The following is a 55,414-nucleotide window of genomic DNA, read 5'->3' as shown; positions in this document are numbered from 1 at the left end:
GCGCGGTCAGAAGCCCAGCGCGGTGGGTGCCGCGACCGGCGCCGTGGTCGGCCTGGTGGCCATCACCCCCGCCTGCGGGTTCGTCAGCCCGATGGCGAGCATCGTGATCGGCGTGCTGGCCGCCACCGCCAGCTTCTGGGTGGTGCAGCTGAAGCACAGCCTGAAGTTCGACGACGCCCTCGACGTGTTCGCCTGTCACGGTGTGGCCGGCATTGTGGGTGCACTGCTGACCGGCGTGTTCGCCAGCAAGGCGATCAATCCTCTCGGGAGCGGCGCCGTGGACGGCAACTGGGGGCAGGTGGGGATTCAGCTGCTGGGCGTGCTGGCGACCCTGGCCTTCGTGGGTGTGGGCAGCTTCGTTCTGCTCAAGCTGATCTCGCTGGTCACGCCGCTGCGGGTCACCGAGCGTCAGGAGAACATGGGCATCGACCAGTCGGTCCATCAGGAGGAGGGCTACCGCGAGGGCGAGAACGCCCTGACCGCTCCAGTGATGCTCGGCGGCGACTGAACAAACGGCCACTTCACCCGGACCTTCCCAGGAGGTCCGGGTTTCTTCTGTTGGGAAGGTAGTGGTTTGGTCCACGTGGACCACAGCTCAGCCAATCATTTGTTCATTTACTTTTCATATACGGTTCTGAGGAACCCCTTATGCCTGAAAGAGTCCGGCTGTGCGCTGGGTCCTGACTCCTTGAGCCCACGCAATTTGTCGGGCTGGTCGGGATGCTTGTCCCGTTCTTTCGACTTTGAGTGCTGTGATAAGATTTCCCCGAGCTTGACCTTCATACCGCGTCGGGCCATCACCATCGCCGTGACACTCCTGCACCTTGCCTCCGGGCAGAGGTGCCGTGACTCACGGATCAGAAAGGAGGAGGAATTTGGACGCTTCTAGCCGAGTCCTGAGCGAGCTCGCTGCCCGCGAGCAGGCACTGGACGCCAAGATCGAGGCCGCCCGTGTGGCGGCCAGGCAGGAAATCGAGGCCGCCGAGGCCGAGGCTCAGCAGATTCTGCGCTCCGCTGAAGACCGTGCGCGCACGCTGAGCAGCGAGCATGCGCGGCAGCTGGACACGGAGGTGCAGCAGATCCGTGCCGAAGCCCGTTCGCGGGCCGAGCAGGACGCGCAGGCCACCCGCAGCCGCGCCGAGAGCAAGCTGCAGCAGGCCGTCGAGACCATCATGAGGGCGGTGCTGCCTTGATCAACAAGATGCAGCAGGTGGTGGTCGCGGGCCGTCAGCGTGACAGCCGCGCGATCATGCAAGCCCTCCAGACGGTGGGCGTGCTGCACATTGTTCCGGTCGAGACGACCGACAAGGGCTTCCAGATCGGGCCGCTGGGCGGCGCCGCAGCCGACGAACGGCGTGACGCCGAGCGGCTGCTGGCCCGTGCCGAGAGCACCCTGGGTGAGATCGGGGCCCGCCGTGGCGGCGCTGTCACTCTGCCTGCCGAAGCGGAATGGCCCGCGCTGGTGGAGCAGGTGGCGGTGCCCGCCTCACGGCTGCAGGACCAGGAAACCCAGCTGCAGAGCGATCTGGACACCCGGCGTGCTTACGGCGACGTGGTGCGGGCGCTGGCCGGTCTGGTGGGTAACCTGGACCGCAGCCAGCGCGTCGCGGTGTTGTACCTGACGGTGGAGCAGCCCGGCGAACTTCAGGCGGCCGACGCGGCGCTGAAGGCCGAACTGGGCGAGCGCTATGCCGTGGCGAGCCAGCGGGTCAACGACCGTCAGACGGCGGTGGCCGTGGCCGTGTTGCGCGCTGAGCGCGATAAGGCCCGCAGCGCGCTCAGTAAGGCCCGTCTGGGCGAGCTGCGCCTGCCGGGACGGTTCGAGCGTCTCCCGATCGCGGAGGCGCAGGCTGAGTTTGAGCGCATCGGGTCCGGCAGTGACCGGGCGCTGGACGATGTGCGCACTCAGAAGGCCCAGCTGGCCAAGCAGCACGGCGACCAGCTGTATGCCATCCGCGACGCCCTAGCCGACCGGGTGGGCATTGACGATGCCCGCGCCCAGACAGCGCGTGGCAAGTACGGCTTTGTGCTGCAGGGCTTCGTGCCGGCCGACCGCGTCGCTGACATGCAGCGCGCGCTGGAGCCGTACAAGAGCAGTGTCGTGACTGAGCTGCACGAGGTGGACGAGCACCACGGTGCCGGCCAGATCCCGGTGCAGCTCAAGAACAACAGCTACGTGCGGAACTTCGAGTTCCTGCTGAACATCTCCGACCCGCCGCGCTACGGCACCTTCGACCCGAGCTGGGTGGTGGCCGTCATGTTCCCGATCTTCTTCGGGTTCATCGTGGCTGACCTGGGCTTCGGTCTGCTGTACCTGGCCGCGGCCCTGTGGATGCTGGCCCGCGCTGGCCGCAACCAGAGTCTGCCGGTGGGCCTGCTGGGCATCACCCTGGACCCCGGCACCCTCAAGCAGGTGGGCGTGGTGCTGCGCACCATGAGCATCTGGACGCTGATCTTCGGCCTGTTCACCGGTGAGTTCTTCGGCAACGTGCTGGAGCATCTGCACCTGTACTACGTCAATCCGGACCTGATTCAGCGCGTCTGGGGCGTGACGCTGGGCGGTGAGCACGAGTCGGGCCTGATCCCGATCCTGTTCCCGCGCACCGCCTCCGAGTTCTCGAACATCATCCTGCTGATCTGTCTGGCCATCGGCATCATCTTCGTGCTGTGGAGCTGGGCGCTGCGCACGCAGCTCACGCTCAAGCACCGTCACATGCACCACGCCTACGAGGCGATCGGCATGCTGGGCGGCCTGCTGGGTCTGATCCTGCTGGCCTTCATCAGCAGCGCCGGGCGCAACTTCGGCGCGCTGGGCAACTTCAGCAACCCGCTGGTGCTGCTGATGCTGGCCGGGTTCGTGGTGTTCCTGGTGGGCCTCGTGATGTCGCGCGCCCCGCTGATGCTGATCGAGGTGCTCTCGCAGGGCGGCAGCATCATCAGCTTTACCCGTCTGTTTGCGGTGGGTGTGGCGGCGGCCATTCTGGCGAACCTCGCCACCGACCTGGGCTGGGGCCTGGGCGGCGTGCTCCCAGTCATCGGCCCGATCCTGGGCATCCTGATCGCGGTGATCGTCCACACCTTCCTGTTCGCCCTGACGATCCTGGGGCACATCATGCAGCCGATCCGACTGATGTGGGTGGAGTACCTGAACCCCACCGGTTTCTATCAGGAAAACGGCATCCGTTACCGGCCGTTCGCCCGTGCCAGCCTCAAGCGCTGAGCCTTTTCCAACGTCTGTTCTGACCCCTTTCCGGAGGACTCCCATGAAGAAAATCGCCAAGTACCTGCCTGCCCTCGCCGCCGCCACCGTTGCCAGCTCGGCCTTCGCCCAGGACGCCGCCGCAGCCACCACCGGTGACAACGCCGCCGGTCTGCGCGCCATCGGCGCCGGTCTGGCGCTGGGCCTGGGCGCCGTGGGCACCGGCCTGGCGCAGGGCCCGATCGGTGCGGCTGCGGCCGGCGTGACCGCCGAGCGCCCGGAGAAGTTCGGTCAGATGGCCATCTGGTTCTTCATCCCCGAAACCCTGGTGATCTTCGGCTTCGTCGGTTTCTTCCTCCTCCGCTAAGCACCCCCAAGGAGGAGCCAAGATGAGCCTCGCAGACATACTCGAATCCGAAATTCAGGGAGAAATCGCCCGTATCCAGGGCGAGGCCCGTGAACGTGCCGAGGCGATCCGTGCCCAGGCCCGGGAGCGCGCCGAAGCCCTGGTCGAAAGTCGCCAGCGCGCGCTGGAGATGGAGCGGGTCAGTGGTCTGACCCGCGCCCGTAGCGCCGCCGACCTGGACAGCAATGCCCAGCGGCTCTCCGCTGCCGACACCCTGCAGAGCCGCGCCTTCCAGGAGGCCGAGGCCCAGCTGCGCAGCATCCCGCAGCACCCGGAGTACGCCCAGATCCTGGCGCGCCTGATTCAGGAAGCCCACGCGGCGCTGCCGACCGCCGAGGCGATCGAGACCACCCCCGCCGAGATGGGGGCAGTGCAGCAGGCGCTCGGTCAGCTGGGGCTGCCCCTGCAGGTCCGCGAGAATCCGGCGGTCGTGACCGGCGTGCGGCTGGTGGGTGCCGGTGGCAAGACCAGCGTGCAGAACACCCTGCTGGGTCGCCTGCAGGCCGGTCAGGGCACGCTGAGCGCCCAGGTGTCGCGGCTGCTGAACGAGCAGGCCTGAGATGAACAATCCCTACGGCTACATCAACGGTCGTGTCCGCATGCTGCGCTCGGAACTGCTGGACGCCCGCACGCTCGATGACGTGCAGGGTGCGGGCAATTACAGCGAGTACCTGCGGCAGATCAGTGAGACCCCGCTCAGGGAAGACCTCGCGGAGGCCACGGCCCAGGGCGCCGGGCTGGCGCAGCTGGACGAGGCGCTGAGCCGCAATTACCTGCGGGCGGTGCAGCGGCTGCGCAGCATCGTCACCGGGCAGCCGGCCCAGGAGGTCGAGGCGCTGCTGTTGCGCTACGACCTGCAGAACGTCAAAACCCTGGTGCGCGGTGTGCTGACCGGCCGCAACGCCGACGACATCGTGGGTGGTCTGATTCCGGCCGGCACCATTCCCTGGACGGCGCTGCAGGCCTCGGCCCAGAGCACCGACGTGGCGTCGCTGGCCCAGACCCTCTCGGTGGCGGGCGGACGGCTGGGCGGGATTCTCCGCTCAGCGGTGAGCGGCGGCGCGAACACGCTGCTGGACCTGGAAGTGGCGCTGGACCAGGGCTACTACCGGGCCGTGCTGGCCGGCGTGCGCGGTCAGGCGGTCCGGCGGTACTTCACCCGCGAGATCGACGTGCGCAACCTGCTGATCGCCCGTCAGCTGCGCGGCGATACGGCCAACACCCGCTACTTCATTCCCGGTGGTCAGGCGGTCAGCGAGGCGGACTTCCTGCGGGTGGCGGGCGGCGACAACAGCACGGCCCCCGACCTGCAGCCCATCCTCGAAGCGCCGGACCTGGGCCTGGCCGAGGCGCTGGCCCGCCGTCAGCTGGACGAGGCGGCCCGCAACGTCGCGATGAGTGACGCGCTGGGGCCGGGGGTGGCGCTGGACTACCTGCGCCGCAAGGAGCAGGAGATCGCCCGGCTGCGCCTGACCGCGCGCGCCAAGTTCTACGGCCTCACCCGTGAGGAGCTGCAAAAGGAGCTGGACGGTGCATAAGGTTGTGGTGTTGACCGACAGCGAGAGCGCCACCGGCTTCCGGCTGGCCGGCAGCGAAGTGGTGGATACCACGCCGGAGCAGGCCGTCCAGACCCTGGAACGGCTGGTGACCGAGGGCGACTACGGCCTGATCGCCGTGGACCAGAGCCTGATTCCGGACCCGGCGCGGGCGGTGGAGCGGGCCATGCGTGGCCGCGACCTGCCGATCCTGCTGCCGATCCCCAGCCTGCAGGACGCCTTCTCGGCCGATCAGGTGGACGCCAAGGCCTACATGGGCAAACTGGTGCGCGACACCATCGGCTTCGATATCAAGCTCTAAGCTGTCAGAGACCTGCCGTCAGTACGTTGGTGCCGTGCTTCAGCCGCCTGCTGACGGCGCCGTTGTTCAGGGCCTCGACCGCTTTTCTGTAGTTTCCAAGGAGTACCCATGACTCAGAACACCCAGGGTAAGGCGGGGATCGTCGAGCGTATCGCCGGTCCCGCCGTCATCGCCCGCAATATGTACGGTGCCAAGATGTACGACATCGTGCGCGTGGGCCAGGAGCGTCTGGTGGGCGAGATCATTCGCCTCGACGGCGACACCGCCTTCGTGCAGGTGTACGAGGACACCTCCGGCCTGACGGTCGGGGAGCCGGTGATCAGCACCGGCCTGCCGCTCAGCGTGGAGCTGGGGCCGGGGATGCTCAACGGCATCTACGACGGCATTCAGCGCCCGCTCGACAAGATCCGCGAGCAGTCGGGCGACTTCATCGCGCGCGGCATCGAGGTCTCCAGCCTGGACCGCACCAAGCGCTGGACCTTCACGCCCAGCGTGAAGGCCGGTGACGAGGTGGGCGGCAGCAGCATTCTGGGCACCGTCCCGGAGTTCAGCTTCACCCACAAGATCCTGACCCCGCCCGACCGGAGCGGCCGTCTGGCCTGGGTCGCCGACGCCGGCGACTACACCATCGACGACATCATCGGTCGCCTGGAAGACGGCACCGAGCTGCGTCTGGCGCATTACTGGCCGGTGCGCGCCCCGCGTCCGGTGGCGCTCAAGAAGGACCCCAGCCTGCCGTTCCTGACCGGCATGCGCATTCTGGACGTGCTGTTCCCGCTGGTGATGGGCGGCGCGGCGGCCATCCCCGGGCCCTTCGGTAGCGGCAAGACCGTGACCCAGCAGTCGGTGGCCAAGTACGGCAACGCCGACATCGTGGTGTACGTGGGCTGCGGCGAGCGCGGCAACGAGATGACCGACGTGCTGGTGGAGTTCCCGGAACTGGAAGACCCCAAGACCGGCAACCCGCTGATGCAGCGCACCATCCTGATCGCCAACACCAGCAACATGCCGGTGGCCGCCCGTGAGGCGTCGGTGTACACCGGCATCACGCTGGCCGAGTACTTCCGCGACCAGGGCTACAGCGTGTCGCTGATGGCCGACAGCACCAGCCGCTGGGCCGAGGCGCTGCGCGAGATCAGCTCCCGCCTGGAGGAGATGCCGGCGGAAGAGGGCTACCCCCCGTACCTGTCGGCGCGTCTGGCGGCCTTCTACGAGCGGGCCGGCGCAGTGCGCACCATGGCCGGCGAGGACGGCGCGGTCAGCGTGATTGGCGCCGTGAGCCCGGCCGGCGGCGACATGTCCGAGCCGGTCACCCAGGCCACCCTGCGCATCACCGGCGCCTTCTGGCGTCTGGACGCGGGTCTGGCCCGCCGCCGTCACTTCCCGGCCATCAACTGGAACGGCAGCTACAGCCTGTTCACCCCGATTCTGGACAGCTGGTACCGCCAGAACGTGGCCCAGGACTTCCCGGAGCTGCGCCAGCGCATCCAGAACGTGCTGCAGGAAGAGGCCGCGCTGCAGGAAGTGGTGCAGCTGGTAGGCCCCGACGCCCTGCAGGACAACGAGCGCCTGACCATCGAGGCGGGCCGCATGCTGCGTCAGGACTTCCTGCAGCAGAACGGCTTCGATCCGGTGGACGCCAGCGCCAGCATGCCCAAAAACTACGGGCTGATGATGGCCATGCTGAAGTTCTACGATCAGGCGGGCGTGGCGCTGCGTGACGGCGCTTCCATCGACGAGATCATCCAGAACCCGGTGATCGAGAAGCTGAGCCGCGCGCGGTACGTGGCCGAGAACGAGTTCGAGGCCTACACCGACGCCCTGCTCAGCGAGCTGGACACCACCTTCAAGGGAGTGAGAGCGTGACCCTGCTGCAGAAGGAATACAACGACGTCGCGTACATCTCGGGCCCGCTGCTGTTCGTGAACAGCGCGTCGGACCTGGCCTACAACGCCATCGTGAACATCAAGGACGGCTCGGGGCGCGTGCGCGGCGGGCAGGTCATCGAGGTGAGTGACGAGCACGCGGTGATCCAGATCTTCGAGGACACCCGTGGTCTGGACCTCGCCACCGCCAGCGTCAGCCTCGTGGAGGACGTGGCCCGCCTGGGCGTGTCGCGCGAGATGATCGGCCGCCGCTTCGACGGCCTGGGCCGCCCGATTGACGGGCTGCCCGCCGTGGTGGCGGACCGCCGCCTGAGCATCAACGGTCAGGCGATGAACCCGGCCAGCCGCGCCAAGCCGGAGGAGTTCATCCAGACCGGCATCAGCACCATTGACGTGAACACCTCACTCATCCGTGGGCAGAAGCTCCCGATCTTCTCGGGCTCGGGTCTGCCGCACAACGAGCTGGCCGCCCAGATCGCGCGTCAGGCGAAGGTGCCGGGCCACGAGGGCGACTTCGCGGTGGTGTTCGCCGCGATGGGTCTGACCCAGCGCGAGGTGAGCTTCTTCACCCAGGAGTTCGAGCGTACTGGCGCGCTGGCCCGTTCGGTGCTGTTCCTGAACAAGGCCGACGACCCCACCGTCGAGCGCATCCTGACCCCGCGCATGGCGCTCACCACCGCCGAGTACCTGGCCTTCGAGCTGGGCTACCACGTGCTGGTGATCCTGACCGACCTGACGAACTACTGCGAGGCGCTGCGCGAGATCGGCGGCGCCCGTGAGGAGATCCCCGGTCGACGTGGCTTCCCCGGCTACATGTACACCGACCTGGCGTCGCTGTATGAGCGCGCCGGCGTGGTGAACGGCAAGCCCGGCTCGGTCACCCAGATTCCGATCCTCTCGATGCCCGACGACGACATCACCCACCCGATCCCCGACCTGACCGGCTACATCACCGAGGGCCAGATCGTGGTGGACCGTGGTCTGAACGCCAAGGGCGTGTTCCCGCCGATCAACCCGCTGCCGAGCCTGTCGCGGCTGCAGGGCAACGGCATCGGCAAGGGCAAGACCCGCGCCGACCACAAGAACGTGTCGGACCAGCTGTTCGCGGCCTACGCCAACGGCCTGGACCTGCGCAAGCTGGTGGCCATCACCGGTGAGGACGCGCTGACCGACACCGACAAGCTGTACCTGCGCTTCGCCGACGACTTCGAGAACTACTTCATCGGTCAGGGCGGCCAGGACCGCAGCATCGAGGACAGCCTGAGCGTCGCCTGGGCCATTCTCAGCAAGCTGCCCCAGAGCCAGCTGACCCGTCTGTCCAAGGACAGCATCGACAAGTTCTACGGAGCCAAGATCGACGAGATGTGGCGGGGCAACCGGATTTAAGCGGCGTTGAGCCGGGCACGCCTTCGGGTTGCCCGGCGCACCGTCCCCTCCAGAGGAGGTGAACTGTATGGCAACTCAGATCAGTCCCACCCGCAGCGCCCTGCTGGGCAGCAAGGCCAGCCTCAAGACCGCGAGCAGCGGCGCGGACCTGCTCAAGCGCAAGCGTGACGCATTGATCGGCGAGTTCTTCGCGCTGGTCAAGGATGCACTGGCGGCCCGTGAGGAGCTGTCCGGCGTGAGCAAGGGCGCCTACGTCAGCCTGTTTGGCGCCAAGAGCTGGGACAGCCCGGAAGCGGTCGAGAGCCTGAGCCTTGCACAGGGCGGCGAGTACGGCATCGACATGCAGATCGAGAGCATCTACGGCGTGAAGGTGCCCAAGATCGCGGTGCCGGAGCAGACCAAGACCAGCTTCAGCCCGATCAACGTTGGGTCGCGGACCATCCAGGCGGCCAGCGACTTCCAGGGCGTAATGGGTGCCCTGGTGAAGGTGGCGGCCACCGAAACCAAGCTGCGGCGCATCGGCGAGGAGATCAAGAAGACCTCCCGCCGCGTGAACGCGCTGGAGCAGGTGGTCATTCCTGGCATTCAGGACGACATCCGCTTCATTCGTGGCGTGCTGGACCAGCGCGAGCGCGAGGAGAGCTTTCGCCTGAAGAAGATCAAGGCCAAGCTGGAACGCGAGGCCGAGAACGACAAGAAGGACAAGCAGAATGCCCAGGCCGGCATGCACGGCACGGCTGCGGACTGAACGTCAGCAGGGCGAACAGCGGGGTCACCTTCAGAGGGGGTGGCCCCGCTTCCTTATGGAAGGGGAAAACGCGGTACGAAAGCGTGGTTCACCGCCGATCTGTCCCAGCGCTTCTTCATTGGCGGGCCAGGAGGTCAGACCCCAGCGCTGGCCAATCATGGAGTCTTTCCCGGTGCTCTCGATTGCGAGGACTTCCGGCTGCAGGGCGCAAGCAAATCTTCCTGATCAGCAGTCCAGAGACGACGGCCGCCTCCACTGTGCGGAGAAGAAAGGCGAACCGTTCAAGCCAGCTTCTCAGTCCTCCATCCACTTGAAAGTGCCCTTTAAAAATGGACGGACGCTGGTAATGTGCCGGTGCCTCAACGGTGAAGATCCTTGAAAAAGGATAGACGTTGTCCAACTGAAACCGTCTCAGCGCTCTTGATTGACCAACACGCTCGGGTTCTCAGCAGGTTCGATGTGGCCAGAGATCACAGAACGCTACCCCATCCTTATCCCAGCCGCTCCATCAACAGCGCCCACACGCCATCCTCGTCGGCTTTGACGGCCAGCTGGACATTCGGCTCGCCGTCCTCTCGGACGGTCATGCCCAGCTGCTCGTCTTCGTTCAGCCGGACCTGCACCCGCGCCGGCTCCAGTTCGAACAGCTCCGGGCGCAGCAGCCACGCCACCGTGCAGGGGTCATGCAGGGCGCCTACCCGCTGGTCCCGCTGCTCAATCAGATCGAGGTAGCCGTTCAGCATGTCGGCACTCAGGCTGGCGGCGGGTGTCCCGAGGGCCGTCAGGGCGGCGGTGCGTTCCCGCGTCACGCGTACCTGCCGGGTCAGATTCAGGCCGAACAGGACCGTGTTCGCGCCGCTTTCCAGCACCACCCGCAGCGCGTGCGGGTCGGCATGGGCATTGAATTCCGCGTGCGCGGTCACGTTGCCCAGCTTAGGGGCGCCCGCCTCGATGCTGCCACCCATGACCACCAAAGCCCGGAGCTCTCTCAGCACGCCGTGGGAGAGTCGCTCGGCCAGCGCCAGATTGGTCAGTGGGCCGGTGGCACAAACGGTCAGCTGACCCGGCTGCTCGCGCACCTGCCGGATGAAGGCCAGAACGGCGTGTTCCGCCTTGACGTTCTGCCCGGCCAGGGGAAGCTGCACAGTGCCCAGACCCCCAGCGCCGTGAATGTCCGGCGCGTAGAGAGGAGCGCGGATCAGCGGAGCGGCCGCTCCGGCGTAGACCGGGATGTCCGGCCGCTCCATGAACGCCAGCAGGTCCAGCGCGTTGCGTGTGGTGGAGGTCAACGCCACGTTGCCGTGTGTGGTCTGCACCCCCCGTACCGTCACCTCCTGGCTGGCGAGGGCCAGCAGCAGGCAGATGGCGTCATCAACGCCAGGGTCGCAGTCCAGCAGCAGCGGAAGGGGCAGGCTCATCCGGCCAGTCTAGAGCGTGCCCGGTTCCGGCACATGCGCGGCACACTTTGAACCGGGTCCAGCATGACCCGGAACGGGGGCGTACAGTCGGGGAATGACTGACCATCAGCGGGCCCCCGACAGCCCCGACAGCGAGGAGCAGCGGCGGATCGTCATCTCCGGCCTGGACGAGCCGGAGCCGGGCCGGGACGTGGTGCAGAACGTGTCGCCCACCGATGATGCAGCCGAGCGTCACAAGCTGCAGCACCCGCGTCATGACCCGGAAGACGAGGACGGATAGGCCCAGGCTGAGCTTGGGAACGGCGGCCTGCTGACTGCCCTTGAGTCAGTGGGGGAGGCAATACCCGGCAGGCGGCTTCCGCTTAGAATGCCGCATGGACCGTGCCCAGGCCTACCAACTGATGGTGCAGCATACCCCCAGCGTCTCCCTGCAGCGCCACATGCTGAATGTCGAGGCGGCGATGCGCTGGTATGCCCGGCATTTCGGCGAGGACGAGGAGCGGTACGCCGTGACCGGCCTGCTGCACGACTTCGACTACGAACTGCATCCGCAGGAGCATCCCACCTGGGGCGTGACGTACCTGCGTGAGCACACCGACGTGACGCCCGACGTGCTGGACGCCATCATGGGTCACGCCAGCTACACGGGAACGCCGCGTGAAAGCCGGCTGGCCCGCACGCTGTTTGCGGTGGACGAGCTGACCGGGCTGGTGCAGGCGGCGGCGCTGATCCGCCCCGACAAGAGCGTGAAGGCGCTGGAGTTCGCCAGCCTGAACAAGCGCTTTCGCAACCGCGCCTTTGCCGCCGGTGTCAACCGCGAGGAAGTGGAGCAGGGCGCCCAGGAACTGGGTATTCCGCTGGACCAGCACATGCAGAACGTGCTGAGCGCCATGCAGCAGATGGAGCCGTAAACGGGGTGGCCGCTCAGCGGTCCTTTTCGCTCACCCCAACGCCGAACCCCTGATCCAGCAGTTCCGGCGAATAGGCCCGGAAGGCCAGCATCGTCTGCGTCTTGAGGATGCCGGGCATTCGCCGCAGGTGGGCCGTGACCACGTCATCCAGATGTTCATAGCCGGGCATCCGCAGCACCGCCACGATGTCCCAGTCGCCGGTCACGCTGTAGACCTCACTGACGTGCTTCACGCGCGCCAGGGCGGAGGCGGTTTCCGGAATCTGGGTGCGGTCAGCCTGAATCAGAACGATGGCAGTCACCATGCCTGAATTGTGGGCCGCCATCGGGGCTGGCCACATTCGGGCGCGTTTAGGGATGCTCAATGTTCAGGACGGTGGATTGCCTTCCGAACCGTCCGGCCAAACGCTCTATACTCCGCCCATGACCGAACTCCAGCGCATTCTCACGGCCCTGCGGAACGAGGGTCTCGAAGTCGAGAGCGTCGAGGACGGGGCCCTGGTCAAGGATGGAGAGGCCCGGGTGGCGCTGTTTGCCGAAGCTGCTGAGGAGGGGGGCGTGCTCGTGCGCCTGCACCTCGACCTGGACCTGTTTGTGGACGAGGAGGCCCTGGCCGACGTGCTGATGGGCATCAATCTGATGAACCAGAGTCTGGATTACGGCTCTCTGATTCTGGACCCGCTCGATGACGACGACGACGATGAGGCCGCCGAAGGTCAGGACGCCGCGGAGGAGGGCATCACCTTCGCGGTGCTGGGCCGCAGCGTGCTGTGGCTGCCCAACCTGGGCGAGGCCGAAATGGGCCGCCTGCGCGATCACCTGGGCCGCTTCGAGCGCGAGGTGAGTGAGACGGTGGAGCGCACCCTCCACGGCGAGAAGGGCCTGCGGGCCTGAGCCGATGGGATGGGCAAAACCCATCAGCTTGGCCTTATCTGAACACAGAATCACAGAGAACCGGGCGGCCTGAATAGGGCCGCCCGGTTCTCTGTGGGGTATTCAGACCTCCAGGTCTTTTTTCTCGATGAACGGCATCATGTCGCGCAGCTGCTTGCCCACCGTTTCCAGTGTGTGGTCCCGCATCTTCTGGCGCTGCTCGTTCATGTACGGGAAGCCGCTCTCCGCGTCCTGAATGAAGCTCTGGGCGAACTTGCCGCTCTGGATGTCGCCCAGCACGTCCTTCATGGTGGCCTTGGTGCCTTCGGTGATGATGCGCGGCCCGGTCACGTAGTCGCCGTACTCGGCGGTGTTGCTGATGCTGTGGCGCATGCCCTCGAAGCCCTTCTCGTAGATCAGATCCACGATCAGCTTGACCTCGTGCAGCGTCTCGAAGTACGCGATTTCCGGCTGGTACCCGGCCTCCACCAGCGTCTCGAAGCCGGCCTGGATCAGGTGCGTCACGCCGCCGCACAGCACGCTCTGCTCGCCGAACAGGTCGGTTTCGGTCTCTTCCTTGAAGGTGGTCTCCAGCACGCCGGCCTTGGTGCAGCCGATGCCGCGCGCGTACGCCAGCGCGATCTCACGGGCCTGACCGCTGGCGTCCTGCTGCACCGCGAAGATGCCGGGCATGCCGGCGCCGTCCACCACCACGCGCCGCAGCATGTGCCCGGGGCCCTTGGGCGCCACCAGAAACACATCCACGCCCTCGGGCGGCGTGATGCGCCCGAAGTGCACGTTGAAGCCGTGCCCGAAGGCCAGCGCCTTGCCGGCCGTCAGGTGCGGCGCGATGCTCTCCTGGTAGGTCTGCGGCTGCCGCTCGTCCGGGATCAGCAGCATCACCACGTCGGCTTCCTTCGTGGCGTCCTCGATGCTCGCCACCCGCAGGCCCGCCTGCTCGGCCTTGGCGCGGCTGGGGCTGCCGTCACGCAGACCCACCACCACGTTCAGCCCGCTGTCGCGCAGGTTCTGGGCGTGGGCGTGGGCCTGCGACCCGTAGCCGATGATCGCGATCAGCTTGTCTTCGATGGGGGTGAGTTGAACGTCGCGGTCGTAGTACATCTTTGCGGGCATCTCTGGACTCCTGGCAGAAGGTGGGCGGAAGGTGGGCGAGGCTCCGGAGACAGGACCGGGGCCGTCAACAAACAGCAATGACTATAGAGCGGCGAAAGGGGCGGGCCTTGCGGCTGTTCTAGCCCGCGCGGGAGCTAGAAGAGGTTCTCGACCGTCTGGGCGTCCTGCTCGCGCGGCAGCAGGGCGGTCTGGGTCGGGGACTTCAGGGCCGCCGTCTCGCCGTCGTGGTAGATGTGGCTGGGGATGTCGGCGTTGCTGCCGCGTGTCAGGGCCACCCGGCCGGTCCGCATCGTCTCCAGAATCCCGAAGGGGCGCATCTGCTCAATAAACGCCGTGATCTTGCCCTCGTCGCCGGTCACCTCGAAGGTCAGGGCGTGGCGCCCCACGTCCACGATCCGGGCGCGGAAGTCCTCGGCGATGTGCCGCACCTCCACCCGCGTGTCGTTGGTGATGTGGACCTTGACCAGCAGCAGCTCGCGGTCCACGAACTTCTCCAGGCTGTGGTCGATGACGTGCACCACGTCAATCAGCTTCTCCAGCTGCTTCATGGCCTGCTCCACGATGCCCCGGTTGCCGGTCACCACGAAGGTCATGCGGCTCAGCCCCGGGTGCTCGGTGCTGCCCACCGACAGGCTCTTGATGTTGTAGGCGCGGCGGCCGAACAGCGCCGTGATGCGGGTCAGCACCCGCGGCTCGTCGCGCACGATCACGCTCACCAGATGGTCCTGTTCCATGCCGGTCATTTGCTGCCCCCCTGGCTCGCCTCGGCCTCGGTCTCGATCATCTCGTGCAGGGCGGCCCCGGCCGGCACCATCGGGAACACGCCGTGCTCCTGTGGCACCACCACCTCCAGCAGGGCACTGCCGGGGTGCGCCAGCCACGCGTCAATGGCGGCCGGCAGGTTGTCCTGGCTGTCGGCGCGGAAGCCCTCAATGCCGTAGGCGCCCGCCAGCTTCAGGAAGTCCGGGTTGCTGTCGCCCAGGTACACCTCGCTGTAGCGCCGCTCGTGGAACAGCTCCTGCCACTGCCGCACCATGCCCAGGAAGCTGTTGTTGATGATGCAGATCTTGACGTTCTGGATGCGGTACTTGGTCAGGGTGGCGAGTTCCTGCGCCGTCATCTGGAAGCCGCCGTCGCCGGCGATGATCACGCTGGTGACCTGCGGTTCGGCCAGCGCCGCGCCGATGGCCGCCGGGAACCCGAAGCCCATGGTGCCCAGGCCGCCGGAGGTGATCCAGCGCCGCGGCTTCTCGAAGCGGGCCAGCTGGGCGGCCAGCATCTGGTGCTGCCCCACGTCGGTGCTCAGGATGTCGTCGGGGCGCAGCCGCTCCACCACCTGCCGCACCGCCGAGCCAGCGCCCCAGGCGGTGGGGGAGCCCTGCTGATCGCGGGCCTTCCAGGTCTGGATCTGGGCGGTCCACTCCGGATGCACGTAGGGCGTGGCGGCTTCGCTGAGCGCCTGGGCGGCACTGGCCGCGTCGGCACGCACCGACACCTGGGTCCGCACGATCTTGCCAATCTCGGCGGCATCCAGGTCCACATGAATGATCTGGGCGTGCCGCGCGAAGTCCTTGACCCGGCCGGTCACCCGGTCGTCGAAGCGCAGTCCCACCCCGATCAGCACGTCGGCCTCGCTGATGGCGCGGTTGGCGGCCACGCTGCCGTGCATGCCGGGCATGCCCAGCCACAGCGGGTCGCTGGCCGGGAAGGCGCCCAGGCCCATCAGGGTGGTGACGGTGGGGATCTGCCACGCCCGCGCAAAAGCCGTGATCTCCGCCGCCGCCCCCTGCGCGCCGCCGCCCACCATCAGCACCGGGCGCTGGGCCGTCTGCAGCAGCGTCACCGCCGCCTGGATCGCCTGCGGGTCCGGGGCCAGCCGGCCGGGGTCGGCGTGGGGAGCCACCAGCTCGCCGCCGAACGCCGCCAGCTGCACGTCCTTGGGAATGTCCACAAGCACCGGTCCGGGCCGCCCGCTGCGCGCGATGCGGATCGCCTCCGCCACGATGCGCGGCAGGTCATCCGGGTCCTGCACCACGTAATTGTGCTTGGTGATCGGCAGGGTGATGCCGGTGATGTCCGCTTCCTGGAAGGCGTCGGTGCCGATCAGGTGCCGGGCCACGTTGCCGGTGATGGCCAGCAGCGGCACGCTGTCCATCATGGCGTCGGCCAGCCCGGTGACCAGGTTGGTGGCGCCGGGGCCGCTGGTGGCGATGCACACCCCGATCTGCCCGGTGGCCTTGGCCCAGCCCTCGGCGGCGTGGATGGCGCCCTGCTCGTGCCGCGCCAGGATGTGCCGGATGTCCGGGTAGTAGGTCAGCGCGTCGTACACCGGCATGATCGCGCCGCCGGGGTAGCCGAAGACGGTGTCGATGCCGTGGGCGGCCAGGGTGTGCCACAGGGCCTTGGCGCCGCTCATGTCTGCCTGCTGGGTCATGCCGCTCCTCCAGAAAGGGTCGTGCGCCGCGTGGCACAACAGACCAGGCGGCGCACGGAATGCCTGCTCCGTGTGGAGCAGCGCGGTGTGGGTTGTGCGGGTGTGGCCGTCATGTCGGTCGCCTTCCTCCGTACCCCTGAAAGAAAAACCCCCGCCCTGGGTGTGGGGCGGGGGTCTGTGTCGTCACGCGCAGATCAGCGTCCAGATCCCCCGGAGCCAATAAGTACCACCACGATGTTGAGGGCGGAATCCGCGTACATGCCGTACAGCCTACGCGCCCGCATCGGGAGCGGTCAAGCGTGGTCTAGATCGGGCGGCCCGCCGCTACAACAGAACCGGCTGGCCCTGCTGCTGCGAGGCGTAGGCGGCCAGCGCCACCCGCATCGCCTGATAGCCGTCGTTCCAGGTGATGGGGGAGGGCGCGCCCCGCACCATCGCCACGAAGGCCTGCAGCATGCCCAGGTTTGCGTCCAGGCCATAATTCAGCCACGCCGGACGTCCCGGCTCGCCCGCCGGATAGAGCGTCAGGTGCTCCGCGAACGCGTCCATCACGGCCGTGGCGCGTTCGCCCACCACCTCCATCCGCAGGTGGCCCCAGCGCGGGTAGCCGGCCGGCCGGCTCCACGACGGGTCAATGCTGGCGTTCAGGCCGTCCTGCAGCGTCAGCAGCAGCAGTGCATGGGTGTCACTCGGGGCGCTGGGCCGGGTGCGTACCTGGGCGAACACACGGCCGATCTCCTGGCCCTGCATCCAACGCAGCAGGTCGGCCAGATGCACCACATGGTCCATGACCGCGCCGCCGCCGGCCGCCTGCGGATCGGCAAACCACGCACGGTGACGGGCAGGAGACTCGCTGTGATTGACCCCGCTCACGGCCAGCAGCGGCCCCAGCTGCCCGGCCTGAAGTCTGGCCCGCAGCGCCAGGGCCGGCGGCGCGTAGCGCATCGGGAAGGCGGTCATGAAGCGGACGCCGCCCGCCTCGCAGGCCGCCTGCATGGCCTGCGCGTCCTGCAGGGTGGTGGCCAGCGGCTTCTCGCACAGCACATGGACCCCGGCGGCGGCGGCCGTCTCGACCAGGGCGCGCCGCGCTGCGTTCTCGCTGCAGATCAGCGCCCCGTCCACCTGCCCGGCCAGCGCCTGCGGATCTGCGAAGGCCGGCAGGCCGGTGGTCCGGCCAAAGGCGGCGGCCAGTTCCGGGTCCGCTTCGGTGAAGCCGACCAGCTCGACGCCCGGCAACCGGCGCAACAGTTCGGCATAGCCGTCCGCGTGCACGTGCGCCACGCCCAGAAAGCCGAGCCGACGTCACAGCGTCACCGCCTGACCGGTGCGCACGCTCTCACGCGCCGCCAGCGACAGCCGCAGCGCCGCCAGGGCGTCCTGGGGCGTCACCTCGAACGGCAGGCCGTACTCCAGACAGTGCAGCGCGTGGGCCAGCTCGGCCGCGTAGGGGTCCTGGGCAGGGTTCAGGGCCGGCAGCGCGGCCAGTTCCGGCGCGCCCGGCGGCTCAAATACCCGCAGCGGGGGCGGGGCGTCGCTGTTCCACTCGATCACGCCGCCGTCGCCGCTCAGGTCCAGGCTGGTGCGGAACAGGCCGTCCGGGTAGGCCCAGCCGCCCTCCACCAGCGACAGCGCCCCGGAATGGTGGCTGAGCATCACCTGGGCATAGCTGCGCTGCCCCTGCTGGCGGGTGAGGGCGTACACCTGCCGCACGTCACCCGCCACCCAGCGCGCGTAGTCCAGGTCGTGAATCAGCAGGTCCAGCAGCGCGCCGCCGCTACGCTCCGGGTCGAAGTACCAGTCGCCGCCGAAGGCGGGCGGGGCGGTGGTCCGCATCAGGCGCAGCAGTTCCGGCCGCCCGATGGCCCCGGCTGCCACCTGCTCGTGCGCGGCGCGGTACTGCGGGAAGAAGCGCAGCACCAGCGCGATGAACAGCCGCACGCCTGCGGCCTCGCAGGCCGCGATCATCCGCTCGCCGCTCTCCGGGCTGAGCGCGATGGGCTTCTCGCAGATCACATGCCGCCCGGCCCGGGCGGCACGCACGGTCAGGGCCTCGTGGGTGTCGGTGGGGGTACACAGGTCCACCACGTCCACCGCCTCCAGCAGCTCGTCCAGGGTGCGGTACAGCTGCAGCTGGTGCTGCTGGGCCAGCCGCTCCGCCGCGGCCGCGTCGGTGGCACACACGCCCACCACCTCGGCGCCCAGCGAGCGCAGCGCCGCCGCGTGTGTGTGTGCCATGTACCCGGCCCCCACCAGGCCCAGCCGGGTCACTTGAGCGCCCCCGAGGTCAGGCCGCTGACCAGCTGGCGCGAGAACAGGGCGTACAGAATGACCGCCGGCACGATGGCCAGCGTGAGCGCGGCCAGCACCGCGTTGTAATCGTTCACGAACTGACCCAGGAACACGCTGGCCCCCAGCACGATGGTCTTGGTGCCTTCGCCGGGCGCCAGGATCAGCGGGAACCACAGGTCGTTCCAGACCGGAATCATGCTGATGGCCAGCACCGCGCCGATGGCGGGCCGGACCAGCGGCAGGATCAGGGCGTAGATGCGGTACTCGCTGGCGCCGTCAATGCGGGCGGCCTCCTTGAGGTCGCGCGGAAGCTGGCGCATAAAGGCCGACAGCACGAACACCGCCAGCGGAATGCCCTGGGCCGTGTACACCAGGATCAGGCTCCAGAGCGTGTTGACCAGATGGAAGCGCACCATCAGGTCCAGGATGCCCACCGTCCCGAGCCGGATCGGAACCATGATGCCCACGCTGAGGTACAGCGCGGTCAGGGTGTTCAGCCGGAAGCGGTACTCCGAGAGCGCGAAGGCGGCCATGCTGCTCACCAGCACGATCAGGAACAGGGCAGCCACCGTCACCAGCAGGCTGTGCAGGAAGTAGGCGGGAAAGTTGGCGCCGTCGGTGAGGGTGCGGTACCCGTCCAGCGTGAAGGTGGTGGGGGTGGGCAGGGCGAACGGCTGGCTGAAGATGGTCAGGCGCTCCTTGAAGCTGTTCACCACCACCATCAGGATCGGGAACAGGGCCAGCACGCAGTACAGCAGCAGCGCCAGATGAATCAGCAGGGCCTGCACAGGGGGCCGCCGCATCAGAACTGCACCTCCTGCACCCGCCGCTGCCACAGCAGCAGGTAAGCCAGCACCCCGATCAGGATCACCAGCAGCATGGCCCCCGCCACCGCCGCGCCCATGTACGGGTTCCCGGCCTGCAACTGGTACCCGAAATAGGTGCGGTAGAACAGCGTGCCCAGCAGGTCCGAGGCGAAGTTCGGGCCGGCCAGCGCGCCCTGGGTGGCGTAGATCAGGTCAAAGGCGTTGAAGTTCCCCACGAAGGTCAGCACCCCCACGATGCCCACGGTGGGCACGATCAGCGGCAGCTGAATGCGCCGGAAAGTAGTCCACGCGCCGGCGCCGTCCAGCGCGGCGGCCTCGTACAGTTCCTCGGGAATGCGGATCAGCGCGGCCAGGAACAGGATCATCGGGATGCCCACGTTCTGCCACACCGAGATCAGCGACAGGGCCGGCAGCGCCGTGCCCTCCAGCCCCAGCCAGGGGAGGTCCAGGCGCTCCAGGCCCAGCGGCGCCAGCAGGCTGTGCTGCACGCCCCAGGCCGGATTCAGGATCAGTTTCCAGGCGAACCCCACGATCACCACCGACAGGATGGTGGGCGTGAACAGGATGGTGCGGTAGATGTTCGAGCCGCGCACCCGGCTGGCCAGCAGCACCGCCAGGGCCAGCCCCACCGGATTCTGCACCAGCATGTGAATCACGAAAAAGACCGCGTTGTTCCGGAGGGCGTTCCAGAACGGTCCGGCGTACACCTCGCTGTGAAACAGCCGGGCGTAGTTGCTCACCCCGGCGAACACCTGTCGTCCATCGCTGGCGACGGTGTTCAGGGACAGCCATAGCGAGGCCAGGATCGGGTAGATCATCAGCGCGGTGTAGATCAGGAGGGCCGGGGCCAGAAAGACCACCAGGTGGAGGGGGAAGGGCTTACGCATGACGCATGGCACTCCTGCAGGAAGGGAACGCTGACCCGGTGGGCCAGGGTGGGCGGAAAACGGAACGGCTGCGGGCGCCGAGGTCATGCCCTGGCGCCCGCTCCGCGACGACCGTTACTTGCCTTTCTGAGGCGCGTACCAGGAGGCCAGGTTCTTCTGCACCAGATCGGCGGCGGCCTGAGGGGTCAGGGTGCCGTTGAGCAGCTGGGCGCTGGCGTTCCACAGGTCGTTCTCATTGTTCGGGTTGTCGTTGCGCGACAGGATCTGATAGCTGCTGCGGAAGCTCTTGCCGCACTGGCTGCGCCAGCTCAGGAACTGCTGCGCCACCGGGTCCTTGACCGTGTACTTGACGTTGGCCAGCGGGAAGAAGCCGGGCAGCGCGTTGGCGTACAGCTGCGCGAACTCGTCGCTGGCCACCCAGTTCAGGAAGGTGCGGGCGGCCTCCTTGTTCTTGCTGGCGCTGTTGATGCCCATGCCGATGTCCGGATGATCATCGATGACGCACTTCTGGCCCGCGATGCTGTACGGCGGGAAGGCGCCCAGGTCCAGCTTGGGATTCATGCCCCGGAAGGTGCCGATGTCCCAGGATCCGGCCGGATACACCGCGCCGCGCCCCTGCGCGAACAGGTTCTGCGCGTCGGGGTAGGCCAGCGCCTGATAGCCCTGCGGCAGGAACGGCTTCCACTTGGCCAGCGACTGGAAGGCCGCCAGGAAGCCACCCTTGTTGTACTGGGCGGAGCCGGAGATCAGGCCCTTGCGGCCGGTCTCGCCGCGCCACACCGTCGGGCCGATGTTCTGGTAGCCCATGGTGGCGGACTCCCACTGGTCCTTGGTGCCCATCACCAGCGGCGCGTACTTGCCGCCGGCCTTGACCTTGTTCAGCAGCGCCAGGAACTCGGCCTCGGTCTTGGGCTCCTTGAGGCCCAGCTCCTTGAACACCGCCTTGTCGTACAGGAAGCCGTGGATCACCGAGGCCATCGGCACGCAGAAGGTGGTCTTGCCGTCGTCGGTGCTCCAGGCGGCCTTGGCCACCGCATCGAAGTTCTTGATGCCCGGCAGGTCGTTCAGGCTGTCGAGCTGCTTGGCCTTGTACAGTTCCAGGCTCTTGTCGAAGGGGCGGCAGGTGATCAAGTCGCCGGCGGTGCCGCCCTTGAGCTTGGTGTCCAGCACCGCGTTGTACTCGGTGGGGGCCAGCGGCTGGAAGTTCACGTGGATGTTCGGGTACTTCTTCTCGAAGGCCGGGATGATGCTGTCGCGCCAGATCTTCAGATCGTCGTTGCGCCAGCTCTCGATGGTCAGCGTGGTCTTCTGCGCCAGGGTGTTGCCCAGTGTGCCCAGCAGCGCCAGGCCAAGCGTCAGAACAGCGGTGCGTTTCATAGGTCCTCCCCAAGATCATGAGTGAACGTGCTCGCGTAGCTGGAGACTCAGAACCCGCAGGCTGGAGTTGAATTGCAGTTGGATTCTGCCTTCAGTTGTATGTCTGAAAATTATTTTTGTCAAGCAGGCTTGATCAGAAACTCATTGTCAAGTGGGCGCCAGACAGAAATGGACCGCCGGGCGCCTCTTCTGGGAAGCGCCCGGCGGCCCGTCTGCAGCGGTGGTTTACCCGACGGCGGTCCGGCCCAGAGCGTGCAGCACCGCCTCAGTGAATTCTGTGGTGCTGGCCCGGCCCCCGAGGTCACGGGTGGGGGTGGTGCGCAGCGCCTGCGACACGGCCCCGTCGATCTTGGCCGCCGCGTGCGGCATATCCAGGCTGTGCCGCAGCAGCATGGCGGCACTCATGATGGCGGCAGCCGGGTTGGCCACGCCTTTGCCGGCGATGTCGGGCGCCGAGCCGTGAATCGGCTCGTACAGCCCCGCGCCGTCGCCCAGCGAGGCGCTGGGCATCAGGCCCAGGCTGCCGGGAATCACGGCGGCGAGATCCGAGAGGATGTCGCCGAACAGGTTCTCGGTGACGATCACGTCGTAGCGGCCCGGCTCGGCCACGATCAGCATCGCCACGCTGTCCACGTACTCGTGGTTCAGGTGAATGCCGGGGTAGTCGCGCTGCTGCAGGGCCGTCACGTCGCGCCGCCACAGCTCCGAGACCTCCAGCACGTTGGCCTTGTCCACGCTGGTGACGCGGCCCTTGCGCTGATCGGCGGCCCAGAAGGCGATCTTCGCAATGCGCTCCACCTCCAGGGTGGTGTAGCGCATGGTGTTGTACGCCACGCTGCCCTCGATCTTGCGGTCCTGATCGAAGTAGATGCCGCCCAGCAGTTCGCGCACGATCAGGATGTCCACGCCGCGCGCCAGCTCCGGCTTCAGCGGAGAGAGGTGTTCCAGCCCCGGCTGCACCCGGACGGGGCGCAGGTTGGCGTACACGCCCAGCGCCTTTCTCAGCGCCAGCAGGCCCGACTCGGGGCGCAGGTGGCGCGGCAGCAGGTTCCAGGGGCTGTTCTGCGGGCCGCCCACCGTGCCGAGCAGCACCGCGTCCGCGCCCTGCAGCGCCTGCCGGGTGGCTTCCGGGAACGGTTCGCCGGTCGCCTCGATGGCCACGCCGCCGATCAGCTGATGGTCGAACTGCAGGTCCGGGGCCACCTCCTGCAGCACCTGCACCGCCGCGCCCGTCACTTCCGGCCCGATGCCGTCGCCGGCCAGCACCACCACGCGCTTAGGCATGGGCGACGTCCTGCGCGGCCTGCTGCTCCTGCGCCTTCATGTACTCCAGCCAGCCGCCCGCCTGCTGCACGTCCAGCGCGAACTGCGGCACCGGCACGAAGTGCAGGCTCTGGCCGGTGCGGGTGTTGGTGATGGTGCCGCCCTTCAGGTCCAGCTCGGCCTCATCGCCGTCCCGGAACGCCTCCACGATGCCTTCGCACTCCAGCGCCAGGAAGCCGTTGTTGATGCTGTTGCGGTAGTAGATGCGCGCGAAGTTGGGCGCGATCACGGCCGCCACCCCGGCCCCGCGGATGGCCCACACCGCGTGCTCGCGGCTGGACCCGCAGCCGAAGTCGGCGCCCGCCACGATGATGTCGCCGGGCTTGACCCGCTGCACGAAGGTCTTGTCGTAGTCCTCCATGGCAAATTTCGCCAGCTCGCTCTCCACGTCGCTGGTCAGGTGGCGGGCCGGAATGATCTCGTCGGTGTTGATGTGGTCACGGGCAAACACATGGACTGTGGGCATAAACGGCCTCCTGTGGGGTGGGTCTGAACAGATTACTCGCGTGAGCTGAGCAGCAGCAGGCCGAAGGCGGCCATGATGCCGCCGGCGATCTGGTCAATCCGGCGGCGGGCCTGCAGGTAGATTGCCTGGAGGCGGGCGGTGGACATGCCCAGGGCCACCAGGGCGAACCAGCTGAGGCTCAGCAGCACGATCACCGCGAACGCTCCAAGCTTGAGGCTGGCGGAGCTGTGGGCGGGGAGGACGCTGGAAAAGACGCTGCCAAAAAACACGGCGGCCTTGGGATTGGCGATGTTGGTCAGGAAGCCGCTGCGCAGGGCGCGCAGGTCGCCGAGCGGGGCCTGGACCTGAGCATGGGCCTGAGCGCTGCGGCTGGACTGCCACAGGCCGTACGCCATCCAGAGCAGGTACAGCCCGCCCGCCACCCGGATGACCCCATGAATCCAGGCGAAGTGCTGGAACAGCACGTTGATGCCGAGCAGGGCCAGGGCAGCCCAGCAGGCGATGCCGCCCACCACGCCCAGCCCGGCCAGCACCGCCGCCCGGCGCGAGCGGGCGATGGCGGTCTGGCTGACCAGCAGCACGTCCGGCCCCGGAATCACCAGCACCACGAGGTGCAATGCCGCAATCGCGAGCAGCGTATGCATCAGTCGGCGGCGCTGCCAGCAGCCGGGGCGTCGTTGTATTCGCGCGGGTCGCTGATGTAGCCGGCGATGGCGCTGGCCGCGACCGTGGCGGGGCTCGCCAGATAGATCTCCGCCGAGGGGTCCCCCATGCGCCCCACGAAGTTGCGGTTTGAACTGCTCACGCACACGTCGCCCGGCCCCAGCACGCCGGTGTGCATGCCCAGGCAGGCGCCGCAGCTCGGGTAGCTGACGGTGGCGCCCAGCGTCCACGAAGATCTCCATCAGGCCTTCCTGGGCCGCCTGCTTCCAGACCGCCTGGGTGGCCGGCACCACCAGCATCTGCACGCCCTCGGCGACGGTGTGGCCCTTCAGGATGCGCGCCACCTCGCGCAGGTCGCCGATGCGGCCGTTGGTGCAGCTGCCCACGTAGGCGTGCGAGATCTTGACCTGATCGGCGCCCGCCACCCGCCCGTTGCTGGGAATGTGCGGAAAGGCGACGGTGGGCTCCAGCGTGCTGACATCGATGTCGATGACGACCTTGAAGCGGGCGTCGGCGTCGGAGGTGTATTCGGTGTACTGGTCCGGTGTCACGCCGCGCGCGGCCATGTACGCGCGGGTGGTGTCGTCCACCGCCACGATGCCGGTCTTGCCGCCCGCCTCGATGGCCATGTTGGTCAGGGTGAAGCGCCCCTCCATGTCCATGCGGTCAATGGTCTCGCCGACCCACTCCATCACCATGTAGTTGGCGCCGTCGGCGTCGATCCGGCGGATCACTTCCAGCGCCAGGTCCTTGGGGCTCACGCCGGGCCGGAACTCGCCGCGCACCCGGATCAGCATGGTTTCCGGCACCTTGAACCACACCTTGCCCGCGTAGATGGCCCCGGCCAGGTCGGTGCTGCCCACTCCGGTGGCGAACATGCCCAGGGCGCCCGCGTTGCAGGTGTGCGAGTCGCCGCTCACCAGCGTCTGCCCCGGCTTGATCAGACCGGTGTTCTCCAGCACCACGTGCGCGATGCCGCCGCGCCCCACGTCGTAGAAGTGCTGGATGCCCTTCTCCTGCACCCAGCTCTTGAGCTTCTGGTACATCTTGGCGGCCTTGATGTTCATGGCCGGCACGCTGTGGTCCGGGATCGCCACGATGCGGCTGGGATCGAAGACCCGGTCCATGCCGCGCTCCTCCAGCATCCGCAGCGCCGCCGGGGTGGTGATCTCGTGGCACAGCACCCAGTCGGTGCTGCACTCGATCAGCTGGCCCGGCACCACCGTGTCGTGGCCGCTGTGGGCCGCCAGAATCTTCTCCGCAATGGTCATTCCCATACTTGCCTCCCGCGCCGGCTCCGCTCCATCAAAAACCCCCGACCCTGGCGGTGTCGGGGGGCAGACGGTGAACGCTTCTGCGCGCTCACTGCCCCCGACAAAGAAGAAGGAGGCCGGTCCGGAGACCCGCAGCCTTGATCAGGGTGAACGCAGTGAACATCTGACGAGAGTCTACGCGCCGCCTGCGCAGGCAGCAAGTGCGGGCGGGCCGGGCGTCTGGACAGGTGGGCACCTTCCCCGAACCGTCATGTGGGCTTCAGCTGACCACCCTGCGGCGGAGCAGCCTGTTAGATTGCCGTTGTGAATAGGTACTCCAGCCATCGGTCCAGCGTGTATGCCCGGCAGGGGATGGTGGCCACCTCCCAGCCGCTGGCGGCCCAGGCGGGCCTGAGCATCCTGCAGGCGGGCGGCAACGCGGTGGACGCGGCCATTGCCACTGCCGCCGCCCTCACCGTGGTCGAGCCGACCAGCAACGGCATCGGCGGCGACGCCTTCGCGCTGGTGTGGCACGGCGGGCAGCTGCACGGCCTGAACGCCAGCGGCGGGGCGCCGGCGGCCCTGAGCCTGGACGCGCTGCCGGGCGGGCAGATGCCGGTCCACGGCTGGCTGCCGGTGACGGTGCCGGGCGCGGTGCGCGGCTGGGCCGACCTGCACCAGCGCTTCGGGCGGCTGCCCTTTGAGCAGCTGCTGGCTCCGGCCATCCGCTACGCCCGCGACGGCTATCCGCTCAGCCCGGTGCTGGCGCGGTACTGGGCGCGGGCCGTTCAGATCTATCAGGCGCGCGGCCTCCCGATCATGGAGGAGTGGTTCCGCACCTTCGCGCCGCCCGGCTTCACGCCGCGCCCCGGCGCGGTGTGGGCCAGCGAGGGGCATGCCCGCACGCTGGAGCAGATTGCGGCCAGCGCGGGCGCGGTGTTCTACGAGGGCGAGCTGGCCGCGCAGATCGACCGCCACGCGCGGGACACGGGCGGCCTGCTGCGGGCCGAGGATCTGGCGGCGCACCGTTCCGAGTGGGTGCAGCCGATCAGCGCCGATTACCGGGGCCACCGCGTGTGGGAGATTCCGCCGAACGGGCAGGGCATCACCGCCCTGATCGCGCTGGGGATTCTGGAGGGGCTGGAGCTGCCGGACGAGCGCGACTCGGTGCGCGGCCTGCACCTGCAGATCGAGGCGATCAAACTGGCCTTCCGCGACGCCCACACCCACGTGGCCGACCCGCGCCACGTGGAGGTGCCCACCGAGCGGCTGCTGTCGGCCGCCCACTTTGACGAGCTGCGCGGCCAGATCGGGGAGGCGGCGCTGGACCCGGCCACCCGCGCGCCCAGCCAGGGCGGCACCGTGTATCTGGCTGCCGCCGACGGCGAGGGCGGCATGGTCAGCATGATCCAGAGCAACTACATGGGCTTCGGCAGCGGCGTGGTGGTGCCGGGCACCGGCATCGGGCTGCACAACCGCGGCCATAACTTCAACCTGGAACCGGAGCATCCCAACGCCCTGGCGCCGGGCAAGCGGCCCTACCACACCATCATCCCCGGCTTCCTGACGCGTCAGGACGGCGTGCCGGTGGGGCCCTTCGGGGTGATGGGCGGCTTCATGCAGCCGCAGGGCCACGTGCAGGTGATCCTCAACACGCTGCGCTACGGCATGAACCCGCAGGAGGCGCTGGACGCCCCGCGCTGGCAGTGGCTGGACGGACGCCGGGTGGAGGTGGAGTACGGCCTGGGCGCCCACCTCAGCCGCGAACTGGCCGGGCTGGGCCACACCCTGAGCGTGCAGCTGGAAGCGGGCTCGTTCGGGCGCGGGCAGATCATCTGGCGCGACCCGGACACGGGCGTGCTGGCCGGCGGCACCGAAAGCCGGGCCGACGGTCTGGTCGCGGCCTACTGAGGTGATGCCATGACCAACGACCCGACCATGACCGACGCGGCCCTGACCGGCCAGCAGGTGGGCTTGAGCCCCTTCGACAACGGCTACGGCTTTGTGCCGGCGGTGGGCACCCCGGACCCGGACCCGGACGCGCTGTGGCTGGTCTTCCAGGGCGACCGGCTGCTGACAGTGGGGGAGACGGTGCCACCCCGGCCTGCCGAGGGCCTCACGGGCGAGGTGTACCTGGGCACCCAGCAGGGCCGGCAGGTCTGGGCCGCCCGCATGACCGGCGACGCGCCGGCGGACCAGCGCTTCTCGCGGCTGCGTGGGCTGTACGGCAAGCTGCCGGACTGGCTGTGGATGCTGGGCGGGTACGCCTACCAGATCGTGGAATGGGACCGCACCCACCACTACTGCGGCAACTGCGCCACGCCCACCGAGCGCGACCCGAACGAGCGGGCGCGCCGCTGCCCCAACTGCGGGCTGTCGGTGTACCCGCGGCTGGCCCCCGCCGTGATGGTGCTGCTGACCCGCGTGGGGCCGCAGGGCCAGCCGCAGGTGCTGCTGTGCCGCTCGCCGCTGTTCCCGCCGGGCATGTACAGCGCCAACGCCGGCTTCGTGGAACCGGGGGAGACGGTGGAACATGCTGCCCACCGCGAGATGTACGAGGAAACCGGGCTCAGCATCCGGGACCTGCGCTACTTCGACAGCCAGCCGTGGCCGTTCCCGCACAGCCTGATGCTCGCCTACACCGCCGAGTATGCCGGCGGCGAGATCGTGCCGCAGCCGGGTGAGATCGAGGAGGCGCGCTGGTTCGACCACAACAACCTGCCGCAGCTGCCGGGGCGGGCCAGCATCTCGCGCCGCCTGATCGAGTCGGTGGTGGGGCCGCAGCCGGACTGACCGCGTCCGGGGTTCCGCTGCGACCCCGGCCCGGTTCAGCCGGGCATCGCCACCCACAGGAACGCGCCGACGTCGGTGCGTCCGCCGCGTTCGGCGCTCCGCCGGGCCGGCAGGTTGTCGTGGTGGATGGTGCCGAACAGCGTGTCGCCGGATTCGGCCGGCAGCCGGTCGAGCAGGTGGCGGCCCACCGCCGGCCCCAGGCCCTGCCCCCGGTGAGCCGCGTCCAGGAACATCTCGGTCACCACAAAGCCGCTCACGCCCTGCTCCGATGAACGGCACGCCGCCACCACGCCGGCCCAGGCCCCGTCCACCCGCACCTCAAAGACCAGGCCCTCCTGACGCAGCTCCTCCAGGTCCTCCTCCGCCTCGGCGTGGGTGAACTCACGGTGGGACGGGTTGGCGGCGAACAGCGCCTCATACGCCTGGACATACTGCGGATAAAAGCCCATGTCCGGCGGCACCTGCAGCTGCACCCGGGCGTGGAAGGCTGGTAGTGGACGGGCGCGCAGTTCGGTCACCGGCGCGGCCAGCAGATGGTGGTCCCAGTGCGAGCCGGGCGGCAGGGCGCTGAGGTCAATCGGCACCCCGGCCGGCACAAACAGGCGCAGGTGCCGGGGCCGGAACGCCTCAAACTCCTGCCGCAGCAACGCAGCGGCCTCGGTCAGGCCCGCCTCGTCCGGCAGGCGGGTGGTGGCTGCCGCCGTCACGAAAGGCCGCGCCAGGTCCATCCCCCGGAAGCGGATGCCGACCAGGGCGGTGCCCAGCGGCGGCACGGTGAGGATACGGTTCTTGTAGGCCGAGTCGTGGTCCACACCCTCAACCGGCGCGTGCTGCCGGTACAGGGCGGCCAGGGCGTCGCTGGAGCGCCGCTCCAGCTCCGGGTGCAGGTCCTCGCGCAACGTGGCACGCAGCTGGTCCGGGGAGAACCAGCGGCTCAGCATCGGGGCGGCCTGGGCGAGTCGGGCCTCGGTCAACAGGTCAAGCAGGCCCGCTTCATCGGCGGGCAGGGGGACAGCAGTCGGCACAGGTGCACTCCTTGATGGCAAATGAGGGCGGTGGGGCGGGTCAGGGAAACGGGATGTGCGTGAACCATACGACCTCCTTCGCCATCCAGAGCGGCATTCAGCTGCGTCCTGTGTGGCCAGAGCAGCGTAACACGGCCGTGCCGGGCGCTACACTGCCCGCATGACCACATCCCAGGCGGCCCAGGCCGCGAGCTGGCCCTTGGACCTGCCGGTGCAGACCTTCGTGTGGCCGGCGGAGCAGCCGCGCGCGTCCCTCCTGCTGGCGCACGGTTTCGGGGAGTACAGCGAACGGTATGCCCGCCTGATCCGACAGCTGAACACCGCCGGTTACAGCGTATACGGTTATGACCACCGGGGCCACGGCCGCAGCCAGGGCCGGCGGGCAGTGGTGGACGTGCGGCAGCTGGTGCAGGACCACATCGCGGCGCGTGCGGCGCTGGCGGGCGTGGTGCAGGGCCCGCTCTTCGCCTTCGGGCACAGCCTGGGCGGGCTGGTCACGGCCGCCTCGCTGCTGCAGGACCCGCGCGGGGTGGCGGGCGCGGTGCTGTCCAGCCCGGCGCTGCTGGTGGGCGTCAACGAACCGGCGTGGCTCAAGCAGGTGGGCCGCGTGCTGGCCCGTATCGCGCCGGGGATGGCCATCACCGAGCTGCCCACCGCCGGCCTGTCCCGGCTGGCCGAGGAGGTCAGCGCCTATGAACAGGACCCGCAGATGTACCACGGCCGGGTGCCGGCCCTGACGGCCATCAGCATGCTGCGCGTCTCGGAGGGGCTATGGCCCGGCGTGTCCCGCTGGCGGCTGCCGACCCTGATCGTGCACGGCGACGCCGATCAGCTGACCGACGTGAACGGCTCGCGCCGCTTCTACGCGGGCATCAGTAGCCTCGACAAGACCTACCACGAGGAACCGGGCGGATATCACGAGCTGTTCAACGACACGGTGCGCGACGACATCACGGCGCGGCTGCTCGGGTGGCTGGACGCCCACACCGCCTGAGGCCTGGTCCTCAGCTGCTGCCGCAGCTGGACCCGCAACTGGACGAGCCGCAACTGCTGCCTCCATCCGAGCTGCTCCCCGAATCGTGGCCGCCCCCGTGGTGACCGCCGTCATGGCTGCCGTGGTGATGGTGATGACCGGACGCGTCGGCTGTCCCGTCGCTTCCCCACAGCCAGATCGGCCCGTCCCAGTCGGCCAGGGCACGGCGGGCCCGCCGCAGGGGCCGTGAAGCCAGCAGCACCAGCACGACGCCGAAGACCAGCACGGCCACCGCGATGTGGTGACCGCTCAGCGCAAAGGCCAGCCCGCCGGCGAGCAGCCCGAGCAGCACCTGCAGGCTGGACACGCTGCCACGCACGGCCGGAGCCGGAACCGCCGCCTGTGGGCGCGGAGCGGGCCACACCTCCACCGGGGCCGGCTGCCCGAAGGTGTCCGCGTACAGCTGCAGGGTGGCCTCGTACTGCCGGGCGAAGGTGAAGGCCTCGTCCGCCGTACCCGTGCCCGGCTCGTGATGCAGCGGCCGGCCCAGCACCTCGCCGCACAGCCGCTCCCAGTAGTCGCGGGTGAAGGTCAGGTGGGTGTGCCACACCTCGTCCACCGGGCCGGACGGCGTGACCGGCTGAGCGGACGTGGCCGCCAGATAAACAAAGCGGCGGTACTCCACGAGCACCGCCTGGGTCCGTGCGGAGGACCACCCCTGTTCCGACTGCAGCCGCATCACGAAGGCAGGCGGGAACACATACTGTTCGAGCTGTGCGAGGAGAGCGGGATGATGGATGCCGTTCATGGAGACCTCCTGGTGAGTTCCTGACATCTGTCACCAGTGTGATCCGCCATCTTCAGCTGTGTGTCAGCTGAACAGGTCGCGCTTGGGCAGCGGAGCCGGCTCGGGTTTGGTCGCCTCAGGCGTCGCCGGACGGCAGGGGCGCAGGTCCTCGCGGTACTCGTCCAGGGTGGTCTGAGAACTGCACTGGGCCGGGTGAACGTGCAGGGTGCGGCGCCACTGGCCCGGCTGCTGGTCATCGATCAGCACCTGCGGCTTGGGCAGGAACGCCTGGAAGCATTCGGCCACGCCGCAGGCCTCCGCACACTGCCGGGCGTGCGCCGCGCCACCAGAACTCCAGCAGTACAGCTCAGCGCCCTGGCGGTACAGCGCCTTGATCTGCCGGATCACGGCCGGGATGGGAATCTGCCGCTGACCGTAGTCGCGCAGCATCGTCTCGTCCACATCCACATAGACGGCCAGCGGCACGGGGCAGGGCTGTTCAGGTTGAGGAGGTTCAGCCTGCGGGTCCACCGTCTCGGTGTCGGCCAGCCAGGCAGGAACGGCGACAGAGGCATCGTTCATAACCCATTTAGCTTACTCCTCCTGCAGCCGCGCTTGGCAGTCTGGATCACCATAGGAAACGGCATTCCACCGGACTATGAAGCTTTCAGAGCAAGTGCTCAGGAGCTGGTCAGCTGGCTGTGAGGCCCCAGTCATCTCTGTGCTTGGCGGTGTGCTGATGCCGTCCACCCGCTCAGCTGAAGCTGGGTGTGCAGAGGCTGTGCGGGGTGACCGCTCAGGCCATAGCTGTTCAGCAATGTTTGCTGGACTTCCGGGGAGAGCACGACCGGCCTCGTCAGGTTCAGCCGCGTACCAGGCAGGGCCGTCAGAGGAGCCGAAGGCGCGGGCTGGTCTGGCAGCAGGCCGGCCAGATGGTCCGGGCTGTGGGCCACCACGGTCAGCTGCCCACCGGGAGCCAGCACCTGCCAGCATTCGGCCAGCACCTGCGCGGGGTCACGCATGTGCGCGAGGGCCCGGACCAGATACACCCGGTCGAAGCTGGCATCGCCAAACGGCGACCGGTGTGCATCTTGGCCCTGCTGCTCGTCGAGCAGCTCACGTCGTCCGAGGGGCCCGCGGGCGGCGGTTCGGGCGGCCTGCTGACCGAACCGCCGCCCACGTCCAGCACGGCCGCCTCCACCGGCACCGGCAGGGCGTCCAGCAGAGGGGCGAAAGGCCAGCGCTGGCCCAGCACCTGCGAGAGCAGGCGATCACGCTGCGCCAGCGGCGTGGTGCTCACTGTCGCTGGTAGGCCACCTGCCCGTTCACAAGCGTCAGCAGCGGCCAGCCGCGCAGCGGCTGACCCGCCCAGGGCGAGAACTTCGCCTTGCTCCGGAAGGTGGCGGGGTCCACCGGACGCTCGGTGTTCAGGTCCAGCACCACCAGATCGGCGGGCTGCCCCGGCTCCAGGCCCGGCTCTGGCCAGCCCATCACGCGGGCCGCGCCGCCCGTGAACAGGTCCAGCAGTTTCTCCAGCCCCAGCTGCTCGCCGAACCGCGTCCACAGCAGCGGGAACGCCACCTCGATGCTCGGAATGCCGAAGGGGGCGCTCAGCAGGTCCTGCTCCTTCTCGGCGCGGGTGTGGGGGGCGTGGTCGGTGGCGAGGCAGTCCACCGTGCCGTCCAGCAGGCCCTGCAGCAGGTAGTCGGCGTCCACCTGGGTGCGGAGCGGCGGGGCCACCTTGTACATCGCGTCGAAGCCGCGCAGCGCCTCGTCGGTGAGCGTCAGGTGGTGCGGGCAGACCTCGCACGTGACCGGCACGCCGCGCCGCTTGCCCTCGCGCACCAGATCCAGGGCGCGGGCGGTGGAGAGGTGCTGGATGTGCAGCCGCGCCCCGGTCAGCGCCGCGATCTCGATGTCGCGGGCCACCCGCGCTGCCTCTGCTGCGCCGGGGTTGCCCGGCAGGCCCAGCTCCTCACTGACCACGCCCTCGTTCATCACGCCGCCCTGCCGCAGCGAGGCGTCCTCAGCGTGCACGCTCACCACCATGCCCAGGCTGCCGGCGTACTCCAGGCCCAGCCGCAACACCCGGGCGTCCTCGTTGGTGCGCCCGTCGTCGGTGAACATGGCCGCGCCCGCTTCCTTCAGGGTGGCCAGCTCGGCCAGCTGCTCGCCCAGCTGCCCCCGGGTCAGGGCGGCGGCGGGGCGCAGGCGGGCGAAGCCCAGGCGGTTCGCCTTCTCGATCAGGGCGCGGACGGTGGCGGGGTCGTCCACCACCGGTGAGGTGTTGGGCATGCTGACCACCGTGCCGTAGCCGCCGGCCGCCGCCGCCGCGAGGCCGCTTTCCAGGTCCTCCTTGACCTCCTGGCCAGGCTCGCGCAGGTGGGCGTGCAGCTCAATCAGCGCTGGAGCGACGGTGCCGCCCTGGCCGTCAATGATCTGGCCCTCCGGAGGCAGATTCCAGCCGGTGATCACGCCGTTGTCCAGCGTTACGGTTTCGGGGGTGGTGGAGCCGGGGCGGCGAATGTTGGTCAGGGTGAGCATGTGGAGTAACCCTCCTCGTAGAACGTGCAGGTCAGACTGTGGAGCGTCGGAAGCTGCTGGCTTTTGAAGTCGTGCACCGTGAAGCCGTCGAAGAAGAACCGGAGGCCGGTGGTGGTCTGGACCGTCAGGAGCGTGCGGCCCTGGCGGAACTCCACCGAACAGCGTTGCAGAGGCAGCTGCGACTCGAAGAAGAGGAAGCAGTCCTGTGGGTGAGGTTGTTGCAGGGTCCGGACGGCTTCGAAGTACCGGATCTCTTTCCGGAAGCCCGCCAGCACCCGGTCCCGCTCGGTCTTGGGGACGGGGGCGCCCGGTCCGTCACTGAGCACGTAGGCGCCACCACCACCAGCAAGCTCCACCCCGATCACCACGCTCTGGCCCTGCTGGTCCATCACGCAGGTTCTGAGGGCCAGCCCAGGGGGGCGCCTCACGCTCCGGTGACCGTTCAGGCAGCTGACCGGGCTGGAGGTGCCGAGCGGGTGAACGCCCAGGTCGTTGAACAGGGCGTCTGTGTAGCGGTTGAGCAGCTCACCCACGTCGGAGGCGGGTCCGCCCCCGGCCGTCACGGTGCCGCCGGTCAGCGCGGCCATCACGGCGGCCGTCCGGACCCTCATGTCAGCCGCGCCCCACCAGCAGGTGATACAGCACGCTCATGCGCACGGCCTGACCGTTCTCGACCTGCTTCAGCACCCGGCTGCGCGGGCCGTCGGCGGTGTCGGCGCTGATCTCCAGGTCGCGGTTCATGGGCCCTGGGTGCAGCACGATGGCGCCGGTTTCGGCCCGCTCCATCAGCCGCTCATTCACCTGATAGTCGCGGATGTACTCCTGTAGGCTCCCCAGGTAGCCGGCGTCCATGCGCTCGGTCTGCAGCCGCAGCGCCATCACGGCGTGCGCGCCCTTCACCGCCTGCTGCGCGTCGGTGGTGAGCGTGGCGCCCAGGCTGGCCAGCTCGCGCGGCAGCAGGGTGGCCGGGCCGCACAGCACCACCTCGGCGCCCAGCCGGGTCAGCAGTTCGGCATTGCTGCGCGCCACCCGCGAGTGCCGCACGTCCCCGATGATCGCCACCCGCCGGCCCTTCAGGTCACCGTACTCCTGCCGGATGGTGTAGGCGTCCAGCAGTGCCTGGGTGGGGTGCGCCCGGCGCCCGTCTCCGGCGTTGATGGTGGGCTTGCCACTGAAGCGCGCCACCTGATGCGCCGCGCCCGAGGCCGGATGCCGCACCACGTAGGCGTCCACCTTGTAGCTGGTGAGCGTCTCGATGGTGTCGCGCAGAGACTCGCCCTTGCTCAGGCTGCTGCTGCCCGCCGCGAAGCTCACCACGTCGGCGCTCATGCGGCGGGCGGCCAGTTCGAAGCTGATGCGGGTGCGGGTGCTGTTCTCGAAGAAGGCGGTGCAGACGGTCAGGCCCTGCAGTGCCGGGACCTTCTTCACCGGCCGGTCCAGCACCTGCAGCATGGTGTCGGCATTGTCCAGAATGGCGTTCAGGCGCCCTTCGCTCCAGCCCTGGAAGTCCAGCAGGTGCCGGGGGCGCGGCTCGGCCACCACCTGGGCGCTCACGAGGACAGCTCCCACAGTTCCACCGCGTCCAGCCCGTCGGTTTCTTCCAGCTTGACCTTGACCACCTCGCTGCGGGAGGTCGGCAGGTTCTTGCCCACGTAGTCGGCCCGGATCGGCAGTTCACGGTGGCCCCGGTCCACCAGCACCGCCAGCTGGATGCTCTGCGGCCGACCCAGGTCGATCAGGGCGTCCAGCGCGGCCCGCACGGTACGGCCGGTGTACAGCACGTCGTCCACCAGAATCACCCGGCGGCCCTGCATGTCGAAGTTCAGCTGCGTCTCGCGGATCAGCGGCTGGTGGGCGATCTCCGAGAGATCGTCGCGGTAGAGCGTGATGTCGAGGCGGCCCAGCGGAATCTCCACCCCTTCCAGCTCGTGCAGTTTGGCGGCCAGCCGGGCGGCCAGCGGAATGCCGCGCGTGTGGATGCCCACCAGCGCCAGTCCCTCGGCGCCCTTGTTGCGCTCCAGAATCTCGTGCGCGATGCGGGTCAGGGCGCGGCGCAGCTCATCGGCCGACAGGATCGAGGCCTTGGCGTTCATGCCGGCCTCTGCACGTCAAAAAAAAGGCCGTCCGGGCGAGTCCGGCGGCAGTCGGGTCCAGCGCTGTAGCGTGTCATGGTGCTCCTTCTCCTGCCTCACAGGGCGGGCGCAGCCTCACGGGACTGCCGAAAAGGACGTGGGTTTCAGGGAACGCGCTCAGGCGTCACGGGAGTATAGCGCAGCGGCGGCGGCCCTCATGCCGCATCAGAAACGCCGGGTATGCTGAGGGCAGAACGCTGATGACCCATCCCCCCACCTGTACCGGCCCGGCATGCGCCTGATCACCAATCTGTTCAAAACCCTGCTGATCCTGGTGCTGCTGGCCGGCGTGGGGGTGCTGGGCATGCTGCTGCTGTGGCAGCAGGACCTGCGGCGGGTGGACGACCTGAACGTGCTGGAGTACGGCGGCAAGGCCACGGTGGTGGACGCCGGCGGCAGGGTGATCGGCGCGCTGACGCCGTCGCTGTCCAGCGGCGCGCGGGTCAACCGCGACCTGCTGCGCGCCGACCAGTTCAGCCCGTGGCTCGGCAAGGCCGTGGTCACCAGTGAGGACCGCCGCTTCTATGAGCATCACGGGGTGGACCCGATGGGCATCGCGCGGGCGCTGCTGCGGAGCGCCAGCGGCAGCCTGGAGGGCGGCAGCACCATCACGCAGCAGGTGGTCCGCAGCACCCTGCTGGAAGACATCAAGGATGAGCGCACCCCGGCGCGCAAGCTCAAGGAAGCGCTGCTGGCGCTGCAGGTGGAGCGCCGCTTCACCAAGCAGGAGATCCTGACCGCCTACCTGAACGTGGTGTACTGGGGCGTGGGCCGCACCGACCTGCTGGGCGCGCAGGACGCGGCCCGGGCCTACTTCGGGATCGCGCCCTCGCAGCTGAACCTGGCCCAGAGCGTCTACCTGACGACCCTGCTGCCGAACGCCCGGCGCTACAACAATTACGTCGCCTACCGCCCGCTGATGCGCAGCATCCTGAACCGCATGGTCGAGGACGGCCGCGCCACCAAGGCGCAGGCCGACGCCGCCTGGCGCTACCCGCTGCAGCCGGTGGGCTGGCGGGTGCGCTACGACGGCAAGGGCAACATCGTCTCGGCGCGCCTCGTCAATCCGGACGCCAAGCGGCTCAGCGCGCCGGCCCCGCAGGTGCGCTTCGCGGACGGCTTTCTGGACGCAGTGGAGCGCGACCTCGCGGACCGGCTGGGCCGCAAGGTGCTGTACCAGTCGGACGTGACGGTCTACACCACGATGAACCGCGCGGCGCAGCAGGCGGCCGAGGCGGCCAGCAAGTCGGCGTCACTGCCGAATGGAGCGACGCTGGGGCTGGCGCTGCTGGACCCGAAGAATGGCGACGTGCAGGCGCTGGTGGGCCAGAAGCTGGGCGACGGGGTGCTGGAGGAGTGGAACAATGCCACCCGCGCGCGCCGGCAGGTGGGCAGCAGCATCAAGCCGCTGCTGTACACGCTGGCCCTGGCGAAGGGCTGGACCCAGGCCGACACGCTGCGGGACGCCCCACTGGACGGCGACTATCAGCCGCAGAACTACAGCGGCACCTACACCGGCGGGCCGGTCACGCTGCGCTACGCCCTGGACCACAGCCTGAACTTGCCCACCGTGCGGCTGGCACAGCAGCTGGGCCTGAACAGCTTCGAGAGCCGGCTGCGTGAGCTGGGCCTGTCGCCCAACCCCGACACCGGCCTGCCGCTCGCCATCGGCGCGCTGGAGGCCAGCCCGCTGCAGATGGCGGCCGCCTACGCCCCCTTCGCCAACGGCGGCCTGTACTACGCGCCGCGCCTGATCACCCGGGTGGTGCAGGGCGGCCACACGCTGCTCACGGTGCCGGCCAGCAGCGGCAAGCGCGTCTGGGACGCCCAGACCGCGTGGCTGGGCCTGGACATGATCCGGGGTGTGGTCAACGACCTGACGCCCCGGCAGGGCGGGCTCGGCTGGCGGGCCCGCATCGAGGGGCGCGAGGTGGGCGGCAAGACCGGCACCACCAACGACGTGCGCGACCTGTGGTTCGCGGGCGTCACGCCGGAACTGGCCGGTGCGGTGTGGGTGGGCCGCAGCGACAACGCCCCGCTGCCGCAGAACAGCTACAGCGGCGACGTGGCCGCGCCGGTGTGGCAGCAGGCGGTGGCCGGCGCGCTGCAGGGACAGCCGGCGGCCCAGTTCCAGCCGCCGGACCAGATTGAGTACCGGCGGGTGCGCGGCATCCAGATGGCCTTCAAGGCCGGACAGGACCAGGGCGGCATCGGCAGCTTCTTCCGCCGCGATCCGCAGCCGCAGGCCACGCCCCCGGCGCAGGAGCAGGCGGCCCCGGAGCCGCAGCCGCAGGACACCACCACCTCGGACAGCCCCCAGCCGGACGTGAACGAGATTCCCGCGCTGCCCCCCACCGACCCGGCGCCCGAGGACACCACCAGCGCCGACCCGGCCACGCCCCCGGCCGATCCTGCCCCGACAGACCCCACCCCGACGGAGCCGGTCCCGGCCGATTCGGGCGCCACCGACCCGGTGCCCGCCGCCGACCCGACCCCGGACCCAGCCCAGGACCCCACCCTGACGCCCATTCCGGACGGGACCGATTCCGGCGGCCTGACGGACCCCAGCGACATCCAGCCGCTCCCGGACTCCGGCACCGACGATCCGAACACCACCCAGGACCCCTCCGGCGGGGCCACGCTCGACACCACCGACCCCGGTACGGTCGCGCCGGACGGCACCTTCACCCCGCCGGGGCAGTAGGCGCGGCGTGTACCACCTCGCGCTGGGCCTCACGCTGCTGCTGCTGGCCACGCTGCTGCTGCTGGGCCTCAGCCTGCAGCTCGGCTGGCGGCGCGATCAGGCGCGCTGGCCGCACCACGCGCTGTACTTCGCGGTGTGTGCCGGCACTGTACTGACCGGCCTGCTTGCCCTGCTGGGCCACCAGCGCTGGTGGCCCTACCCGCCGCTGCTGCTGCTACTGCTCGGCATGGCGCGTACCCGCCCGGGGCGGGCTGGACACTGGCGGCTGGCCGGCCTGATCGCGCTGCTGTACGTGGGCGCGGCCGTTTGGGTGTGGTGAGTACGGGGCGCAGCGGCCCTGCCTGCTACCCTGCCGGTATGGACCTGATCGATGGCATTCTCAGCCGCCGCACCACCAACGGGCCGTTCCGCCCGGAACCGGTGAGCCGCGAGCATCAGCACCTGCTGATGCGGGTGGCGGCGTCGGCCCCGAGCCATTTCAATTCCCAGCCGTGGCGCTTCGTGCTGATCGAGAACCCGGACACCATCGCGCAGGTGGCGGAGATTTCCGGTCAGAGCATGCAGCAGCTGATCGAGCAGGGCGTGTTCTTCGAGCGCTACCGCCGCTACTTCCGCTTCTCGGAAACGGAGATGGACCAGCGCCGCGACGGCATCTACATCGACCACCTGCCGGGGCCGCTGCGCCCTTTCACCCGGCAGGTGTTCAGCGACGCGGGCCTGAACCTGATGCGGCGGCTGGGCGTGCCGGCCCGGCTGGGCGAGGACAACCGCAAGCTGGTGGCCGGCAGTCCGCTGCTGCTGGCGGTGCTGCTGGACCGGGCCGAGTACCGCCCCGGCGAGCTGAGCGCCTTTTACAGTGTGTTCGGCATGGGCGGCGCGGTGGTGAACATCTGGAACGTGGTGGGCAGCCTGGGCATGGGCATCCAGTTCGTGAGCACGCCGATGGAGATCCCCGAGCAGTGGCAGCGCCTGCGCGACCTGCTGCGGGTGCCGGCCACCCTGGAGCTGATGGCGGTGTACCGGCTCGGCTACCTGCCCGGCACCGACCGGCGGCCCACCATCGACTGGAGCAGCCGCCACCGCAAACGCCTGTCGCAGTACGTGTTCCGCGAGACCTGCGCCACGCCGGAACGGGACGCGGCCGACATGGTCCAGGCGGACCCGGTAGGCTGAGCGTATGACGCCACCCATTCCGCCTCAGGCCCCCCGCGACCGGATCACTCACCGCGAGCACGACCTGGAACGCCCGGACGACTACCACTGGCTGCGCACCGACGGTAAGCAGGGCGAACGGGTGCTGGCCTACCTTACGGCCGAGAACGACCACCTGGCGGAGGTGATGGCCCCGCACGCGCCGCTGGTGGACCGCATCACCGCTGAGCTGCGCTCCCACATCCAGGAGCGGGACGAGCAGCCGCCGATCCGGGAGGGCGAGTGGCTGTACAGCACCCGCACCGACGAGGGGCAGGCGCACCCGGTGTTCGTGCGGCGGCGGGCGGACACGCCGGACGCGCCGCCTGAGGTGGTGCTGGACCTCAACGAGCTGAAGGCGCGCGAGGGCCACCAGAACGTGTGGGTCTACCTCACCCGGCCCAGCCCCGACGGCCGCTCCTGGGCCTACCTGCTCGACACCACCGGGCAGGAGGTGTTTGAGCTGCGGGTGCTGAACACGCAGACGGGCGAGCTGCTGGAAGCGCCGCTGCCGGGCGTGTCCGGCTGGACGCTGGCCTGGAGCGCCGACGGCCGCCAGCTGTTCTACGTCACGGAAGACGAGACGCAGCGGCCCTCCCGGCTCTGGCGCCACCGCCTGGGACAGCCGGCCTCTGAGGACACCCTGCTGGTGCAGGAGGACGATCCCACTTTCCGGCTGGTGGTGAAGAAGAGCGCGAACGGCGAGACGCTGCTGGTGGGCAGCTCGGCCAGCCTCAGCACCGAGTGGCAGGTGCTGGAGACTGGCGATGCCGACGCCCAGCCCCGGCTGCTGCTGCCGCGCGAGCCGCAGGTGGAGACCATGCTGGAAGACGGCGGCGACCACTGGCTGGTGCTCACCAACCAGGGTGGCGCGCGGGAGTTCTGGGTGGTGCGCCTGCCCAAGACCGCCAGCGGACCGCTGGACTGGAACACTGCTCAGGACGTGCTGCCGCACGATGAGCAGCGCTACCTGACCGGGATGCGGCTGTTTGCTGGTCACCTGCTGCTCAGCGGGCGCGAGGAGGGCTTTTCGCAGCTGTGGGTGCTGCCCCGCACGGGGGGCGGCTACGGCGAGGCCCGGCGGGTGACGTTTCCGGAGGCCAGCCATACGGTGCAGCCGGGCAGCAACCGCGTCTTTGATACCGCCCAGGCACGGGTGCTGTACAGCAGCCTGACGCAGCCGCTGGAACACCTGGACCTGGACCTGAACACGCTGCAGACCACGCTGGTCAAGGCCACCCCGGTGCCCGACTATGACCCGGCCCAGTACGTGGCCGAGCAGCGCTGGATGACGGCCCCGGACGGTGAGCAGGTGCCGGTCAGTCTGGTGCGCCGCCGCGACACCGCGCTGCCGGCCCCCACGCTGCTGTACGGCTACGGCAGCTACGGCTTTCCGGTGGACCCTTCGTTCAGCGCGTCACGGCTGCCGCTGCTGGACCGCGGCTGGGTGTGGGCCATTGCGCACATCCGGGGCGGCAGCGAGCGCGGGCGGCGCTGGTACGACGCGGGCCGCCTGGAGCACAAGATGAACACCTTCACCGACTTCATCGCGGTGGGGGAGGGGCTGATCCGGGAGGGCGTGACGCTGCCGGGACGGCTGGCGGCCATGGGGCGCAGCGCCGGCGGCCTGCTGATGGGCGCGGTGGTGAACCTGCGCCCGGACCTGTTCGGCGCGGCGTTCGTGGGGGTGCCGTTCGTGGACGTGCTGAGTACCATGCTGGACGCCAGCATTCCGCTGACCACCAGCGAGTACGACGAGTGGGGCAACCCGCAGGAGCGGCGCTGGTACGACGTGATGGCCCAGTACAGCCCCTACGACAACCTGAAGGCGGGCGTGTACCCCCACCTGTTCATCTCCGGCGGCCTGAACGATCCGCGGGTGGCGTACTGGGAGCCGGCCAAGTACGCAGCCAGACTGCGGACCCTGGCCCAGCCAGGCAGCGGCACCATCGTGCTCAAGACCAACATGGGGGCCGGGCACGGCGGCAGCAGCGGGCGCTTCGACGCCCTGCGCGAGACGGCCGAGGAGTACGCCTTCCTGCTGAGCGTGCTGGGCGACGGGGCCTGAGCAGACCCCTCAGCTGTCGTCGGGCCACTGCGGCGTCCAGCGCAGCTCCTCCGCCTCGGCGTGGCTGCGGCGCTCCACCGCGTCCAGCAGGGCGTCGTAGAGCGGCTGCGGCAGCTGCGGCTGCACGGCGGCGTCCATGATGGCGTCCTCGACCGTGGCATACGCCCGGTCCAGCAGCAGCGCCTCACCCGCCTTGGCGCGCAGGCAGACCGTCTGCTGCGGCGTCAGGTAGAGGGTCGCGTGGCTGTCCCGGATCTCGGCCGTTGCGAAGATGCGCCATCCCATAGCTCAAAGATAGGCGCGCCGGTCGTTCCCAACCCTGCTCTTGCCGACGTTGCGTGGCCTTGAGCTGGCCTTGATGTGACGGCCCGCCACAGTTGCGCGAGCCTCTACAGCAGTACAACGTGCCCGACACAGGAGGTCGTATGAGTGAAGTAAATGCAGAACAGAGCGGACAGTTCCGCATCGGCGGTGATCTGAGCGTCAACCGGCTGGGGTTCGGGGCCATGCGCATCACCGGCCAGGGCATCTGGGGCGAACCGGCCGACCGTGACGAGGCCATCCGAGTGCTGAAGCGGCTGCCAGAGCTGGGCGTGGATTTCATTGACACCGCTGACAGCTACGGCCCCTACGTCTCCGAGGACCTGATCGCCGAGGCGCTGGCGCCCTACCAGAGTGTCACGGTGGCCACCAAGGGCGGCCTGACCCGCCACGGTCCGGACGTGTGGCCGCCGCTGGGCCGGCCGGAGTACCTGCGTCAGTGCGTGCTGATGAGCCTGCGCCGCCTCAAGCTGGAGCAGATTCCGCTCTGGCAGCTGCACCGCATCGACAGCAAGGTGCCGCGCGACGAGCAGTTCGGCATCATGAAGCAGATGCAGGACGAGGGTCTGATCCGCCACCTGGGCCTGTCCGAGGTGTCGGTGGAGGAGATCCAGGCGGCCCAGCAGGTGTTCCAGGTCACCACGGTGCAGAACCTCTACAACCTCGTGACCCGCAAGAGCGAGGACGTGCTGGAGTACTGCGAGCAGCAGAACATCGGCTTCATTCCGTGGTTCCCGCTGGCCGCCGGCAGCCTGTCGCGCGAGGGCGGGCTGCTGGATAACCTGGCCAAGCAGCACGGGGCCACGCCCAGCCAGATCGCGCTGGCCTGGGTGCTGCAGCGCAGCCCGGTGATGCTGCCGATTCCCGGCACCAGCCGGGTCAAGCACCTGGAAGAGAATGTAGCGGCGGCGGCCATCCGGCTGTCGGATGAAGACTTCCAGGCGCTCAGTGAGCAGGGGCGTGAGGAAGGCCGCAAGAAGGCCAAGGCTTCCTAAGCGGCCGGAGCGGGAACGGTTACAGTCCCCTGGGCATGGCGCGGAAGAATGCGTCATGCCTGTTTCGTCTTCCCATACGTCGCCTGTGGTGCGTGCCCTGGTCACCGGACACCCCGCCCACTGTGTGCCTCAGACGCAGCTCCGTGACGCCGCTGTTCAGCTGTTTCCGCGGCTTGCGGCTCACCCGAAACTGCTGGAGGTGTTCGAGAATGCCCAGATTCAGCGGCGCTTCCTGGCCCGGCCGCTGGAGTGGTACATGGAACCGCACAGCTTCGCCGACAAGAATGCCGTGTACGTCGAGGAGACGCTGCGGCTGAGCGAGCAGCTGACCCGCACGGCGCTGGCCCAGGCGGGCGCGGCGCCGGAGGACGTGGACGCGGTGGTGTTCGTGAGCAGCACCGGCATCAGCACCCCCAGCCTGGAGAGCATGCTGATGGAGCGGCTGGGCCTCAACCGTCAGGCGGTCCGGCTGCCGCTGTGGGGCCTGGGCTGTGCGGGCGGGGCGCAGGGGCTGGCGCGCGCAGCCGATCTGGTACGGGCCGGCTACCAGAACGTGCTGCTGATTGCGGCGGAGCTTTGCAGCCTGACGCTGGTCAAGAGCGACGAGTCGAGCAGCAACTTCGTGGGTTCCGCGCTGTTCGCCGACGGCGCGGCCGCCCTGGTGGTGGGGCCGGACGACGGGACCGGCGGCCTGGTGCGGCTGTCCGGGCACCGCAGCACCCTGCTCCCGGACAGCGGCGACGTGATGGGCTGGGACGTGATGGACGACGGACTGAAGGTGCGCTTCCGTCAGAGCATTCCAGAGCTGGTGAGCGGCATGATGCGGCAGAACGTGGAGGAGACCCTGGCCGCCAGCGACTGGACCCTGGAGGACCTGCAGCACTACGTGGTGCATCCGGGCGGCGTGAAGGTGCTGGACGCTTACCAGGAGGCCCTGTCGCTGGACCCGCAGGCGCTGGCCGCCTCCCGGCAGGTGCTGCACTGCAACGGCAATATGAGCAGCCCCACCGTGCTGTTCGTGCTGGAGGAACTGCTCAAACATGCCCCGGAGGGCAAGGGACTGCTGAGCGCGATGGGCCCCGGCTTCTGCGCCGAGCACGTCCTGCTGGAGTTTGTCGCGTGAGCCGAGGGGGCGGGGGGGCCCGGGCCGCGCCCTGGCTGGTGGCCGCCCTGGTGGGCCAGCGCCTGCTGGAGCTGCGGGTGGCGAAGCGCAACGAACGCTGGGCCCTCGACCACGGCGCCACCGAGTACGGCCGCGAACATTATCCGCTGTTCTTTGTGCTGCATGCGGGCTGGCTGCTCGGCACGCTGCTGGAGGGCCGCCGGGCCAGGGGGAGCGTCCGGCTCGGCTGGCTGCTGGCGCTGCTGCTGGCCCAGCCGCTGCGCTACTGGGTGATCCGCACGCTGGGCCGGCAGTGGAACACCCGCATCCTGATTGTGCCGGGAGCCCACCGGGTTCAGGGGGGGCCCTTCCGGCTGCTGAACCACCCCAACTACGCGGTGGTGGCGCTGGAAATGGTCAGTGCACCGCTGGCGGTGGGCGCGTGGCGGACGGCCGTGCTGGGCAGCCTCGCCAACGCCCTGCTGCTGCGCCTGATCCGCATTCCGGCAGAGGAGCGGGCCCTCCAGGCGTACCGCCAAGCGTCGGAAGGCTAGAAGGCGCGCGTTTCGGCCCGGCGGCGCTCCAGGATCAGGCCGCGCGGGGTTTCGGCGATGCGCTGCCCGGCCAGGGTGTTCACGCCCAGCTGAAGCAGCCGGTGCCGCCCACCAGCAGTGCTGCGTTCCACCGCGCACACCACCGTTCTCAGCTCGCAGCCGGCCCGCTGTGCCAGCACGCTGAGCTCCATCTCCGGCACCCCGGTGGTCAGGTAGGTCGTGACCAGCAGGCCGAAAGATGGCAGCGGCGCGTCCGGCAGGACCCAGTGATCCGGTGCGCCGCTGGCATGGTGCAGCACCTGGAACGGCAGCTTCAGGTGGGCCGCCAGGGCGCCCGCCAGCGGCTCCCCGCCGGGCAGCACCAGCAGAATCTCGGCCGGGGGAAGCTGAGGGGCGAGCTGTGCGGCCAGTTCGGCCCAGAAGGCGTTGTCCTGACTGTGCAGCCCCTCCAGCCGCTTTTCGTCCAGACCGCCCGCCTGCAGCCAGGCCAGCAGGCGCGAGGTGGGCACAGCGGAAGCGCTCAGGTCGGGCTGCTCGGCCGGGGAGCCGGTCTGGACGGTGGTCATGCGGTCATGCTAGCGGTTTTCTGACGCCAACATGAACCCCCGGCGCGGTGCCCCCAGCGCGAAAATCTTCATGGTGAATCAGTGAACGGTGTGGGCGGCCAGCAGCCCGGTCAGCAGGCCCTCCTCGTGCAGATCGCAGAAGGCCCGCACCACCTCCGGGTCGAAATGCCGGCCCGAGCGCTGGCGCAGGAACTGCAGCGCCTGTCCGGGGGTCCAGGCGGGTTTGTAGGGACGCTCGCTCACCAGCGCGTCGTAGGTGTCCACCACCGCCACGATGCGGCCAGGCAGCGGAATCTGCTCGCCGCTCAGGCCGTGCGGATAGCCGCCGCCGTCCCACTGCTCGTGGTGCGAGAGGGCCACGGTGCTGGCCAGCTGCAGCAGCGGGCTGGCGCTGGCGGCCAGCAGGCGCGCGCCCAGCACGGTGTGTTCGCGCATCACGGCCCACTCGCTGGCGGACAGACTCGCCTCCTTGAGGAGAATCCGGTCCGGAATCGCAATCTTGCCGATGTCGTGCAGGCGCGCGGCCAGGTTCAGCGCCTGGGCGCGCTCGTCGCTCCAGCCGAGCCGCAGCGCCACCTGGGCGCTCGCCTCGCCCACCCAGCGGGCGTGCGGGCCCAGCGGCGCGTCCCGGAACTCGGCGGCCGAGGCCAGCAGTTCGGTCATCTCGATCTGGGTAGCCTCCAGCTGCAGGGTGCGTTCGGCCAGGTGCTGCTCCAGCGTCTGGCCGCGTGCCCGGTGCAGCTCGCTCTCGTGGCGGCTGCGCTCCACGTCCAGGCGCGCGAAGGTGGCCTGGGCGCGCACACTCTGCTGATCGGCCCGCACGGCCCGGTCCAGGGCGTGGTACTGGCGGTGGTGCTGCAGGGCCGACTGAAACTCGCCCAGCTGCTCGTACACCGCCGAGAGCTGCAGGTGCAGTCGGGCCAGCTCGGCCGGGGTGCCCAGCGTCTGCAGGACCTGCTGGGCGTCCAGCAGCGCGTGAAGGGCCTGGGCCGGGTGCTGCCCGGCGGTCAGCACGTCGGCCAGCAGCAGCAGCGCCTCGGTGGCGGCGCGGCGCTCCCCGCGTTCCAGGCAATGGTGCTGGACCGTGCGCGCCAGCTGTTCGGCCGCGTCCAGCTGTCCCAGCTCCAGCTGCAGCCGGGCCTGCTCCAGCTGCACCTCCAGCACCAGCGCCGGGTCATGCAGTTGCCGGCCCAGCTGCAGGGCGTGGCCCAGCACACCGAGCGCCTCCTGCTGCTGCGCCCGGGCCGCCTCACGTCCGCCGAGCGTGCGGCTCAGCAGCAGCTGCGCCCGGCCCAGGCCCAGCAGGGTCTGGGCCAGCCCGCGCAGGTCGCCGCTGGCCCGGCGCAGCTGCAGGTTGGCCCGGTAGCAGCTCAGTGCCTCGGCGTGCGCCTCCAGCTGGGTGTGGTAGGCCGCCAGCTCATCCAGCACGTCAATTTCACCGGCCTGATCCCCGGCCTCGCGGTGGAGCTGCAGCGCCAGGCCCAGGTACTCCAGCGCCTCGCGGTCGTTGGCCAGCCGCCGCTGGGCCACGGCGGCCTCGTGCCAGCAGCGCGCCTGCGCCTGCAGATCTGCCTCGCTGCACAGCGCTACCGCCTCCAGCAGCGTGGAGAGCGCCTCGCGGGCGCGGCCCATCCGCAGCAGCGCGCGGCCCGCCAGGTACAGCGCGCTGCTGAGCAGCGGGTCATCGTTGTGCTGGCGGGCCAGCGCTTCCAGCTGGCGGGCCACGCCCAGACTGCCTGCCGGGCTGTGCGGCAGCTGCGCCTGTCCCTGTGCCAGCACCGAAGCGGGGTCCGGTATGGGCGGCAGGGCGGTCATTCTTCATGATGGCAGGTGGCCTGAACGCTCAGGAACCCCACAGGGGGGACCGGTGGGGGAAGCCAACTGGGGGTGGGGGGACGGTGGACCTGCAGCCGGAGCAACACGGACGCGGGCGCCGGGCACGGCGGCACGGTACACTGACCGCACTCAACTGCATCACCCAACCTGCACGCCCGTTCACGCCACCGCTCATCCGAGGAGGCCCACCATGCCCGACCCCATGCCTGTTTCCGCGCCCGTGCTCCTCAGCACCATGATGGATGTGCCGCTGACCGTACCGTTCATCCTGGAACGCATCCGCACCATCTACAGAGACCGCCCGGTGGTGAGTGTGCTGGCGGCGGGCCGCGACGACGCGGGCCAGCCGATTCCGCAGGTTCACCGCAGCAGCTACGGCGAGGTGGCCGACCGCGCGCTGCAGCTGGCCACTGCGCTGCTGGCGCTGGGCGTGCAGCCGGGCGAGCGGGTGGCCACATTGGCGGTCAACAGCCACCGGCACCTGGAGGCGTACCTGGGGGTGCCCAGCATGGGCGCGGTGCTGCACACCGTTAACATCCGGCTGCATCCGGACCAGATCTGCTGGATTCTGAACGACGCCGAGGACCGGGTGCTGCTGATCGAGAACGTCTTCGCGCCCATGATCCCCACCATCCGCGCCGGCTGCCCCCACCTGCATACGGTGGTGGTGCTGGGTGGCCTGCCGCAGCCGATGGAAGGCGTTCTGGACTATGACCAGTGGATTGCGGCCTACCCGTCCAGCTTCCAGTATCCGGAGCTGGACGAGCGGCAGGCCGCCGCCATGTGTTACACCAGCGGCACCACCGGCAACCCCAAGGGCGTGCTGTACTCGCACCGCTCCACCGTGCTGCACAGCCTGGCCAGCGCGCCCAAGGACGCGCTGAACGTGGGCGAGCGTGACGTGGTGCTGCCGATCGTGCCGATGTTCCACGTGAACGCCTGGGGCCTGCCGTACACCTGCGCCATGACCGGGGCGGCCCAGGTGTTCGCCGGTATGTTCAGTGACGGCCCCACCCTGGCGCGGCTGCTGGAGCAGGAACGCGTGACGATCACGGCGGGCGTGCCGACCATCTGGATGGGCCTGCTGGCCGAGCTGGACCGGGCGCAGCAGGCGGGAACCCCCTACAACCTCTCGGGCCTGGAGCGGCTGGTGGTGGGCGGGAGCGCCGCACCCGAAGCGCTGATCCGGGCCTTCCGCGAGCGGCATGGGCTGCAGCTGGCCCACGCCTGGGGCATGACCGAGACGCATCCGCTGGGGACCGTCAGCACCCTGCCGCCGGGCATGGAACCCGGCACCGACGAGGCCTACCGGCTGCAGGCCAAACAGGGCCGCACCGTGCCGCTAGTGGAGCTGGAGATCATCAGCGACGACGACCACGTGCTGCCGCACGACGGCCACACCATGGGTCGCCTGCTGGCACGTGGTCCGTGGGTGGCCAGCGGCTACTACAAGGGCAGTGGCCGCAACAACTTCTTGCGGCTGAACGGCCAGGACTGGTTCGATACCGGGGACATCGCCACGCTGGACGAGCACGGCTACATGCACATCCAGGACCGCAACAAGGACCTGATCAAATCGGGTGGCGAGTGGATCAGCAGCGTGGACCTGGAGAACGCCCTGATGGCCCACCCGGCCATCGCGCAGGCGGCGGTGATCGCCATCGCAGACCCGCGCTGGGACGAGCGCCCGCTGGCGGTGCTGGTGCTGCGCCCCGGTCACGAAGCGCCGGAGCATCAGGAGCTGCACCGCTTCCTGGCCCCACGCTTCGCCAAGTGGTGGCTCCCCGACGCCTACGAGGTGGTGGAGCGCATCCCGATCGGGGCGACCGGCAAGTTCCTGAAGCGCGAGCTGAGGGAGCAGTTCCGCGGCTACGTGGCCCGCCAGACGGCCTCGCGCGAGTAGGGAAGAACAAAGGGGGTGGGCCAGCTGGCCCACCCCCTTGGCGTGGCTCTTCTCCGCTAGCCCTGCAGTGCGGCCGTCAGCAGCTCCGCCACCCGCTGCGGATTGGCCTGACCGCCGCTGGCGCGCATCACCTGACCGGTGAAGAAGCCCATCAGGCCGGTCTTGCCGGCCCGGTAGGCCGCCACCTTGTCCGGGTTGCTGTCCAGCACGCCCTGAATCAGGCGTTCCAGCTCGGCGGTGTCGCTGACCTGCCGCAGCCCCTTACGGGCCACCACCTCGGCCGGGGCCTCGCCGGTGCCGAGCGCCTCCATCAGCGCCTCCTTGGCGATCCGGGTGCTGATGCTGCCGCTCTGCAGCAGTTCGGCCAGCTGCCCCAGCTGCTCCAGGGTGGGCAGCGCCCTGCCCTCTCGGATGGCCGGCCCCAGGTCGTTCACGGCCCAGCCGGCGACGGTTCCGGCTGACTCGCCGTGCAGCCCCTGCAGGTACTGCACCAGCTGCGGGTCACGGGCGGCCGTCACGGCGTCGCCTTCCCCCACGCCGAGCTGCGTCAGGCGCGCCACCTCGGCGGCCTGCTCCGCGGTCAGGGTGGGCGCGGCGGCCCGCTCGCCCTTGCTCTCGGCCTTCTGACCCTTCTCGGGCCGGCGTGTTGTGGCCCGCTCACCGCCTTCACGCTGCGCCCAGGCGTCGCGCAGCGTGATGATGCGTCCGAATACCAGGGCCTCCGGGCGGCTCAGCACCGGGTCCGGCCAGAAGTAACCCTGCCGCTCGAACTGGTAGCGGGTGCCGGGCGGGTCCGCCTGAATACTCGGCTCCACGTACCCGCGCGTGATTCGCAGACTGTCCGGGTTGAGGTAATGCAGAAAGTCGGTGCTGGCCGGCTCCGGCTGCCCCTCGTGCCCCGGCTCCTCCGGGTCATACTCGGCCTCGGCGGGGCCACCCTCGGGGTTCGGCACCCGGAACAGCCGGTCGTAGAGCCGGAACTCGGCCGGCACGGCCTGTTCGGCGCTGACCCAGTGAATCACGCCGCTGGCCTTCGCGTCCTCCGGCTGCAGGGTGGCGTACACCGCCGTGACCTGCCCGGCGTCATCGGTGTCGAAGCGCTCGGCCTGGATGATGCCCGCCCCGCGCAGCCGGACCCGGCCACCCGGCGTCAGGCGCTTGAACCCGGCGGGCGGCTCCACCTCGAAGTCGGAGCGCTCGATGTATAGCTCACGGGTGAGCGGCACGTCGCGCACCGCCTGCTCTGGCGGCACCCGCTCGCCGGTGGGCAGCGCCACCCGCCCGTCCGGCGAGGCCTCCACCACGTCTCTCGGCCAGTACGGCAGCGACAGGGTGCGCGGCTCCGGCAGGTTCTCGATCACCACCCGCAGCGGCTCCAGCACCGCCATCACCCGGGGGGCGCGGTGGTTCAGGTCGTCGCGAATGGCGTTTTCCAGCACCGCAATGTCCACGGTGCGGTTGGTGCGGTTGACCCCGATCTGATGGGCGAAGGTGCGGATCGCTTCCGGCGTCACGCCCAGCCGGCGCTGGGCCCGCAGGGTGGGCATGCGCGGATCATCCCAGCCGGACACGTGGCCCTCCTGCACCAGCCGCCGCAGCTTGCGCTTGCTCACCACGGTGTATTCCAGGTTGCGCCGCCCGAACTCGTACTGATGCGGGCGCGGCTGGAAGCCCAGGCGCTCCATCAGCCAGTCGTAGATGGCCCGGTTGTCCACGAACTCCAGGCTGCACATGCTGTGCGTCACGCCTTCCATCGCGTCCTGCAGCGGGTGCTGGAAGTCGTACATCGGGTAGATGCACCAGTCGTTGCCCTGCCGATAGTGCTCGGCCCGCAGGATGCGGTACAGCACTGGGTCGCGCAGCTTCATGTTTGGGTTGCTCAGATCGATTTTCGCGCGCAGCACGTGCGCCCCGTCCGGGAACTCGCCGGCCCGCATCCGCCGGAACAGGTCCAGATTTTCCTCCACCGTGCGGTCGCGGTAGCGGCTGGGGGTGCCGGCCTCGGTGGCGCTGCCGCGCAGCCGGGCCATCTCGTCGCCGCTCACGCTGTCCACGTAGGCGTCCCCCTGACGGATCAGCTGCTCCGCGTACTGGTAGTAGCGCTCGAAGTGGTCCGAGGCGAAGTACAGATGCTCGCCCCAGTTCCAGCCGAGCCAGCGCAGGTCGTCCTGGATGGCCTCGGCGTATTCCATGCTCTCGCCTTCCGGGTTGGTGTCGTCCAGGCGCAGGTGATAGCGTCCGCCGAAATCCAGCGCGGTCTGGAAATCCAGGTAGCTGGCGAACACGTGGCCCAGGTGCAGATAGCCGTTCGGCTCCGGCGGAAAGCGGGTCACGATCTGCGGGTACTTGCCGGCCTGCAGGTCGCGCTCGATGACTTCCGTGATGAAATTGGGGGCCACCTTGAAGGCCGGTGGGGTGGAGGGTTCAGCCGTCATTGCGCTCAGTCTAGCGCCCAGGTGCGGGGGCCACAGGTTCCGGGTGCTCTATCGGCCGCTCACCGGCCCGGGTCCGGCTCGCTCTGGCCGGGCCGGTAGGTGAAGTCGCCGGTCAGCTGGAGGGCCAGTGTCTCGAAGGCGCCCTGGCGTGCCGCGCCGGTGGACGCTGTCAGCACTGCCCGAAGCTGGCGGGCCAGCGCCGGGTCACGCTGCCCCAGGTCCGCCAGCCAGTGCTCGGGCTTCACGTCCCACCAGCCGCGCGCGGCATACAGCGGGCGCACCGCCAGCCGCGACAGCGCGTTCATGACCAGCAGCGGGTGGACCGGGTCGTCCACCCGGGCGCGGGCGTCCATCACCATCTCGATCAGCATGAAGCGCTCGAACTCGCTCGGCGGGCGGGCAGTGCGGCCCTGCGCATACCGTTCGCGGGCCGCCTGTTGCAGGGCGTCCAGTTCCGGGTGCGGCTGCACCGGCCGGCCCTGGACATACATGGCGATGGTGGCCGAGTCCTCGGCCGCCAGCAGGGCGCGGATCTGGCGGGCGGGGTTATGGAACACCTCCACCGGCACGCCGTCCACCAGGAAGTTGCTGCGCCAGCGCCGGTCTCCGTGCACCAGCACGTGCAGGTCCAGGTCGCTCCAGGGGTTCGCCTCCCCCGGGCCGCCGAGCCGCACCACAGGACAGCGTAGACGCCGGGTGTGGCTGCGGCGCGCTCCACGGCGGCAGGCAGGGCAGCTTCGAGGCGGGCCTGGGCGGTCTGGGTCATGCCGCACTGTAGGGCAGCGGTGAGGCCCGGCGCGTCGGCTAGTTGACCTGCTCCGGTTCCCAGGCCACGCTCTGCGGTCTCCGGCTGGGGTAGCGTCAGGGCATGATCACCTCCCGCCTCCGCCACGTCACCGACCCGCAGGACCCGGCCATCCAGGCCTTCGGGCAGCTGCAGAACCGCGTCTACTTCGAGCCGGACATGCTGATTCCGGCACAGTACATCGCCCAGATGCTGGCCCAGCCGTCCGGCACCCGCCGCGACGGGCTGGTGGTGGCCGAGAACGACTCCGGGGAACTGCTGGGCGGTACTTTGTTTCATTATCTGCCGGACGCGGACAGCGGCTTCGGCAGCTTCAGCGGCATCCGGCCCGACGCGCGGGGCCAGGGTCTGCTGCGGCGGCTGGATGCCGAACGCTGGCGGGTGTTGGACGAGCTGGCCGGCCACCCGTGTCCGGCCGTGTTCATTGACGTGGCCAACCCGCAGCGCGAGACGCCGAAGCAGCAGGAGCAGGAGCGGCGGGCCGGCTCGGACGCGCTGGAGCGGCGGCGCAAGTTCCACGCGCTGGGCTTCCGCACGGTGGACGTGGTGTATTGGCAGCCGGTGGGCGGCGAGAACGGCGGCCCGGTCAAGGACATGGACCTGCTGGTGAACCTGCGCGAGCCGGCCCCACAGATCGAGACCTCGAAGGTGGTGGCCACCATGCGCGCCTACTGGACGCCCTGGATGGGCCCGGAGCGGGCCGCCCGCTACGCCCGGGAGCTGGAGGAGCGGGCCGGGGGCCGCACCGAACTGCCGCTGCTGGACGCCTGGGAGGGGCCGCAGGGCGCGAGCTGAACGAGGAGTTCGGTTCCCTGATCCTTCAGCCGCCCAGCAGGGGCCAGCGCTCGGCCACCCGGTACGGCTGCCCCGGCCGGTCCTTGACGTACAGCACCGCCGCCTCCACCGTGTAGGTCCGGTCCACGCTCCCGAACTCGGCCCGGGCGGAGGCGAGCGCTTCTGGCCAGCTGACGTTCATGGGTCTGCGGCTCAGCACCATCGTGAGGTGCGGGGTGTAGCCGCCGCGTTCGTGGGAGGTGGCGGGCAGGCCGCTGGCCTCCACCAGCGACCAGTGGAGGTGGTGCAGGCCCTCTCCCTGAGCGTCCAGGTAGATGACCCGCGAGTCAAAGGTGCGCACGCCGTGCAGACGCAGCGCAAAGGCCGGCAGCTGCGGGCAGACGGCCCGGCAGCGGGCCGCCACCTCGGCGCTCATGCCCTGTGGCGGCTTCACCGTGACGTGTGGGGCGGTGATGTCGTGGTGCAGCTGGACCTGCCACGCCCGGATGGCGGCGCTCAGGTCGGCAGGCGGCTCGATCCCGATAAACATGCTGTGGGTCATGGTGAAATCACCTCGTCTGGCAGCCCGATCAGCTGCACCTGTGAGTCGGGTGGACAGTCCAGCCGTTCCAGCAGCATCCGGGGGTGGGCCAGGGTGTACTCCGGCAGCCCCAGGTTCAGGCCCCGCGCCGCCCATCCGAAGCCCTTGCCGAGCCGCCCGCCGGCCCGGTCCACCGCCACGCAGGCCAGCACGACGCCGGTGGCCCCCTCCGGCCTGAGTTTCGGCTCGCCCACTTCCCGGCTGCGCTTCAGGTTCGCGCCACCTGGGTCGCTGACCCGGAAGTACCAGCCGGCCCGGTTCTGGTCCGGCACGTACAGCGCCACGCCCGCCTCCAGCGCCTGTTTGCGCAGAGGATAGAGTGCCCGCTCTGCCCCCACGATCAGGCAACGGTGCCGCTGCACGTCCGGATGGGCCAGCAGTCGGGCCGCCGCCTCCCTGGCGCCCACGAAGTTCGGTTGGTGACCGTGCGGCGGCAGCGGATAGATAGCCGCGCGGGAGCACATCAGGTCGCCCCAGACACGCTCCCGCACCGAACCGGCGGTGAACAGGGAAGACGTGGCCGCTTCCCCGGTCTGCATCATTTCTGGCTGAGCACCTTCTCCAGCGCCGGATCTCCGTCCGGGAGGCGCGTCTGGTTGGGCGTGGGGTCCGGGAACAGCGGATTGGCCTTGCGGCCCGCCTCGTGCGGCCACTCGGCGGCCACCACCCGGTAGCCGTCCTGCGGCGGCCGGATCTTCATGCGCGTCACGCGGGCCGGCAGCCCCATGGCGATGCCGTGCGGCGGGATGTCGCCGCGCAGCAGCGCGTGGGTAGCCAGCATCGCGTCGTCGCTTACCACGCTGCCGGCCAGGATGGTGCTGTGGTAGGTGAGGCGCGCGCCACGGCCGATGATGGTCCTGCGCAGCGTCACGTCCGGGCCGTCCAGCACGCTGTGGGTGTGGCTGTAGATGTTCACGTAGTCCGACACGCTGGCCCCGTCGTGCAGCTCAATGCCGCCAATGTCGTCCAGCAGCACGTTGCGGTGCACCACCACGTCGTCGCCGACCTCCATGTTGTAGCCGACCGAGAATTCCACGTTCTGCCAGCACTTGAAGTCGCGGCCCACGGACTTGAAGATGTGGCCCGCCAGAATCCGGCGCAGCGGAATGCCGAACACCGGGTTCTGGCCCATCGGGGTCAGGTCCATGCTCTTCCACAGCCACAGCAGCGGCTTGACCCGCTCGAAGCGCGCGGTGTCGGTGGCCATGTAGTACTCGGCCTCGAAGGTGATGTTGCGGGCATCCAGGTTGAGGGCCGCCAGCGGCGCATCGGCCTGCAACGCCTCGTAGCTGCGGCCGTACATCGCCTCGGCCAGCAGTTCGCGGGCCAGCCGGTAGCGGTCGGTGGCCGGGTCGGCCAGCCGGGTCTCGAGGTCCTGAAAGAAGGCCGCGTAACTGCTCTGCGCCCCAGCGTCTATGGATACCGGCTTGAGCCAAGTCACGCGCCGAGTGTAGCAACCCGGGCCGAGGGGGAGAGGGGGGCTTGTTTACTTTTTAAAGTGAGGCGGCCTACTCCCCCATGGCCCGGTCCAGCGCCTCCACGAAGCCGTCCTCGTCGTCCAGCCACGGGTAATGGCCTGCCAGCAGCAGCGTCACGTCGGCCTGCGTCAGGTCCTCGACCCACTGCACCTGCTCCGGGTAGCTGGTGCGGTCGGCGGTGCCGGCGATCACCCACACCGGGCGCTTCTGCTCCATCAGGAAGGGCGTGTACTCGAAGCTCCACAGCCCCTGATTCACCAGCGCCTGCTGCACCTCGCCGCCGCCCAGCAGCTGGCTCTCGGCGTCGGCGTACTCCAGCCGCATCCGGCTGGTGGCGTCCTGGAACTGCAGCGCGTTCAGCAGATCGCGGGCGTTCACCAGTCCGAAGGCCGCCTCCAGCCGCGCCTCCCCGAAGGCCGGGTACTCGCCCTCGGGGGTGTTGGCCCGCACCTCGTCGGCCGGATCGGTGAGCTCCACCCCGCGCATGTGGC

The 55,414-nt window shown here is 69.3% G+C and carries 55 protein-coding genes and 1 pseudogene (2 of these 56 cut by a window edge); 25 read left to right on the top strand and 31 right to left on the bottom strand.

Translation table 11 applies throughout. The features are described from left to right. The 10 genes from ABOD76_RS20090 to ABOD76_RS20045 all read left to right on the top strand — a co-directional run. Positions 1-508, top strand: partial view of an ammonium transporter gene (locus tag ABOD76_RS20090; RefSeq protein WP_350243724.1) — the end only. It extends 833 nt beyond the left edge of the window; the window shows 508 of its 1,341 coding nt (coding positions 834-1,341); its start codon lies beyond the left edge, outside the window; its stop codon occupies positions 506-508. Positions 509-875: 367 nt separating this feature from the next. Beyond that, positions 876-1,193, top strand: a complete 318-nt coding sequence (locus ABOD76_RS20085) for a V-type ATPase subunit subunit G family protein (RefSeq protein ID WP_350243723.1) — start codon at positions 876-878, stop codon at positions 1,191-1,193. Beyond that, positions 1,190-3,220: a V-type ATP synthase subunit I gene (locus ABOD76_RS20080; RefSeq protein WP_350243722.1), complete on the top strand. Its 2,031-nt coding sequence runs from the start codon at positions 1,190-1,192 to the stop codon at positions 3,218-3,220. The genes ABOD76_RS20085 and ABOD76_RS20080 overlap by 4 nt, the downstream gene beginning before the upstream one ends. 43 nt (positions 3,221-3,263) lie before the next feature. Beyond that, positions 3,264-3,566 carry a V-type ATP synthase subunit K gene (locus ABOD76_RS20075; protein ID WP_350243721.1) on the top strand — a complete coding sequence of 101 codons (303 nt, stop codon included), beginning with the start codon at positions 3,264-3,266 and terminating at the stop codon, positions 3,564-3,566. 22 nt (positions 3,567-3,588) lie between these two features. Continuing rightward, positions 3,589-4,164: a V-type ATP synthase subunit E gene (locus ABOD76_RS20070; protein ID WP_350243720.1), complete on the top strand. Its 576-nt coding sequence runs from the start codon at positions 3,589-3,591 to the stop codon at positions 4,162-4,164. A gap of 1 nt (position 4,165) precedes the next feature. Then, entirely contained in the window at positions 4,166-5,143 is a 978-nt protein-coding gene (locus tag ABOD76_RS20065) for a V-type ATPase subunit (protein ID WP_350243719.1), read from the top strand. Next, positions 5,136-5,462, top strand: coding sequence for a V-type ATP synthase subunit F (locus ABOD76_RS20060; protein ID WP_350243718.1), 327 nt, complete (start codon positions 5,136-5,138; stop codon positions 5,460-5,462). The genes ABOD76_RS20065 and ABOD76_RS20060 overlap by 8 nt, the downstream gene beginning before the upstream one ends. Before the next feature lie 108 nt (positions 5,463-5,570). Beyond that, complete coding sequence (locus ABOD76_RS20055; RefSeq protein ID WP_350243717.1) at positions 5,571-7,328, top strand: V-type ATP synthase subunit A; 1,758 nt, start codon at positions 5,571-5,573, stop codon at positions 7,326-7,328. Next, positions 7,325-8,734, top strand: a complete 1,410-nt coding sequence (locus ABOD76_RS20050; protein ID WP_350243716.1) for a V-type ATP synthase subunit B — start codon at positions 7,325-7,327, stop codon at positions 8,732-8,734. Before ABOD76_RS20055 ends, ABOD76_RS20050 begins: the two co-directional genes overlap by 4 nt. A 67-nt stretch (positions 8,735-8,801) precedes the next feature. Further along, positions 8,802-9,482, top strand: a complete 681-nt coding sequence (locus ABOD76_RS20045; protein WP_350243715.1) for a V-type ATP synthase subunit D — start codon at positions 8,802-8,804, stop codon at positions 9,480-9,482. Positions 9,483-9,973: 491 nt separating this feature from the next. On the opposite strand, the gene ABOD76_RS20040 is transcribed toward ABOD76_RS20045, so the two are convergent. Continuing rightward, positions 9,974-10,900 carry a nucleoside hydrolase gene (locus ABOD76_RS20040; protein ID WP_350243714.1) on the bottom strand — a complete coding sequence of 309 codons (927 nt, stop codon included), beginning with the start codon at positions 10,898-10,900 and terminating at the stop codon, positions 9,974-9,976. Positions 10,901-10,994: 94 nt separating this feature from the next. Between ABOD76_RS20040 and ABOD76_RS20035 the strand changes: the two genes are divergently transcribed. After that, positions 10,995-11,180, top strand: coding sequence for a hypothetical protein (locus ABOD76_RS20035; protein ID WP_350243713.1), 186 nt, complete (start codon positions 10,995-10,997; stop codon positions 11,178-11,180). Positions 11,181-11,274: 94 nt separating this feature from the next. Beyond that, a complete protein-coding gene (locus tag ABOD76_RS20030) occupies positions 11,275-11,811 on the top strand; it encodes an HD domain-containing protein (RefSeq protein WP_350243712.1) in 537 nt (178 codons plus the stop codon). 13 nt (positions 11,812-11,824) lie between these two features. Here ABOD76_RS20030 and ABOD76_RS20025 read toward each other — a convergent pair whose 3' ends face one another. Beyond that, positions 11,825-12,115, bottom strand: coding sequence for an Lrp/AsnC family transcriptional regulator (locus ABOD76_RS20025; RefSeq protein ID WP_350243711.1), 291 nt, complete (start codon positions 12,113-12,115; stop codon positions 11,825-11,827). Between the two features lie 118 nt (positions 12,116-12,233). Between ABOD76_RS20025 and ABOD76_RS20020 the strand changes: the two genes are divergently transcribed. Next, positions 12,234-12,704: a hypothetical protein gene (locus ABOD76_RS20020; RefSeq protein WP_350243710.1), complete on the top strand. Its 471-nt coding sequence runs from the start codon at positions 12,234-12,236 to the stop codon at positions 12,702-12,704. A gap of 102 nt (positions 12,705-12,806) precedes the next feature. Here ABOD76_RS20020 and ilvC read toward each other — a convergent pair whose 3' ends face one another. From ilvC to ABOD76_RS19960, 12 genes and pseudogenes are all read right to left on the bottom strand, one after another. After that, positions 12,807-13,817, bottom strand: coding sequence for a ketol-acid reductoisomerase (gene ilvC / locus ABOD76_RS20015; RefSeq protein ID WP_350243709.1), 1,011 nt, complete (start codon positions 13,815-13,817; stop codon positions 12,807-12,809). Between the two features lie 134 nt (positions 13,818-13,951). After that, positions 13,952-14,560, bottom strand: coding sequence for an acetolactate synthase small subunit (ilvN, locus tag ABOD76_RS20010; RefSeq protein ID WP_380130043.1), 609 nt, complete (start codon positions 14,558-14,560; stop codon positions 13,952-13,954). Further along, positions 14,557-16,251 (bottom strand): biosynthetic-type acetolactate synthase large subunit, encoded by a 1,695-nt coding sequence (gene ilvB, locus ABOD76_RS20005; protein WP_350243708.1) that lies wholly within the window; start codon positions 16,249-16,251, stop codon positions 14,557-14,559. Before ilvB ends, ilvN begins: the two co-directional genes overlap by 4 nt. Positions 16,252-16,575: 324 nt before the next feature. Beyond that, the gene (locus ABOD76_RS20000) at positions 16,576-17,532 is read right to left on the bottom strand and encodes a Gfo/Idh/MocA family protein (protein ID WP_350243707.1); all 957 of its coding nucleotides are present in this window, start codon (positions 17,530-17,532) and stop codon (positions 16,576-16,578) included. 21 nt (positions 17,533-17,553) lie between these two features. After that, a complete protein-coding gene (locus ABOD76_RS19995; protein ID WP_350243706.1) occupies positions 17,554-18,519 on the bottom strand; it encodes a Gfo/Idh/MocA family protein in 966 nt (321 codons plus the stop codon). Further along, complete coding sequence (locus ABOD76_RS19990; RefSeq protein WP_350243705.1) at positions 18,516-19,343, bottom strand: carbohydrate ABC transporter permease; 828 nt, start codon at positions 19,341-19,343, stop codon at positions 18,516-18,518. Before ABOD76_RS19990 ends, ABOD76_RS19995 begins: the two co-directional genes overlap by 4 nt. Next, positions 19,343-20,254, bottom strand: coding sequence for a carbohydrate ABC transporter permease (locus ABOD76_RS19985; protein ID WP_350243704.1), 912 nt, complete (start codon positions 20,252-20,254; stop codon positions 19,343-19,345). The genes ABOD76_RS19990 and ABOD76_RS19985 overlap by 1 nt, the downstream gene beginning before the upstream one ends. A 114-nt stretch (positions 20,255-20,368) precedes the next feature. Then, positions 20,369-21,631 carry an ABC transporter substrate-binding protein gene (locus ABOD76_RS19980; protein WP_350243703.1) on the bottom strand — a complete coding sequence of 421 codons (1,263 nt, stop codon included), beginning with the start codon at positions 21,629-21,631 and terminating at the stop codon, positions 20,369-20,371. Between the two features lie 225 nt (positions 21,632-21,856). Next, positions 21,857-22,915 carry a 3-isopropylmalate dehydrogenase gene (gene leuB / locus ABOD76_RS19975; protein ID WP_350243702.1) on the bottom strand — a complete coding sequence of 353 codons (1,059 nt, stop codon included), beginning with the start codon at positions 22,913-22,915 and terminating at the stop codon, positions 21,857-21,859. Further along, the gene (locus tag ABOD76_RS19970) at positions 22,908-23,420 is read right to left on the bottom strand and encodes a 3-isopropylmalate dehydratase small subunit (protein WP_350243701.1); all 513 of its coding nucleotides are present in this window, start codon (positions 23,418-23,420) and stop codon (positions 22,908-22,910) included. The genes leuB and ABOD76_RS19970 overlap by 8 nt, the downstream gene beginning before the upstream one ends. Positions 23,421-23,452: 32 nt before the next feature. After that, on the bottom strand, positions 23,453-24,064 hold the full coding sequence (locus ABOD76_RS19965; RefSeq protein ID WP_350243700.1) for a LysE family transporter: 612 nt from the start codon (positions 24,062-24,064) through the stop codon (positions 23,453-23,455). Beyond that, positions 24,064-25,360: pseudogene (locus tag ABOD76_RS19960) on the bottom strand (3-isopropylmalate dehydratase large subunit). The gene ABOD76_RS19965 and the pseudogene ABOD76_RS19960 overlap by 1 nt, the downstream one beginning before the upstream one ends. A gap of 348 nt (positions 25,361-25,708) precedes the next feature. Here ABOD76_RS19960 and ABOD76_RS19955 point away from each other — a divergent pair. After that, a complete protein-coding gene (locus tag ABOD76_RS19955; protein WP_350245318.1) occupies positions 25,709-27,247 on the top strand; it encodes a gamma-glutamyltransferase family protein in 1,539 nt (512 codons plus the stop codon). Between the two features lie 9 nt (positions 27,248-27,256). Continuing rightward, positions 27,257-28,129, top strand: a complete 873-nt coding sequence (gene nudC / locus ABOD76_RS19950) for an NAD(+) diphosphatase (protein WP_350243699.1) — start codon at positions 27,257-27,259, stop codon at positions 28,127-28,129. A 35-nt stretch (positions 28,130-28,164) separates the two neighbouring features. Here nudC and ABOD76_RS19945 read toward each other — a convergent pair whose 3' ends face one another. Continuing rightward, positions 28,165-29,154, bottom strand: coding sequence for a GNAT family N-acetyltransferase (locus tag ABOD76_RS19945; protein ID WP_350243698.1), 990 nt, complete (start codon positions 29,152-29,154; stop codon positions 28,165-28,167). A 160-nt stretch (positions 29,155-29,314) separates the two neighbouring features. Between ABOD76_RS19945 and ABOD76_RS19940 the strand changes: the two genes are divergently transcribed. After that, positions 29,315-30,148: an alpha/beta hydrolase gene (locus ABOD76_RS19940; protein ID WP_350243697.1), complete on the top strand. Its 834-nt coding sequence runs from the start codon at positions 29,315-29,317 to the stop codon at positions 30,146-30,148. 10 nt (positions 30,149-30,158) lie between these two features. Here the strand turns inward: ABOD76_RS19940 and ABOD76_RS19935 are convergent, their stop codons facing one another. The 7 genes from ABOD76_RS19935 to pyrR form a co-directional block, all read right to left on the bottom strand. Beyond that, positions 30,159-30,935: a glycine-rich domain-containing protein gene (locus ABOD76_RS19935; protein WP_350243696.1), complete on the bottom strand. Its 777-nt coding sequence runs from the start codon at positions 30,933-30,935 to the stop codon at positions 30,159-30,161. Between the two features lie 63 nt (positions 30,936-30,998). Beyond that, positions 30,999-31,496, bottom strand: a complete 498-nt coding sequence (locus tag ABOD76_RS19930; RefSeq protein WP_350243695.1) for a hypothetical protein — start codon at positions 31,494-31,496, stop codon at positions 30,999-31,001. Between the two features lie 131 nt (positions 31,497-31,627). Next, complete coding sequence (locus ABOD76_RS19925; RefSeq protein WP_350243694.1) at positions 31,628-31,963, bottom strand: hypothetical protein; 336 nt, start codon at positions 31,961-31,963, stop codon at positions 31,628-31,630. A gap of 247 nt (positions 31,964-32,210) precedes the next feature. After that, entirely contained in the window at positions 32,211-33,458 is a 1,248-nt protein-coding gene (locus tag ABOD76_RS19920) for a dihydroorotase (protein WP_350243693.1), read from the bottom strand. Further along, positions 33,446-34,069, bottom strand: a complete 624-nt coding sequence (locus ABOD76_RS19915) for a hypothetical protein (protein ID WP_350243692.1) — start codon at positions 34,067-34,069, stop codon at positions 33,446-33,448. The genes ABOD76_RS19920 and ABOD76_RS19915 overlap by 13 nt, the downstream gene beginning before the upstream one ends. Before the next feature lies 1 nt (position 34,070). Continuing rightward, the gene (locus tag ABOD76_RS19910) at positions 34,071-35,012 is read right to left on the bottom strand and encodes an aspartate carbamoyltransferase catalytic subunit (protein WP_350243691.1); all 942 of its coding nucleotides are present in this window, start codon (positions 35,010-35,012) and stop codon (positions 34,071-34,073) included. Then, positions 35,009-35,551 (bottom strand): bifunctional pyr operon transcriptional regulator/uracil phosphoribosyltransferase PyrR, encoded by a 543-nt coding sequence (gene pyrR, locus ABOD76_RS19905; protein WP_350243690.1) that lies wholly within the window; start codon positions 35,549-35,551, stop codon positions 35,009-35,011. Before pyrR ends, ABOD76_RS19910 begins: the two co-directional genes overlap by 4 nt. A gap of 271 nt (positions 35,552-35,822) precedes the next feature. Between pyrR and ABOD76_RS19900 the strand changes: the two genes are divergently transcribed. The 4 genes from ABOD76_RS19900 to ABOD76_RS19885 are packed head-to-tail and all read left to right on the top strand — an operon-like array spanning position 35,823 to position 41,553. Next, positions 35,823-38,294, top strand: a complete 2,472-nt coding sequence (locus ABOD76_RS19900; protein ID WP_350243689.1) for a transglycosylase domain-containing protein — start codon at positions 35,823-35,825, stop codon at positions 38,292-38,294. 7 nt (positions 38,295-38,301) lie between these two features. After that, on the top strand, positions 38,302-38,613 hold the full coding sequence (locus ABOD76_RS19895) for a hypothetical protein (protein ID WP_350243688.1): 312 nt from the start codon (positions 38,302-38,304) through the stop codon (positions 38,611-38,613). A gap of 38 nt (positions 38,614-38,651) precedes the next feature. Beyond that, complete coding sequence (locus tag ABOD76_RS19890; RefSeq protein ID WP_350243687.1) at positions 38,652-39,467, top strand: nitroreductase family protein; 816 nt, start codon at positions 38,652-38,654, stop codon at positions 39,465-39,467. A 4-nt stretch (positions 39,468-39,471) separates the two neighbouring features. Beyond that, positions 39,472-41,553 (top strand): S9 family peptidase, encoded by a 2,082-nt coding sequence (locus ABOD76_RS19885; protein ID WP_350243686.1) that lies wholly within the window; start codon positions 39,472-39,474, stop codon positions 41,551-41,553. Positions 41,554-41,562: 9 nt separating this feature from the next. On the opposite strand, the gene ABOD76_RS19880 is transcribed toward ABOD76_RS19885, so the two are convergent. Beyond that, on the bottom strand, positions 41,563-41,838 hold the full coding sequence (locus ABOD76_RS19880) for a hypothetical protein (RefSeq protein ID WP_350243685.1): 276 nt from the start codon (positions 41,836-41,838) through the stop codon (positions 41,563-41,565). 140 nt (positions 41,839-41,978) lie between these two features. Here ABOD76_RS19880 and ABOD76_RS19875 point away from each other — a divergent pair, with 140 nt between their 5' ends. The 3 genes from ABOD76_RS19875 to ABOD76_RS19865 all read left to right on the top strand — a co-directional run bounded on the left by ABOD76_RS19875 (position 41,979) and on the right by ABOD76_RS19865 (position 44,525). Next, positions 41,979-42,869, top strand: a complete 891-nt coding sequence (locus tag ABOD76_RS19875) for an aldo/keto reductase (protein WP_350243684.1) — start codon at positions 41,979-41,981, stop codon at positions 42,867-42,869. 124 nt (positions 42,870-42,993) lie between these two features. Further along, positions 42,994-43,992 (top strand): type III polyketide synthase, encoded by a 999-nt coding sequence (locus ABOD76_RS19870; protein ID WP_350243683.1) that lies wholly within the window; start codon positions 42,994-42,996, stop codon positions 43,990-43,992. Continuing rightward, positions 43,989-44,525 carry an isoprenylcysteine carboxyl methyltransferase family protein gene (locus tag ABOD76_RS19865; protein ID WP_350243682.1) on the top strand — a complete coding sequence of 179 codons (537 nt, stop codon included), beginning with the start codon at positions 43,989-43,991 and terminating at the stop codon, positions 44,523-44,525. The genes ABOD76_RS19870 and ABOD76_RS19865 overlap by 4 nt, the downstream gene beginning before the upstream one ends. Here the strand turns inward: ABOD76_RS19865 and ABOD76_RS19860 are convergent. Together ABOD76_RS19860 and ABOD76_RS19855 are read right to left on the bottom strand one after the other, a co-directional pair. Beyond that, complete coding sequence (locus ABOD76_RS19860) at positions 44,522-45,091, bottom strand: hypothetical protein (RefSeq protein ID WP_350243681.1); 570 nt, start codon at positions 45,089-45,091, stop codon at positions 44,522-44,524. The two genes, ABOD76_RS19865 and ABOD76_RS19860, sit on opposite strands and share 4 nt — an antisense overlap. 78 nt (positions 45,092-45,169) lie before the next feature. Then, on the bottom strand, positions 45,170-46,906 hold the full coding sequence (locus tag ABOD76_RS19855; protein ID WP_350243680.1) for an HD domain-containing phosphohydrolase: 1,737 nt from the start codon (positions 46,904-46,906) through the stop codon (positions 45,170-45,172). Between the two features lie 211 nt (positions 46,907-47,117). Between ABOD76_RS19855 and ABOD76_RS19850 the strand changes: the two genes are divergently transcribed. Next, complete coding sequence (locus tag ABOD76_RS19850) at positions 47,118-48,830, top strand: long-chain fatty acid--CoA ligase (protein WP_350243679.1); 1,713 nt, start codon at positions 47,118-47,120, stop codon at positions 48,828-48,830. Between the two features lie 56 nt (positions 48,831-48,886). Here ABOD76_RS19850 and ABOD76_RS19845 read toward each other — a convergent pair whose 3' ends face one another. Both ABOD76_RS19845 and ABOD76_RS19840 read right to left on the bottom strand, forming a co-directional pair. Then, complete coding sequence (locus ABOD76_RS19845) at positions 48,887-51,265, bottom strand: glutamine--tRNA ligase/YqeY domain fusion protein (RefSeq protein ID WP_350243678.1); 2,379 nt, start codon at positions 51,263-51,265, stop codon at positions 48,887-48,889. A 59-nt stretch (positions 51,266-51,324) separates the two neighbouring features. Continuing rightward, positions 51,325-51,942, bottom strand: coding sequence for a hypothetical protein (locus ABOD76_RS19840; RefSeq protein WP_350243677.1), 618 nt, complete (start codon positions 51,940-51,942; stop codon positions 51,325-51,327). A 191-nt stretch (positions 51,943-52,133) separates the two neighbouring features. On the opposite strand from ABOD76_RS19840, the gene ABOD76_RS19835 reads away from it, so the two are divergent. After that, entirely contained in the window at positions 52,134-52,865 is a 732-nt protein-coding gene (locus ABOD76_RS19835) for a GNAT family N-acetyltransferase (protein ID WP_350243676.1), read from the top strand. A gap of 25 nt (positions 52,866-52,890) precedes the next feature. Here the strand turns inward: ABOD76_RS19835 and ABOD76_RS19830 are convergent, their stop codons facing one another. The 4 genes from ABOD76_RS19830 to ABOD76_RS19815 all read right to left on the bottom strand — a co-directional run. Next, entirely contained in the window at positions 52,891-53,406 is a 516-nt protein-coding gene (locus ABOD76_RS19830) for a 2'-5' RNA ligase family protein (protein WP_350243675.1), read from the bottom strand. Then, complete coding sequence (locus tag ABOD76_RS19825; protein ID WP_350243674.1) at positions 53,403-53,987, bottom strand: 5-formyltetrahydrofolate cyclo-ligase; 585 nt, start codon at positions 53,985-53,987, stop codon at positions 53,403-53,405. Before ABOD76_RS19825 ends, ABOD76_RS19830 begins: the two co-directional genes overlap by 4 nt. Next, entirely contained in the window at positions 53,984-54,886 is a 903-nt protein-coding gene (locus ABOD76_RS19820) for an acyltransferase (RefSeq protein WP_350243673.1), read from the bottom strand. Before ABOD76_RS19820 ends, ABOD76_RS19825 begins: the two co-directional genes overlap by 4 nt. Positions 54,887-54,953: 67 nt before the next feature. After that, positions 54,954-55,414: the final stretch of an alpha/beta fold hydrolase gene (locus ABOD76_RS19815; RefSeq protein ID WP_350243672.1), read on the bottom strand. The gene runs 487 nt beyond the window's last position; only the last 461 of its 948 coding nucleotides appear in the window; the start codon falls outside the window, past its right edge; the stop codon is at positions 54,954-54,956.

The sequence above is a fragment of the Deinococcus sonorensis KR-87 genome (assembly GCF_040256395.1).
Lineage (GTDB): Bacteria > Deinococcota > Deinococci > Deinococcales > Deinococcaceae > Deinococcus > Deinococcus sonorensis.
The sequence above is the reverse complement of the archived record's forward strand: the minus strand, read 5'-3'. Positions and strand labels throughout refer to the sequence as shown.

Coding starts and splice junctions, on each gene's coding strand:
- ABOD76_RS20055 (WP_350243717.1), top strand. CDS start 5,571: ATGACTCAGAACACCCAGGGTAAGGCGGGGATCGTCGAGCGTATCGCC.
- ABOD76_RS19935 (WP_350243696.1), bottom strand. CDS start 30,935: ATGAACGGCATCCATCATCCCGCTCTCCTCGCACAGCTCGAACAGTAT.
- ABOD76_RS19880 (WP_350243685.1), bottom strand. CDS start 41,838: ATGGGATGGCGCATCTTCGCAACGGCCGAGATCCGGGACAGCCACGCG.
- ABOD76_RS19955 (WP_350245318.1), top strand. CDS start 25,709: ATGGTGGCCACCTCCCAGCCGCTGGCGGCCCAGGCGGGCCTGAGCATC.
- leuB (WP_350243702.1), bottom strand. CDS start 22,915: ATGCCTAAGCGCGTGGTGGTGCTGGCCGGCGACGGCATCGGGCCGGAA.
- ABOD76_RS19845 (WP_350243678.1), bottom strand. CDS start 51,265: ATGACGGCTGAACCCTCCACCCCACCGGCCTTCAAGGTGGCCCCCAAT.
- ABOD76_RS19855 (WP_350243680.1), bottom strand. CDS start 46,906: ATGACCGCCCTGCCGCCCATACCGGACCCCGCTTCGGTGCTGGCACAG.
- ABOD76_RS19940 (WP_350243697.1), top strand. CDS start 29,315: ATGACCACATCCCAGGCGGCCCAGGCCGCGAGCTGGCCCTTGGACCTG.
- ABOD76_RS20030 (WP_350243712.1), top strand. CDS start 11,275: ATGGACCGTGCCCAGGCCTACCAACTGATGGTGCAGCATACCCCCAGC.
- ABOD76_RS20040 (WP_350243714.1), bottom strand. CDS start 10,900: ATGAGCCTGCCCCTTCCGCTGCTGCTGGACTGCGACCCTGGCGTTGAT.
- ABOD76_RS19825 (WP_350243674.1), bottom strand. CDS start 53,987: ATGATGCAGACCGGGGAAGCGGCCACGTCTTCCCTGTTCACCGCCGGT.
- ABOD76_RS19885 (WP_350243686.1), top strand. CDS start 39,472: ATGACGCCACCCATTCCGCCTCAGGCCCCCCGCGACCGGATCACTCAC.
- ABOD76_RS20070 (WP_350243720.1), top strand. CDS start 3,589: ATGAGCCTCGCAGACATACTCGAATCCGAAATTCAGGGAGAAATCGCC.
- ABOD76_RS19850 (WP_350243679.1), top strand. CDS start 47,118: ATGCCCGACCCCATGCCTGTTTCCGCGCCCGTGCTCCTCAGCACCATG.
- ABOD76_RS19875 (WP_350243684.1), top strand. CDS start 41,979: ATGAGTGAAGTAAATGCAGAACAGAGCGGACAGTTCCGCATCGGCGGT.
- ABOD76_RS19860 (WP_350243681.1), bottom strand. CDS start 45,091: ATGACCACCGTCCAGACCGGCTCCCCGGCCGAGCAGCCCGACCTGAGC.
- ABOD76_RS19965 (WP_350243700.1), bottom strand. CDS start 24,064: ATGCATACGCTGCTCGCGATTGCGGCATTGCACCTCGTGGTGCTGGTG.
- ABOD76_RS19980 (WP_350243703.1), bottom strand. CDS start 21,631: ATGAAACGCACCGCTGTTCTGACGCTTGGCCTGGCGCTGCTGGGCACA.
- ilvC (WP_350243709.1), bottom strand. CDS start 13,817: ATGCCCGCAAAGATGTACTACGACCGCGACGTTCAACTCACCCCCATC.
- nudC (WP_350243699.1), top strand. CDS start 27,257: ATGACCAACGACCCGACCATGACCGACGCGGCCCTGACCGGCCAGCAG.
- ABOD76_RS19830 (WP_350243675.1), bottom strand. CDS start 53,406: ATGACCCACAGCATGTTTATCGGGATCGAGCCGCCTGCCGACCTGAGC.
- ABOD76_RS20020 (WP_350243710.1), top strand. CDS start 12,234: ATGACCGAACTCCAGCGCATTCTCACGGCCCTGCGGAACGAGGGTCTC.
- ABOD76_RS19915 (WP_350243692.1), bottom strand. CDS start 34,069: ATGAGGGTCCGGACGGCCGCCGTGATGGCCGCGCTGACCGGCGGCACC.
- ABOD76_RS20045 (WP_350243715.1), top strand. CDS start 8,802: ATGGCAACTCAGATCAGTCCCACCCGCAGCGCCCTGCTGGGCAGCAAG.
- ABOD76_RS19970 (WP_350243701.1), bottom strand. CDS start 23,420: ATGCCCACAGTCCATGTGTTTGCCCGTGACCACATCAACACCGACGAG.
- ABOD76_RS19920 (WP_350243693.1), bottom strand. CDS start 33,458: ATGCTCACCCTGACCAACATTCGCCGCCCCGGCTCCACCACCCCCGAA.
- ABOD76_RS19890 (WP_350243687.1), top strand. CDS start 38,652: ATGGACCTGATCGATGGCATTCTCAGCCGCCGCACCACCAACGGGCCG.
- ABOD76_RS19900 (WP_350243689.1), top strand. CDS start 35,823: ATGCGCCTGATCACCAATCTGTTCAAAACCCTGCTGATCCTGGTGCTG.
- ABOD76_RS19985 (WP_350243704.1), bottom strand. CDS start 20,254: ATGCGTAAGCCCTTCCCCCTCCACCTGGTGGTCTTTCTGGCCCCGGCC.
- ABOD76_RS20025 (WP_350243711.1), bottom strand. CDS start 12,115: ATGGTGACTGCCATCGTTCTGATTCAGGCTGACCGCACCCAGATTCCG.
- ABOD76_RS20075 (WP_350243721.1), top strand. CDS start 3,264: ATGAAGAAAATCGCCAAGTACCTGCCTGCCCTCGCCGCCGCCACCGTT.
- ABOD76_RS20035 (WP_350243713.1), top strand. CDS start 10,995: ATGACTGACCATCAGCGGGCCCCCGACAGCCCCGACAGCGAGGAGCAG.
- pyrR (WP_350243690.1), bottom strand. CDS start 35,551: ATGAACGCCAAGGCCTCGATCCTGTCGGCCGATGAGCTGCGCCGCGCC.
- ilvB (WP_350243708.1), bottom strand. CDS start 16,251: ATGACCCAGCAGGCAGACATGAGCGGCGCCAAGGCCCTGTGGCACACC.
- ABOD76_RS19930 (WP_350243695.1), bottom strand. CDS start 31,496: ATGAACGATGCCTCTGTCGCCGTTCCTGCCTGGCTGGCCGACACCGAG.
- ABOD76_RS19990 (WP_350243705.1), bottom strand. CDS start 19,343: ATGCGGCGGCCCCCTGTGCAGGCCCTGCTGATTCATCTGGCGCTGCTG.
- ABOD76_RS20065 (WP_350243719.1), top strand. CDS start 4,166: ATGAACAATCCCTACGGCTACATCAACGGTCGTGTCCGCATGCTGCGC.
- ABOD76_RS19835 (WP_350243676.1), top strand. CDS start 52,134: ATGATCACCTCCCGCCTCCGCCACGTCACCGACCCGCAGGACCCGGCC.
- ilvN (WP_380130043.1), bottom strand. CDS start 14,560: ATGACCGGCATGGAACAGGACCATCTGGTGAGCGTGATCGTGCGCGAC.